Below are 57,671 nucleotides of genomic sequence, written 5' to 3' on the forward strand. Positions count from 1 at the left end.
TCCCCGCCCTCGCCGACTACGCCACGGTGGACCTCGCGGAGGCGGTGCCCCTGGGCCAGGAGCCGCTGGAGCGGATGGCCGCGGGGGAGGCCGGCATCCCCGTCTTCCGCCGCGCCGGCATGACGTCCGTCCACGAAGGCGTGCCCGAGGCCGCTTTCCAGGTCGGCGACGTGGTGTACGTGCCGCCCGGCTCGCCCTTCCTGACCGTCCTGGGCGGGACCCGGTCCTATCTGGAGCCCGTGATGGAGACCGGCCCGGGTACGTGGCTGGACCGCGACGCCACCCGCCGGCGGCTCATCCAGGAGACGGGCATGCACTCGCTGATGATGGTCCCGCTGAGGGCGCGCGGCACCATCCTCGGCATCGCCGTGTTCGCCCGTACCGAGAACGCGGTGCCCTTCTCGCGGGACGACCTGCTGCTGGCCGAGGAACTCGCCGTGCAGGCGTCGCTCAGTCTGGACAACGCCCGCCGCTACACCCGCGAGCGCACCGCCGCGCTCGCCCTGCAGCGCAGCCTGCTGCCCGGCGAGCTGTCGGGCGGCGGCGCGGTGGACCTGGCCACCCGCTACCTGCCCACGGACCGGCACGAGGGCGTCGGCGGGGACTGGGTGGACGCCATCCCCCTGCCCGGCGCCCGGGTCGCGCTGGTCATCGGCGATGTCGTCGGACACGGCATCCATGCCGCCGCCACCATGGGACGCCTGCGTACGGCGGTCCACACGCTCGCCGCCCTGGACCAGCCCCCCGCGGAACTGCTCGCCCACCTCGACGAGGTCACCGCCTCCCTCGCGCAGTCCGGCACGTGGTCCACGGGCTCGCCGCCGATCGTCGGCGCAAGCTGCCTCTACGCCGTGTACGACCCGGTCGGCGGCGTGTGCACCCTGGCGCGCGCGGGCCATCCGCCGCCGCTGCTGGTGGCTCCCGACGGCCGGGTCGCCATGCCCGCCACTCCGGTGGGCCCGCCCATCGGCACGGGCATCGGCGGCTACGAGTGCGTCGACCTGGAACTGCCCGAGGGAACGCTGATCGTCCTGTACACCGACGGTCTGATCGAGGCCCGGCACATCGACATCGACGTCGGACTCGACCGCCTCGCCGGCGCGCTGCGCAACCCGCCGGCCGCCTTGGACGAGCTGTGCACGCGCGTCGTCACCCGCATGAGGGCGCAGGCTCCGCAGGAGGACGACGTCGCCCTCCTCGTGGCCCGGACGCGCGCGGGGCGGCAGGGCGGGAAGCCGTTCGGGTGAGTTCCCGCACCTCCTTGCGGGACGAGGCGGGGCGCCGTACGGCGAGGCTCCGCTACGGCGAGGCCCCGTAGCGCCGGGCCCGGCGGCACCCGGCGCGGGCCCGCGCGGCCCCTCGACCGGCCCGCGGGCCGCTCAACCGGCCGGCGGGCCGCCCGCCCGGGCCCTCACATCGGCCTCCACCTCGTGCCGCGCGCGCCGCTGCTCCTTCGCGAACTCCGCGACCGCGGCCTGCACCTCGCGCTCCAGGTCCCGCCACGCCCGCAACGCGGTCTCGTACGTCTCGGTCTGCTGGTCCGTCCAGCCCTCGCCCGCGGGGGGCCCGTACCTGTCCCGCAGCGCCTGGAACTTCGCCTGCGCCTCGTTCGCCACCTGCTGTTTCTCCACCAGCTCACCGAAGGTATGCGCCACGGTTGTGGATCTTAGGGCGGGTGGGCAGGAGCCCGGGGGCGACTCGCGGAACGGTCCGCGGGCGGTCGTGCCCCTCCTCGCCCGCGGGCCGCAGGGACCTGGGGCAGGGGGCCCAGGGCCCGCTCGCCGTCCAGCCGGTGTCGGCGGCGGCGGGCGCAGCGGAGTCGGCGGGTCCAGCGGTGCCCGCGGGCTCGACGGACAGGTCGTTGTGGCGCGGCGACTGGTCGCAGGGGGCCGGACCCGGCGGATGCCTGGTTCCCGGGGTCCAGCGAGAGGGTCGCAAGTTCGATATGCCGTACGCGGGTCGTGCATTCGAACATGACGGTAGGACCGGTGCCGGGTGCCGTCAACGCCCACCGCGGAAGTCGGCGTCCACCCCCGCGGAAGTCGGCGGTATCCCGATCGGGCAGGACGGCGGCCTACCGCTGCCGGGTCCTCGTGCCTTCGGCCGCCCGGTCCGCCGGGTCCTGGCCGCCGTCCGTGCGCCGGGTGAACCGCATGGTGCCGTCGTCGATACGGCCGTGCCGCAGGGTCAGCACGTCGTGCGCGTAGTTCATGCCGAGCCGCCACGGGGCCCGGGAGCCGGCGCGGGGGAACGCGCCGACGGAGCGGAGCACGTACCCGGCCCGGAAGTCGAGCAGCGGCCGCTCGGTGACGGAGGGGTCGTCGTTGACGGGTACGCACTGGTCGTAACCGTGGGCGTCGAGGTGCCGCAGCAGCCGGACGACGTACTCGCCGACGAGGTCGGCCTTGAGGGTCCAGGAGGCGTTGGTGTACCCGATGGTGAAGGCGAAGTTGGGCACGCCGCCGAGCATCAGGCCCTTGTAGGCCATGGTGCCCGGCAGGTCGACGTCCCGGCCGTCGACGCTCAGCCGCAGCCCGCCGAACGCCAGCAGGCGCAGCCCGGTGGCCGTGACGACCAGGTCCGCGGCAAGCTCGGTGCCCGATGCCAGGCGCAGCCCGGTCGCGGTGAACTCCGAGATCCGGTCGGTGACCACGGACGCGCGCCCCCGCCGGATGGCGGTGAAGAGGTCTCCGTCGGGCGCGAGGCACAGCCGCTGGTCCCAGGGCTCGTAGCGCGGGTTGAAGTGGGTGTCGATGTCGTAGCCGGGCGGTAGCCGGCGGGCCGTGGCCTTGCGGATCATCGACCGCACCAGGTGCGGGCGGCGCCGGCTGAGCCGGTACACCAGCGTGCCCACCGCGATGTTCTTCCACCGGGTGACCGCGTACGCGCGGCGCGGGCCGAGCAGCCGCCGCAGCCGGCGCGCCAGCGGGTCCCGGGCCGGGGAGGCCAGCACATAGGTGGGCGAGCGCTGGAGCATCGTCACGTGCGCGGCCCGGTCGGCCAGCGCGGGAACGAGGGTGACGGCCGTCGCGCCGCTGCCGATGACCACGACCTTCCTGCCCGTGTGGTCCACGTCCTTGGGCCACCGCTGGGGGTGGACGAGCGTTCCGGTGAAGCGCTCGACGCCCGGGAAGGGCGGTTCGTGGCCGGCGTCGTAGTGGTAGTAGCCCGTGCAGACGTACAGGAAGCGCGCGGTCAGCAGGACCGTTCGGCCGCCCCGCACCGCCGCCTTAACCGTCCAGCGCGCGTCCTTCGTGGACCAGGCGGCGCGCTCGGCCCGGTGGCCGAAGCGGATGTGCCGGTCGATGCCCGCCTCCGCGGCGGTGTCGCGGATGTACTGAAGGATCGAGGAGCCGTCCGCGATGGCGTCGGGACGCGTCCACGGCCGGAACCGGTAGCCGAGGGTGTGCATGTCCGAGTCGGACCGCACGCCGGGGTAGCGGAACAGGTCCCAGGTGCCGCCGACGGCCTCCCGCGCCTCCAGGATCGTGTAGGTGCGGTGCGGGAAGGCGGTCTGGATGTGGTGCGCGGCACCGATGCCGGACAGCCCGGCCCCGATGATCAGCACGTCGACGTCCGTGGTGGGCCCGGCGGGTACGGTCGCGTCGGCGCCGCTCATGCGGACTCCTTCGGTCGGGCGCGCAGGGAGGCGATGCGCGCGAGCACGCTGTGGTAATGGGTGGGGGCGAGGCGCGCGAGGAGGTCGAACAGGTACGCGTCCGGCCCGACGAGGATACGGGCCTTCCCGCGTTCGACGCCGTGGAGGATGATCTCGGCAGCCCGGTCGGGCGAGGTCATCGCGGCGGCTTCGAACTCCGCCGCCAACTGCTCCTTCGTCCGCCCCCGGCCCTGCGGGTCGGTGTGCATGCGCCCGTTGCGGGCGATGCCGGTGGCGACGCCGCCCGGGTGCACGGTGACGGCCCGCACGCCGGAGCCGCGCAGCTCCTGGCGCAGTGCGTCGGTGAAGCCGCGGACGGCGAACTTCGAGGCGCAGTACGCGCTCTGGTAGGGCATGCCGAGCAGCCCGAACACGCTGGAGGTGTTCACCACGACGCCCTCGTCCTGCGCCACGAGGATCGGCAGGAACGCCCTGGTGCCGTTGACCACCCCGCCGAAGTTGATGGCGTGCAGCCAGTCGTCGTCCTCGGGCACCGCATCCAGCACGGTCGAGGTCACCGCGACACCGGCGTTGTTGAACACCGCGGCCAGCGGGCCCGGCAGCCAGGCGCGCACATCGGCGGCGAAGCGCAGCACGTCCTGCGCGTCGCGGACGTCGAGGACGCGCGCGAGCACCGGGGCCGGCAGCGACGCCGCGGTCCTGCGCAGCCCGTCCTCGTCCAGGTCCGCCAGCGCGACCGGCGAGCCGAGCCGCGCGAGCCGCACGGCGAGGGCGCGGCCGATGCCGGACGCCGCACCGGTGATCACCACCGGCCGTCCGCCGAGCACGGCGCGCCGCGTCCTGGTGCGGGGCACCCGCCCCCGCCCGGTCATGCGCGTGCCCCGGGGACCCGGGCGGGAGCCCCGGGGGCGGTGGTGCGCCCGGGGGACGGTGCGGCGCTCGCCGTCCGGCGGCGGACGACCGCCCGGCCGCCCCTGGCCGGAGCGCCGGCCACGCCGCGCGAGTGCCACCGCTCGGCGCGCTCGCCGGTGGGTTCCAGGACGAAGTCGCGCAGCAGGGTGCGCAGGACGACGTTCATCTCCATGGTGGCGAAGGCCGCTCCGAGGCAGCGCCGGCCACCGCCGCCGAACGGGATCCACTGGTACAGGTCCGGTTTGGTGCCGAGGAAGCGGTACGGGTCGAACGTCCGCGCCTCGGGGAAGACCGAGTCGTCGTCGTGGACCAGGGCGATGCTGACCAGCACCGCGTACCCCCTGGGCAGCGTCCACCGGCCGAGTCGGACGGAGTCCGCCCTCACCTGGCGGCCCACCATGTCGATGACCGGGCGGGTGCGCTGCACCTCCAGCAGGGCCGCCTCGCGCAGCGCACTGCCGCCGGCGTCCGCCTCCGCCACCAGCTCGCGCAGGACGGCCGGGTGGCGGCGCAGCCGCTCGACGGTCCAGGCCAGCGTGGTCGCCGTGGTCTCGTGCCCGGCGGCGAGCAGGGTGATCAACTGGTCGGCGATGTCGCTGCGGCTCATCGCCGTGCCGTCCTCGTGGCGGCTCTGCAGCAGCAGCGCGAGTATGTCGTCGCGCCGGTCGAGTCCGCCCTCCCGCTCCGCCCTGGCCATGAGCCGTTCGACGACCGCGTCGTAGGAGCGGCGCATGGCCCTGAACCGGTGCCACGGGTTCCACCGGCCCCAGCCGTCCTGCGGCACGGGGACCACGGCGAGCCTGGAGCCCAGCTCGACCATGGCCGGGAGCAGCTCCCGCAGTTCGGCGAACTCCGCGCCCTCGGCGCCGAACACCGCCCGCAGGATGGCGTTCAGGGTGATGCGCATCATCGACGGCAGCGTGGCGAAGGCCCTGCCCTGCGGCCAGCCGGCGAACTCGCGCTCCGCCTCCTCCTCGATGATCCGCTCGTAGGCGGCGAGCCGGCGGCCGTGGAAGGGCGGGACGAGGAGCTTGCGCCGCCTGCGGTGGTCCTCGCCCGAGAGTGCGAACAGCGAGCCGGGGCCGAGCACGCGGCCGAGGTTGCGTTCGAGGTTGTCGAAGTCCTCGGTGCCGGACTGGAACAGTTGCCTGACCTCGGCCGGATCGCTGATGACCACGGCGCGGCCGAAGATCGGCACGTCGACGGTGAACGCGTCGCCGTAGCGGTCGCGCAGCCGCCGCATACCGCGGTGCGGCAGGGCCAGCGCATAGCCGCCCTGCACCCAGCGCGGGGCGGACGGACCCGGAGGGAGCGTCACGGTCGTGGCCATGGGGGGAACACCTTCCCGACAGTGGTACGTGAGCGTACCAGTCGTACGGTACGCCGACGTACCATCACGTCAAGGCCCCGGCGGAGGCGGTGTAGCGTGAGTGGCGTGATGACAGCGGGAGACCGGGACCGTGCGCAGGGGACGGCGACAGCGCTCGCGCCGGACGTCCAGCCGAGTCCCCGTCAGCGTCTGCTCGACGGGCTCGCCGCCTCGATCGAGCAGGACGGCTACCGGAACACCACCGTTGCGGACATCGTCCGCCGCGCACACACCTCGCGGCGCACCTTCTACGAGCACTTCGCCGACAAGGAGGCATGCCTCGTCGCCCTGCTCACCGACGCCAACGCGGAGATGGTGCGGCAGATCTCCGAGGCGGTCGACCCCGCGGCGCCCTGGCGCGCCCAGGTGCGGCAGGCGGTCGAGGCGTGGATCGCGTGCGCCGAGTCGAGGCCCACCACCATGCTGAGCTGGATCCGCGACCTGCCGGCACTCGGCGCCGGGGCGCGCGATCTCCAGCGGCGGCTGATGGAGTCCCTCGTCGTGATGATCCAGACGCTGTGCGGCACCGAGCAGATGCGTGCCGCCGGCATCGGCCCGGTGCCCCGGCAGTTGGCGGTCGTCCTGCTCGGCGGCATGCGCGAACTGATCGCGACCACCGTCGAGGACGGCGGCCGCGCCGGGGACATCACCGAGGTCGCCGTCCAGGCATCCGTCGCCCTGCTCGGGCCGCGCGGCTGAGGACGCCGGGCACGGCGACCGGCACCCCGCGATCCCCATCGGCCGGCCGCCGTGCACACCGCGGCACCGCCGTTCACGCCGTCACGCCGTCCACGGCAGCACGGGCGGCGCCGCGCCCGGTGGGTGGACCTGCGGTGTGGCGACCGAACCGGGGGCGCGGTCTTCCGTCACCGGCGGCGCGGCGGGCGCGCGCCCGCCCGGCGGGCCGGCTGCCGGCCCGCACTCAGCTCCTGCGCCGCCCCCGGCTCCGCACGGGCTCGGCGCCCGGCGCGCGGGTGCGGGCCAGCAGCAGCGAGACGTCGTCCTCGGGCGTGGCGCTGCGCAGCATCGTCCTGATCACATGCGCGCAGCAGGCGTCGAGCGTGTCCGTGTCGTGCCGCAGTGCGGTGGCGAGCCGGGCGAGACCGGTGTCGATGTCGTCCTTGCGGCTCTCGATCAGGCCGTCGGTGAACAGCGCGACGGTGCTGCCCTCCGCCAGCTTCACGTCGACGGACTCGTAGGTGGCGAGGCCCCAGCCCACCGGCCCGCCCGTGGGCACCTCCGGGAAGCTGGTCCGGCCCTGCGGAGTGACGATCGCGGGCGGCGGATGGCCGGCCCGGGCCAGTGTGCAGACCCGGGTCGCCGGGTCGTAGACCGCGTAGACGCAAGTGGCGGCGAGGCTCGGGATGCCGAACCGGTCCCCGTCGACCGCCTCGTCCGACAGGGTCAGGGCCACCTGGTCGAGGTGGGCGAGCAGCAGGTCCGGCGGCAGGTCCAGTGCGGCCAGGGTGTGCACGGCCGTGCGCAGCCGGCCCATCGCGGCGGCCGCGTTGATCCCGTGGCCCACCACGTCCCCCACCACGAGGGCCACGCGGTCCCGGGACAGCGAGATGACGTCGTACCAGTCGCCGCCGACTCCTTCGTGCTTGTCCGTCGGCAGGTAGCGCGAGGCGACCTCCAGGCCGGCCCCGCCGCTGAGCCGGCGCGGCAGCAGGTCGCGCTGGAGTGCGAGGGCGGCGCTGCGCTCGCGCGAGTACCGGCGTGCGTTGTCCAGGCTCAGTGCCGCGCGCGTGGCGAGCTCCTCGGCGAGCAGCAGGTCGTCGCGGGTGAAGGGCACCGGATTCTCCGTACGGGCGAAGACGGCCACCCCGAGGATGGCGCCGCGCGCCTTCAGCGGCACGTACATCACCGAGTGCATCCCGGTCCTGCGGATCATCTCGGCGCGGACCGGGTCCTCGGTGAGCCAGTGGTGGGCCGTGTCGAGCCGCGGCTCGAAGTACGACTCGCCCGTGAGGAGCGGCTTGACCATGGGCGACGAGGCCGGTTGGTAGACCACCTCGCCGGGGGAGAAGACGGCCTCCGGCACGCCCTTGTGGATCGACGCCATCCCGCCCCGCCTGAAGGCCGGCCGGTCGCCGTGGGCGGCGCCTCCCGGGCGTTCCCTGGGCACCTCGCCGATCGGGAACCAGTCCGCCAGGTCCACGGTGGCGAAGTCCGCCAGTGCGGGGATGGCGATGTCGGCGAGTTCCTGTGCGGTCGCCATCGTGTCGAGGGTGGTGCCGACCCGGGTGCCGGCCTTGTTCAGCAGGGCCAGCCGCTGGCGGGCGAGGCTGTCGCTGACGTCGATGCCGACCGTGCACAGGCCCTGCGGGGTGCCGTCGGCGCCGTCCAGCCGGAAGACGGACGCCGACAGGGCGCTCTCCTCGCCGTCGCTGCGGCTGCGGCGCACCTCCAGGTCGATCACCGGCTTGCCGTCCCTGAGCACGCGCTTCATCACGGGAGCGATCGCGGAGAGGTCGAAGCCCAGCGCCGCCGCCTCGTTCAGCGGCCGCCCGACCCGGCGGCTGGGCATCCCGCCGACCTCCGCGGCGGTGGCGTTCACCCAGATGCAGTTGAGGTCCGTGTCCCACACCGCGAGCGCGACGGGGGAGCGCTCCATGAGCGTGCGCAGCAGCGAGCTGCCGTCGGTGGCGGCCGCCTCGGACACCGAGAGACCGACGGCCGACAGCAGCCACTGCGTCCCGCCGCCGGGTCCCGCCATGGGGGTGGCCTCGATGGCCACCGGTACCGAGCGGCCCTCGCCGTGCCGTGCCCGCAGCACGCACGACCAGTGGCCTTCGGCGCCGGCCTTGCGGACGCAGCCGGACTCCACGAGGGCCCGCAGCCAGGCCGCGTCGGCCTCGCCGGGGGAGCCGGCGCCGCCGACGGTCCCTCGGGCCCGGTCCTGGGCATCGGCCAGCACGGCGTCCACGGACCTGCCGACCACGTCCGCCGCCCGGTGCCCCAGGAGCTGCTCCATACCCTGCGACCACCCGGTGATCCGCCCGGTGCCGTCGACCAGTGCGGTGGCCGTGACTCCGAAGACGGGGGCAGGGGCGGACTCGCGCCGCTCGGGCGCGTCACCGCTGGAGGGGTGGGCCATGCAGGGTCACCATGCGTCGAAGGCGAATGTGGCATCTCGTTGATTCTTATGCAATTTGTCCCTTATTGCCAAATATGGAAGCCGACCGCGGTCGAGGGGCGAGGGTCGAGGGGCGAGGGCGAAACGGCAGCGCCGGGCGGCGCGCGGCCGGGACGGTTCCGCATCGGGCCGCTCGCCACGGACGGTGCCGGTGCTCGCACACGGCGTAGCCGGGCTCGTGTGCGCGGGCCGGCGCCGCCCGGCCGTCGACGAGGCGCACCCCGGGAGACGGCCCCGCGAGACGGGGCCCGGGGCCCGGAGGTATGGGGGGCACGGGGACACGGGCCCCGGAGGGGCGCCGTGTCCCCGTGCCCCTAGAGCCGTCCCGCCTCGGTGATGCGGCGCAGGAAGCGGCGGGTGCGGTCCTCGCGCGGGTCGCCGAAGAGCTGCTCGGGGCTGCCCTGTTCGCGGACCACGCCGTCGTCCAGGAAGCACACCTGGTCGGCGACGGTGCGGGCGAACGCCATCTCGTGGGTGGCCAGCACCATGGTCATGCCCTCGTCCTTGAGGCCGCGCACCACCGTCAGCACCTCGCCGACCAGCTCGGGGTCGAGGGCCGCGGTGATCTCGTCGAGCAGCAGCAGCCGGGGGCGCACGGCGAGCGCACGGACGATGGCGACCCGCTGCTGCTGCCCGCCGCTGAGCCGGTCCGGGTACTCGTGCGCCTTGTCGGCGAGGCCCAGCCGGTCGAGCAGCGCACGGGCCCGCTCCTCGGCCTGCGCACGTCCCACGCCCAGCACCCGGCGCGGGGCGAGGGTGATGTTCTGCAGCACGGTCATGTGCGGGAAGAGGTTGTACGACTGGAAGACGACGCCGATCCTGCGCCGCACCGCGTCGGCGTCGGCGCGCGGGTCGGTGATCTCCTCGCCGTCCAGGTGGATGGCGCCGTCGTCGATCTCCTCCAGCAGGTTGGCGCAGCGCAGGAGCGTGGACTTGCCGGAGCCGGAGGCGCCTATGAGGGCCGTGACGGTGTGCTGCGGGACCTCCAGCGTGACGTCGCGCAGGACGACCCGGTGGCGCCCGTACGTCTTGCGCACGTGCTCCACACGCAGCACGGGGCCCGCGTCCGTGCCCGCCCCCGCTGCGGCTTCCTGCACGGCCGAGCCGCTCATACGGTGCCTCCCTGGGTGCGCCTGCGGTCGAGCCGGGCGGTGACCCAGTCGGTGAAGCGGGTCATCGGGATGGTCAGGGCCACGAAGACCAGGCCGGCGACCACGTACGGCGTGTAGTTGAAGTCCCTGCCCGCGATGATCTGCGCCGCGTACACCGCGTCCACGGCCCCGGCGATCGAGACCAGGCCGGTGTCCTTCTGCAGGGACACCAGGTCGTTCAGGAGCGGCGGCACCACCCGCCGCACGGCCTGCGGCAGGACCACGTACCGCAGTGTCTGGGCACCGGACAGGCCCAGCGAGCGGGCCGCCGCGCGCTGCGAGGGGTGCACGGACTCGATGCCCGCGCGGAACACCTCGGCGACGTACGAGGAGTAGGTGAGGACGAGTGCGCTGCCGCCGAGCACCACCGGGTCCGTGGTGACCCCCTGCAGCCGCAGCGCCGGCACCCCGAAGACGATCAGCAGCAGGCAGATGATCAGGGGCAGCCCGCGGAAGAAGTCGGTGTAGGCGGTGGCCAGCGCACGCAGCGGGAAGAAGACCGGGCCGCGCAGGGTGCGGGCGACGGCGAGCAGCAGGCCGAGGACCAGGACGCAACTGCCGCAGACCGCGAGGAGCTCCAGGTTGAGCAGCAGCCCTTGAAGCACGTCGGGCAGCGCGATGCGCGCGTACCTGGCGTTGAAGAACGTCTCGCGGGTGCGCTGCCAGCCGGGTGAGCCGGTGATGAGCAGGTACAGCACCACTGCCGTCACCGCGGTGGACAACCCGGCGGCGGCGGCGGACCTGCGGGTCCTGGCGCGCTTGTACCGCTCCCGCGCCAGGCGCCGGGGAGAGGGCGTGTAGCCGTCCCCGGCCGTCCCCGCGGGCCCCTCCGCCAGGCCGGCTGCCGGGTGCGCGGTCACTTCAGCACCGGCACGGAGGCCGCGTCGGAGAGCCACTTCTTCTCCAGCGCGGCCAGCGTGCCGTCCTTGCGCAGCCCGTCCACGGCCCTGGTGACGCAGGAGGTGAGCGGACTGCTCCTGTCGAGCACGAGCCCGAACTGCTCGGCCTTGCCGGACGTGTCGCCGAACTGACCGGTGATCGTCGCTTCAGGCACCTCGGCGGAGGTGATGTAGAAGGCGGTCGGCAGGTCGAGGACGACGGCGTCCACCTGGCCGTTGCGCAGTGCCTCCTTGACGTAGTCGCTCTTCTGGAAGACGGCGGGTCTGTGCACCGGCTTGATGAGGTCGTCGACGGTGTCGAGGCTGGTGGTGCCGACCTGGGCGCCGATCCTCGCGTCCTTCAGTCCGGCGACGGTGGTGACGTGCGCGAAGCGGGACTTCTTGAGCGTCACCACGGCCTGGCGCACCGTGTAGTAGCCGGAGGAGAAGTCCACGGCCCGTCTGCGGGCGTCGCTGATGGAGACCTGGTTGATGTCGAAGTCGAACGTCTTCCTGCCGGGTGCGTAGGCGTTGTTGAACGGCACGGTCTGCCAGACGACCTGGCTCCTTGCGAACCCGAGGGAGCGGGCGACCGCGTAGGCGACGGCGGACTCGAAGCCCTTGCCGTTGGCCGGCCTGTCGTCCTGGAACCAGGGCTCGTAGGCGGGCTTGTCGGTGCCGACCGTCAGCCTGCCCCCGGTCTTGGTGGCGAGGGAGCTCCTTGCGCAGGACGCGGCGGACGCGGCGGACGTCTCCTTGCCCGCCGCGCCGTCGGACGCGTCGGGCTCCGGGGCGCAGGCGGCGAGGGCGACGAGTAACCCGGCCAGCAGGGCCGGAAGGGAGGTGCGGGCGGCGAAGTGCATGGCGGGAGGTTGCCAGCACCCGGGCCCGCCTGTCGAGACGGTTCCGTTGCGGACGTGTGAACTCCGCCTGCTCGCGGCGGCGTGACGTGCTGTCGGCGGTGGCGGGGCGAGGCGGCCGCCGGTGGTGGCGGGAGGTCCGTGCCGACGGTGCGTCGAGCGTGACGGGGCGTCGGCGGCGACGGGGCGTCGGCGGCGACGGGAGCCTCGGTGGGTTCGTGGGTTCGTGGGTTCGCGGGTTCGCGGTCCGTGCGGCGCGACGGCAGCGGGCCCGCCGCCCCGGCCCGGGCCGGGGCGGCGCGGGTGCACGCCACCCGGCCCGCACCCGCCTCACGTCCGCCGTGGCGTCAGGCCGTGGCCGCGCCCGCCGGGGCCGACCCGTCGGCCAGTGCCGCCAGCCGGCGGCGGTCGTGCGGCGAGGGGCGGCGGTCCAGGCGGTCCGCGAGGCGGGACCGTGCGGCCTCGTGGCGGCCGCAGCGGATCTGCGCGTACAGCAGCGTCTCCTCCACCACCTCGCGCTGCGCGGCACTGCCGCCGACCGCGTGCAGCCGGGGCAGCAGCCGTTCCAGGCGCCGCGCGGCCGGTGCCCAGCGCTCCTCGGCGAGGTCCTCGAACGCCGCGCAGAGCGGTGCGATGAGCTCCCGCTGCACCGCGTCGGCACCCAGTGCGTGGTCGTGCAGTCTGCGCAGGCCCGGCACGTCTTTGGCCGCGGCCAGGGCGACGCCGGCGTGCAGTGCGACGAAGGCGTTGGCGGGCCGCTCCAGCGTCTCCGTGGGCACCGTCTCCAGCACCTCCTGGATCGGCAGGGCGCCCTGCCAACTGTCGCTCGTCCGGGCCCGCCAGAGCAGCGAGCCCGAGTCGACCAGTGCCCGGATGCCGCACACCTTCGCGGGCGAGAGCTGCTCGGACCAGCGGCGGCGCACCGCCGCGGGGTCCGCGAGGGCCAGTTCGTGCAGCGCGGCGTGCCAGGAGAAGTGCGCGCGGTGCGAGCCGCCGCGGCCCTGGTGCCCGAGCCACCGGTCGAGCTCGCCGCGGCCCCGCTCGTGCTCGCCGCGCTCGTAGCGCACATGGGCCAGTGCGTGCATGGCGTGACCGGAACCCGGCTCCGCGGCCAGTGCCCGTTCGGCCAGCTCGCCTGCCTCGTCGAACCGGCCCTCCTCCTGGCGCACGAAGGCCATCAGGGAGGTGTGGAACCAGTGCCCGTCGTGGGCCGGCGCGGTGCGCTCCACCAGACGGGTGGCGGCACCGCCGTCCAGGCAGTGCAGACCGGAGAAGGCGATGGTGGGCACGGCCACCGAGAGCGCGAGCGCATCACCGGGATACGTGTCCAGGTGCCGCACCAGGGCCGCGTCGCCCTCCGCCCGGGTGCCCTGGACGCGCCGGGCGACGGCCTCGGTGAGGGAGCGCTCGTACGCGCCGGCGCCCTCCCGCACACAGCGCCGGGCATCGGCCAGCGCACGCGGCACGTCCACGGCCGCCCCGCACTCGTGCCCGATCAGCGCGAGCGCGGTGTGTGCCAGCGCGAAACCCGGATCGAGCGCCACCGCACGCCGGAAAGCCTCCCGCGCCCCCGAACGGACCTTCAGCAGCCGGTGCACACCGGTGCGGTAGGCCGCGGCGGCGCCGGAGTGCGTACTCAGGGGGAAGCCGGAGACGTCGAGCGGGCGGCGCGGGCCCCTGCTCCGTCCCGGCCGCTCGGCCAGGTCCGGGCCTGTCGCGGCGGCACCGGATCCGGCGGCGGGGGCCCAGGACGCCAGCACGGCCCGCGCGACGCCCTCGGCCTGGACGCGGATCTCGGGCACGGCGGTCGTCTCCCACAGCTCGCCGCGCCGCGGGGCGCCGAGCGTCCACAGGGCGCGTTCGGCCCGCCCCGCGGCGTCCCGCAGCCGTCCGGCCTCGGTACCGACGCCCATGGCGAGCGGGCCGGGCACCGCGGCCCCGTCGTCCAGCAGGCTCCGCCACAGCGGGTCGGCGTGGTCCGGCACCCGCAGCCCCGGACCCGTGCAGTCCACGACCCAGCCCACCGACAGGGTGCGGGGCTCGCCCCGGTCGTCGACGGACACCGTCAGCGAACCGTCGGACTGCGGCACGACCGAGGTGATCCCGCCCGCGTACGGCCGCAGGCGGCGGGTGCGGCGCATCCGGCTCACCTGCTCCGCGGTGGCCGGAGGCATCCGGTGGCGGTGCACGTTCCACAGCGAGCTGTCCCGCCGGACGAACTCCGCGCGCTCCTCAGCCGAGAGCGCCGCCCACACCTCGGCGGTCACCGGGCGAAGCCCGTCGAGCGCGGGCCGCCAGTCGCCGTGCGAGCGCTGCACCCGGGCGATGTGCTCGCGCACCGCCGCGCGCAGCCCGGCCAGGGGCAGCCCCTGGAGCGGGGTGGGACAGGACGCGGCGGGCAGCGGTGTGACGGAGTGCGCCTGCGGCAGGCGGCCGTTGCGGGACACGGCGTGCACCGTGCGGAGCGGGCGGTCGAGCAGCAGGGCCATGTCGACGGCGGTCAGGCCGGTGCCCACTAACAGGATGTCGTCCCGCCGCTCCCTGCGCAGCGCCTCGGTGAGCGCGCCGGGCGCCCACGGGTCGGCGACGAAGCGGTCGCTGGCGCGCAGGGCCGGGGGCGCCCAGGCCGCGTCCGCCTGGAAGGGGCCGGTCGCGAGGACGACGCAGTCCGCCGTCACCGCCGGGCCGTCGGAGAGGTCGATACGGGCCCTGTCCCGGCCGTCGGGAGCGGTGCTCCACCGGCAGCCGACGGCCCGCGCCCGCACGCGGCGGACCTTGACGACGCCCTGGGCCGCGACGATGGCACGGCCCAGGGTGTCGGCGAGGTACGCCCCGTAGCGGTAGCGCTGGACGAAGTCGGCGGGCGTCACGGTGGGTTCGCCGTGGCCGCACAGCCAGCGGACGAAGTGGCCCGGGTCGTCCGGGTAACAACTCATGTTCCCGGCGGGCACGTTGAGGCGGTGCCGGCGGTCGGGGGTGGAATAGGCGGTGCCGCGGCCGGCCTCGGGGGCCGGGTCGATCAGAGTGAGGTCGAAGGACACGCGGCGGCGGGCCGCGGTCTCGCAGAGCTGGATGGCGACCATGGCGCCTGCGGCGCCCGCGCCCACGACGGCTACGTTCCGGCTTCGCCCCGATGCTGTCAACGCCCCGACCTCCCACCCGGCCCGGCGATGTGGCGGGGCCGACGTTCGCTGTTGGCGCCGGACTGCGCCCGGCGTGATACTACACCGTTTCGGTGAACTTGGTGCTGTTAAGGACGGAGGTTGTTGCATCCGCTCCTCCCGGGACTGCCGGGGGACCTTGTGTTCCCGGGAGCCGAGGGGCTCTCGCGGGTGTCCGGTAACGGGTGTCCGGGGGTCGCCACCGACCGGTTGGAAACGGGGCGGCGTGGTACCTTTCGCCGGTGCGGATCACAGCCAAGACGGATTACGCGGTCCGTGCGATGGCCGAACTGGCGGCGGCACAGGACGCGCCGCTGACCGCCGACGAACTCTCGGCCCGGCAGAACATCCCGGTGCGTTTCCTCTTCGGCATCCTCCGCGAACTCCGCCTGGCGCACCTGGTGCGCAGCGTCCGCGGCCCCACCGGCGGGTACGTGCTGGCGCAGCCCCCCGCCGAGATCACCCTCGCCGCGGTGATCCGTGCGATGGACGGGCCGCTGGCCAATGTGCGGGACCTGAGCCTGAGCGATCTGGAGTACCCCGGGGCCGCTGCGGTGCTGCCCGATGTGTGGCGGGCCGTGCGGACCAGCCTGCGGCAGGTCCTGGAGACCACCACCTTCGCCGACCTCGCCTCCGGGGCACTGCCGGACGTGGTGCGGGACCGGGCCCGGGAGTACATCGACGACGTGCGGAACTACAGCGAATGAGGCACCCCCGCCGGGGCGCTCGCCGCAGGGCGGGTGGCCGGTCGGCGGGCTGCCGGGTTCCACGACGCGGGGCGCCGGGTGCGGGCCTCCGGGTGCCGCAGGACGCCGGGTGTCCCCGGAGGGCGGCCGCCGGCCGCTGACGGGGCGTGCGCGATGCCCGGACTTCCGCCCCGCCGGTGGCCGTGCAGGCCAGGGCGGGCCCCGGCACGGGGGATGTGTTCGCCCGCGTGACACCCGGACGCCGCCCGGCGTTCCCCGGGAGGGCGCCGGCCGCGCCTGTGATGGCGCGTGTCCGGCATTCCGGACGGTGCGCACGCGGTGGCCCCGCCGAAGGGGTGGGCGGCTGTCGACCGGCTGCCCGGGCACGCGAGGATGGTCCGCGGCGCGGGCGGCGCGCGCTCGTGGTGCGGGCCCGGCACCCGTGGGGCGCGGCCCGCGCCCGACGCAGGGATCCGGGCGTGGTCGTACCAGCCCGACGTGATGAGGGAGGTCGGTATGGCCGAGACGCCCGACGAGCAGCCGCCGGGGCGCCGCTGGTGGCAGGGGCGCGGCAGATGGCTGCCGCCGGCCCTCGCCGTGGTGGTCGCGGGCGTGGCGATCGGCACCGTCACGCTCGTCTCGGGCCCGGACGGCGACAAGGAGTCCGCCGCGGAGGCCGGCACCGGGATCGACGTCTCCCTCGGCACCTGCGGCCGGGGCTGGAGCCGGCCGCACCCCGGCACCCAGGTCTTCGAACTGCACAACACCATGGACCGCCCCGCCGAGGTCCATCTGGTGAACGCCCGCTCCGGCGCGGTGTACGGCGAGGTCGAAGGGCTCGCCCCGGGCACCACGCGCCCGCTGCGCGCCCGGCTCGGCGCAGGCACCTACCGCTTCCGCTGCCTGCCGGACGACGCCGCGGCCGTCACCGGGCCCGAGGTGCGCATCGGCGGCCCCGCGCACGGCAGCGGCCCGGCCGCGGTCCCCGTCGACCAGCACGACCTCATCCCGCCCACCCTCGCCTACCAGAAGTGGGTCGGCGGGCGGATGGACGACCTGGCCGGCGCCACCGACACCCTGCGGGCGAAGGTGCGTTCCGGCGACCTGGCGGCGGCACGCTCTGCATGGCTGACGGCGCACCTCCTGTACGAGCGGATGGGCGCCGCCTACGGCACCTTCGGCGACGCCGACCAGGCCATCAACGGCACCGACGCGGGGCTGCCCGGCGGTGTCGACGACCCGGGCTTCACCGGGTTCCACCGCCTCGAACAGGGTCTGTGGCACGGCGGGACGGCAGCCGCGCTGCGGCCGGTCGCCGACCGACTCGCCAAGGACGTGCACACCCTGCGCACGAACTGGGCCACGGAGCGCATGGACCCCCTCGACCTCGGTCTGCGCGCTCACGAGATCCTGGAGAACACCCTGCAGTTCGAGTTGACCGGGCGCACCGACTACGGCAGCGGCAGCAACCTCGCCACCGCCCGCGCCAACCTGGACGGCACCCGGGCCGTCCTGACCCGCCTCCGCCCCCTGCTGCGCACCCGCTACCCGCACCTGACCGCGCTCGACGCCTCCCTGGGCCGTCTGGAGAAGCTGCTCGACGCCCAGCACGAGGACGGCCGCTGGACCCCGCTCAAGGACCTGAGCCGCCCGGACCGCCAGCACATCGACGCCGCCACCGGCGACGCCCTGGAACGCCTGGCGGACATCGCGGCCATCTGCGACGTACGGAGGACGGCATGACCACGGCCGACGGCACCGAGCGCCCCGGCAACGGAGGGGCGGCGGAGACGGCCGCAACCGGCGGCGCCCCCGGCCCGGCGCCCCGCACCGGCGCGGCCGCGGCGGGGCGCACCCGGCGCGGCTTCCTGCGGGGCGCCGCCGTAGCGGGCACCGCCGGCGCGGCGGGCGCCGTGGGCCTGGTGGCGGGTCAGGCGGCGCACGCCGGAGCGGACACTCCCGCGCCGCGCGCCGAGCGCCCCGTCCCCTTCCACGGTGTGCACCAGAACGGCATCCTCGCGGCGCCCTGCCGCAGCACCGCCTTCGTGTCCTTCGACGTCACCGCGGACGCCCGCGCCGACCTCGCCGACCTGTTCCGGACGCTCACGGAGCGGGCCCGCTTCCTGACCGGTGGCGGAGCCCCGCCACCGGCCGGCATCACCGCACCGCCCACCGACTCCGGCACCCTCGGCCCCGAGGTCCCCGCCGGCGGGCTGCTGGTGACCGTCGGGGTGGGCGCCTCGCTCTTCGACGACCGCTACGGGCTCGGACCCCGGGCACCGCGGCGGCTGACCGCGATGGCGCCGTTCCCCGACGACGACCTCGACCCGGCCTGGTGCGACGGCGACATCAGCGTCCAGTTCTGCGCCGACAGCCAGGACACCGTGCTGCACGCGCTGCGCGACATCGCCCGGCACACCCGCGGCGGGCTCCAGGTCCGCTGGCGCCTCGACGGGTTCTCCTCCCCGCCGCGGCCGAGTGGGACGCCCCGCAACCACATGGGCTTCAAGGACGGCACCGCCAACCCGGACCGCGCCGACCGGCGCACCATGAACCGGCTGGTCTGGGCGGGGCCCCCGTCCGGCGAGCCGGCGTGGGCGGACGGCGGCAGCTACCAGGCGGTCCGGCTGATCCGGATGCTGGTGGAGTTCTGGGACCGGGTCTCGCTCACCGAGCAGGAGCGGATGTTCGGGCGCAGCCGGGACACCGGTGCGCCGCTGGACGGCAACCACGAGCACGACACCCCGCGCTTCGCACAGGACCCGAAGGGCGACGTCATCCCGCTGGACAGCCACATCCGCCTGGCCAACCCCCGGACCGCGGACACCGACCGGAACCGGATACTGCGGCGGTCCTACAACTACGACCGCGGCACGGACAGCAACGGCAACCTGGACATGGGCCTGCTCTTCTGCTCGTACCAGCAGGACCTCCAGCGGCAGTTCAAAACCGTCCAGCAGCGCCTCGCCGGCGAACCGCTGACCGACTACATCTCCCCTTTCGGGGGTGGTTACTTCTACGCTCTGCCGGGAGTCCGGAACGCACACGACTGGTGGGGGCGGGGTCTGCTGACCTGAGCGACCCCCCGGAAGGAGGGTCAAGAACAGGCCAAAAATCTCTGGGCAACTCATGACCCGCCCTTCACCCGGGTTTCACGACAGGGCCGCCGCGCTGTCGTGGACCACGCTGAGACTCCGGGTCGTACGCCACTCCCCGTATACATGTTCAAAAGCAGTGAAGGATGTCGAACGCATGGCCAAGAACGCAAGACGACCCCGACGAGCACACCGCTGGGCGGTGCGGGCGGGAGCACTGACAGGGGCGGCCGCGCTGACCGTCCTCGGTGCCGCAGGACCCTCCCTCGCGTCGGGGCACGACTACGGGGGCACGGCGACTCCTATCAAGCACGTCGTGGTCATCTTCGGTGAGAACATCTCCTTCGACCACTACTTCGCCACCTACCCGAAGGCCGCCAACACGGACGGCACGCCGTTCAAGGCGTCCAAGCACACGCCCAAGGACATCGACACCCTGGCGCACGCGGGTCTGCTGACGAAGAACCCCAACCAGTACCAGCCCAAGCGGCTCAGCCAGGAGCAGGCCGTCACCTGCGACCAGAACCACAGCTACACGCCCGAGCAGTACGCCTACAACGGCGGCAAGGCGGACAAGTTCGTCGAGAACACCGACTCGGGCAAGTGCTCCGGCAACCTCTTCGGCGAGCCGGGCCTGGTGATGGACTACTACGACGGCAACACGGTCACCGCCTGGTGGAACTACGCCCAGCACTACTCGCTGAACGACCGTTCCTTCAGCGACGTGTACGGCCCCTCCAGCCCCGGCGCCATCAGCGTGGTCTCGGGCCAGACCCACGGCATCATCTCCACGGACCCGGCGTCCGGCAGCGAGAACCCCAAGCAGACGGACAAGCCGGACCCGTACACCGTGGTCTCGCCCGACGCCAAGGGCGTCGGCACCATGATCAACGACCCCGACCCGGCGTACGACGACTGCTCGGGCTCCGACCACACCTCGAAGAACGCGCTCGGCGCCATGCAGGGCAAGAACATCGGTGACCTGCTGAGCCAGAAGCACGTCAGTTGGGGCTGGTTCCAGGGCGGCTTCAAGCCCGGCACCGCGTGGGACGGCCAGCAGGGCCACTACGCCAAGTGCGCCTCGGTGACGCACACCAACGTGGGCGGCGCCGCGGTCGAGGACTACAGCCCCCACCACGAGCCCTTCCAGTACTACAAGTCGACGGCGAACCCGCACCACCTGCCGCCCAAGAGCGTCAAGGAGATCGGGCACGACGGACAGGCGAACCACCAGTACGACCTGACCGACTTCGACGCGGCCCTCAAGACCGGCAACCTCCCGTCGGTCAGCTACCTGAAGGCGGCCTCCTACCAGGACGGCCACGCCGGCTACTCGGACCCGGTCGACGAGCAGCACTTCCTGGTCGACACGATCAACAAGGTGCAGAAGTCCTCGCAGTGGAAGGACACCGCCATCGTCCTGGCCTACGACGACTCGGACGGCTGGTACGACCACGTCATGGCGAAGGTGAAGAACGGCTCGAAGGACACCGCGCCCGACTCGCACGGCAACCCCACCGACAGCCCGGCCTGCCAGGCGGGCCCGGCCGCCGCGGGTGGCTACGCCGACCGGTGCGGCCCCGGCCCGCGCCAGCCGCTGATCGTCGTCTCGCCGTACAGCAAGGTCAACGCGGTCGACCACACGCCGACCCAGCAGGCCTCGGTCGTGAAGTTCATCGAGGACAACTGGCACATCGGCCGGATCGGTGACAGCTCGTTCGACAAGGACGCCGGCTCCCTGAACGGCATGTTCGACTTCCGGCACCCGAACAACCAGCAGGTGCTGCTGAACAGCGACGGCTCGGTGAAGTCGGTCGGCCGCATCCCGCACCACGTGGCCACCGCGAGCGAGAAGGCCGTGGACGCCGCGCAGTACACCGGCGGCGAGATCGCGCTGTCCGCGAACGGCAGCGACGGTACGCCGTCCTACGCCGTCGCGGGTGCCGCGGCCGTGGTCGCGCTGGTCGGCGCGGGCGCAGGGGTCGCGGTGCTGCGGCGCCGCAGGGCCCACGCAGGCTCGGCGCACTGACCCACCGCGCCGGTGCACCGGCACGTACCACCGTGCCGGTGCACCGGTAAGCACCACCCCGGTGAGGCGGCGGTAGGCGCCACCGCGGTGGAGCCGCCGCGGTCGAAACCGCGGCGGTGACGGCGCCGCAGATCGCGCACATCCGGGGCCGGCCCGAATCGGGCCGGCCCCGGACCTTTTCCCGCGGGCGCACCTCCCGGCCGGGGGGCGCCCCTGCCGGGAGGTGCGCCCGGCCTACGCCGGTTCCGCCAGCGGCAGGAGGGTGCGCGGGGCCGCGGTGGGCAGGGGGACCTGCACCACCTCGTCGGTCGCGTCGTCGACCACGGTGACCCGTACGGCCGGCCGCGGGGTGTTGTCGACGGTCGCCGCGAGGTCGAGCGCGAACAGCACGTTCACCGGCCGCGCCCCCTGCCCTCCCTCATGCACGCCCGCGTACCGCAGGATGCGCCAGCCGTCCTCGTCCCAGTGGTCGAGCAGTCCCGAGCGGACCACGGCCGAGGCCGCCTGCCAGGCGAGCGAGCGCTCCAGCAGTTCCACGGACGCCGCCACCGGCGCTCCGGCGGCCGGTCCCCCGAGCGGATGGCCGAAGACCCTCAGCCGCGCCCTGCGCAGCGGCAGCAGCCACAGCCGGTCCACACCGCCGAAGAGCACCACCAGGACGGCCGCGGCGAGGAGCACGAGGACCGCGGACGCGACCGGACGCCCGGCCGGGGCGGACCACCAGGTGCCGTCCGCCGCCGGCGCGGCCAGGCCGGCCGCCACCACGAGGGCGGCACGGGTGAAGGACCGCCACCCGATCGGCCCCTCCTCGCCCGCCGTGCAGCCGCACGACGACCGGGGAGCGGTCGCCTTGGCGTACCCCAGGTAGCCGAGGAAGCCGGCGCCGAGCACCGCCGCGGCCCCGCAGGACGCCACCGCCCGCGGGGCCGCGAGCAGGCCGGCCGCCACGGCCAGCTCGGCCGCGCCGACGCAGCGCAGCGCACGCGCGGCACGCCGGCCGTCGCCCAGGAGCCGCACCAGCACGGTGCCGGCGGCCTGCCGCGCCACCTGTCGCCCGAACAGCTTGCCCGCACCGGTTGCGGCCAGCAGGCCGCCGCACAGCAGGGGCGCGAGGGTGGAGAGGAGTGAGATCATCGGCCCTCCCTCAGTGGCCCGCGGTCACTCGGGCGACGTCTATGCCGTCGTCCTCGGGCCGCCAGGCGCCGAGGATCTGCGCCGACTGGCCGATCCGCAGCCGGGACAGGTCCGCGGTCTGCGCACCGCCGAGGTAGGAGGCCGTGGTGTGCGCGGCGTGCAGGTGTCCGACGACCGCGTGCCTGCCGTGCGACAGGTGCAGGCGGTCCTTCGCGATTCCGCGGATCGTGCACAGTATGTTGACGATGTTGACCCACACCGCGTCCGCCGCGATGGTGCCGTCCGGCATGTCCACACCCCGGGCGTACAGGCCGTCGCCGGGCTTGATCGCGTCGGCGGTGGTGGGCCGCAGCTTCCAGACGCTGGTGGCGTTGGTCAGTTGGACGAGGTGCTGCTCGCCGTAGGAGCCCTTGACCTCCAGGACGCTGCCGTTGACACGGCTGATGCGTCCCTCGGCGAAGGTCGACCTGGCGATCGCGGGGTCGAGCGACGGCATCGGCTCGGCGAACGCGGCCTCCGCGTCGAGGCCGCCGAGTGCCGAGGCGCCCACGACGGTGGCGCCCCCGAGGGCCGCGCGGGTGAGGAAGCGCCGCCGGTCGAACCCCCGGCGGTCGCCGGACCGCCCGTGCTGGTGTCCGGTGTTCATCGCGTTCTCCTCCTCTCGTCGTGCGTCACTCGTAGATGTAGACGGGCAGCATGCCGGAATCGAGGTTCCCGATGGCCGAGAAGGCCGCCGGGGTCAGGTCGATCACCCGGTTGGTGCGGCAGGCGCCGTTGCAGCAGGTCGCCTCGCCGCAGAAGCTCTTGGTGCGCGGTCCGCAGTCCGAGATCGTGACGCAGACGGTGGCACCGGAGCACTGGTGTCTGACGTTCATCACCGAGCCGCAGCCGCGCCGCGGGATGTTCTCGCCGCACAGGTCGGGTCTGGTGATGTCGAAGCACGCCTGCGAGGCGTTGGGCCATGCGGCCTGTGCCCTGCTGGACTGGCAGGTTCCGCACGCGCCCGTCCCGGCGCTGCCGCAGGGGCCCCAGGCGCTGCCGCAGCAGAACCAGGTGCTCTCTCCGGCCCAGAGGCTGGTCGATCCGCAAGCCATGTCGCATCCCTTCACCGGCGCGGTCCCCACCTGGACATGTCGCCCGTCGGGGGCGCGCCGTACCGGGGGGCGGACCGCATTGGACTGTTCGTGGACCGGCACGCGGCATTCGGCGTCCACACGGCCCGCACCCTCGGGGCGGTGGTCGCACGAGGCCGTCGGAGGACGCCGATATTTGCATGCCCATGACAATTCTGGGGCCGTCATGAGGGCGGCGCCGGAATCGTGCGGGGGTTGTCTCTCGGCGTGCCTCCTGCGTGTGCCGATGGGGCAGATGTGTCGGCAGTGCAGGTGGAGCACGCCCATGATGCTCGCTTCTACGCGCGTCCGCCAGGGGGCGTGGGCATCTCGTGAAGACAGGGCAGGAAGTCCCTGGCAGGGCGCCCGGGCGGAGTCGCGAAGGCCGCCGCCCCTCCTCTTCCGGGTGCCTGGGGACGGTGCGCCGGGGCGGGGCCGCGGGGCGGCGGTGAACGGTGCGGGGGCTGGGCGCCGGGGACCGGGCGCCGCCCCCGGGGCCCTCGCGGGGCCCCGACTGCGGTTGCGGGTGCCCGGGGGCCGCGTTACCACGGGATCAGATCCCTGCCTTCCGGGAGGCGGTATGGCGACAGAAATCTCGCCCCTCATCAAAGGGTCCGGACTCAAGGCGAGAGGCGGACTCCTGGGAGAATGCCTCGCCGAGTTCCTGGGCACCATGGTGCTTGTCTCGTTCGGTGACGGCGTGGTGGCGATGGCCGTCGCGGCACTGCCCGGTTCCGGGCGGACGTCAGGGCCCACCACCTTCTTCCTGGGAGCGGGCGACTGGCTGCTCGTCACCTGGGGCTGGGCCTTCGCCGTGGCCTTCGCCATCTACGTCGCCGGCGGTGTGAGCGGTGCGCACATCAACCCGGCGGTGACGCTCGCCTTCGCGGTGCGCCGCAAGTTCGCCTGGGCCAAGGTCGTGCCCTACTGGGCGGCCCAGGTCGCGGGCGCGTTCGTGGGTGCGGCCCTCGTCTACGCCGTCTACCACAGCGCCATCAACGCCTTCGACTCCACGATCAAGGCGCCGAAGACGGGCGGGCACACCCTTCAGACGTTCTCGATCTTCGCCACCTTCCCCGCGCCGTACTTCCACGGCGGCATCTGGGGCCCGCTGGTCGACCAGATCGTCGGCACCGCGTTCCTGGTGCTGTTCGTGGTGGCCCTCATCGACCTCCGGAACCAGTCGGTGAAGGCCAATCTCGGGCCGCTGCTGGTGGGTTTCGTGGTGGCCGCCATCGGCATGTCCTACGGTGCGAACGCCGGATACGCCATCAATCCGGCGCGCGACTTCGGGCCCCGTCTGCTCGCTTACACCGAGGGCTGGAGCAGTCTGGCGTTCCCGGGTTCGATGGCGGGCTCCTTCAGCGCCTACTGGTGGATCCCGATCGTCGGCCCGCTGGTCGGCGGCACGGTCGGCGTCCTCGTCTACGACCTCTTCATCAGCGACACCCTCCACGCCCGCGCCCAACTGGGCGAGCCGCAGGAGGTGGGCAGGACGAAGCCGACGACCACGGAGGGGGAGTAGCGCCGGGGCCCGCGGCCCCGCACGCACGCCGCCGGGGCGCCGCGCCCCGGCGGGAAACGCCTCCCGTCCGCCTGTACCGAGCGCCAGCGAAGGCGCCGGCCCCAACTCCCGGCGGCCCCGCCCTGCGGCGGCCCCGGGTCCCCGCCGTCCCGAGCTCCCGGCGGCCCCGTGCCCGGTGGACCCACGCCGGGCGCGGGGCCGCCGTCCGCCGCCGCCCCGACCGCGTTGCCGCGGCGTCCCCGCGGTGCCGCCCGACCCGCCCGAACCGTGTCGCTATTGGGCCGATCGAGTGAGAGCGCGTAACAATGGGGGCATGTGCGGAAGACAGCGAGCGCGGATCGGGACGGGGTGGGGCAGTGAGCGGTCACGACGCCACCGATGAACAGTGGGAAGGGCTCGCCGAGGTCGTACCGCTGCGCAGCGGTGACGCCTGGCCGACGTGGCCCGGCCTCCCCGCGGCCCCTGCGCCGGAGGCCGAGACGGCGGCCCGCCGCCGGTTCGTCGTCATGCGGGTGAACGTCTTCGCGGACGCCCGCGAGGTCGCCGAGACCCTGATGGCGCAGATCCCCGTCCTGCTCGACCTGAGCAGTGCCGAGACCGACGTGGCGAAGCGGGTCCTCGACTTCAGCAGCGGGGTGGTCTTCGGCCTCGGCAGCGCCATGCACCGCGTCGACCGGAATGTCTTCCTGCTGGCCCCGCCGGGAACCGAGGTGCGCGGGAAGGTGAGCGGCGCGGCGGGTTGAGGCGGCTTTGCCCGGGCGGGCACGCGGCCGGCGACACCCGGCGGCGCGTGCGCGATGGTGGCGGGCGGCCGTCAACCGCGGTGCGGCAGCCGGGGCCGTCACGGGCTCCCGGCGTCCCCCGATCGTGGTAAGGCCGGTGAGAGGTAACGGTTCATCCGATCATCGGATCCCTACCGTCCCTGTATGACCGCACCTGTTCGCGACGCGGAGCCCGAGCGCGCCGCCCGTGTCCCCGCCGCCGACCACCCCTCCCGCGCCCTGCGCCCGGCCCTCACCGAACTGCGCCTCTCGTCCTTCGCGGCACATCGGAAGGCGGTCGTCCGGATGGGTCCCGTCACCTACCTGGCGGGGCCGAGCGGCAGCGGTAAGTCCACCGTGCTGCGGGCCGCCGAGGCACTGGCGCGGCTCGGCGGCGGTGCGCGGCTCGTGGAGGCGTTCCCGGACCCGCCGGCCTGCGTACCCGACCGGGAGGGGCCCCGCGCGGGGCGGCGCGGTTTCCGGATCGGCTGCGGCGCCGAAGGACCGGCGGGCCCCGTGCGGCTCGTACTCGCCGTCCAGACGGAGCCGGACCTGCGCATCGTCGGCGAACGCCTCACGGCGGGCGGTCTGACCCTCCTGCAGACCGGGCTGCGCGACCCGGCGCGGCGCGTCGTCGAGGCGGCCTGGCACACGGGCGGGTCGGCACCGCTCACCCGCGGCCCGCTGCCGGACGACCGGCTCGGCACCCCCCTGCTTCCGCTGCGGGTGGCCGGGCGCACCGACGGGCAGCGGCTCGTGCTCGCGGCCGCCGAGCAGATGGTGGTCGCCCTGCGCTCGGTGTTCGCCTGCGATCCCTGCCCGTCCGCGATGCGGCGCCCGGCGCCCCGGGGAGGCGGCCGGCTGCTGAGCGGCTGCGGCAACCTCGCGGAGGTGCTCCGGCGGACCGGGGCGGAGTGCGGCAGGCGCCACGCCCGGCTGGTGGCGGCGGCCCGCGCGGGTTGCGCGGGACCGGTGCGCGACCTGACCACCCGGCAGCTCGACGACGGCACCGTGTGCGCGCTGCTGGACCGCGGCGACGGCATCCTCACCCCGGTGGACCGCCTCGGCGACGGCGAACTGCGCTACCTCGCCCTCGCCCTGGTGCTGCTCACCGGACCCGGTGTCCTCGAGGTCGACACGGCCGCCGAGGTGCCGGCCGCGTACCAGACGCTCACCGTCCTCGCCGACGGCTTCGACCGGTGCCTCGACGACCGGCAACTGCGCGAACTCACCGGCCTCGCCGCGGAGATGTGCGCCGGCGGCCACCTCAGGCTGCTGGCCGCCGTGCGCACCACCACCGCCGCCCAGGGCGCCGCCCCGGCCTCGGTGGTACACCTGAAGCCGTGACAGACACCCCTTCCGCACCCACTCCCCGTCCGCCGGACGTGCCTGCCCTGCAGCGCAGGCTGGCCAAGTTCGCGGCGGCCCGCCGCTGGGAGCCCTTCCACACCCCCAAGAACCTGGTCGCGGCGCTGAGCGTGGAGGCGTCCGAACTGGTCGAGATCTTCCAGTGGCTGACGCCGGAGGAGTCCGCGCGGGTGATGGACGACCCCGGGTCGGCGCACCGCGTCAGGGACGAGGTGGCGGACGTCCTCGCGTATCTGCTGCAACTGTGCGAGGTGTTGGGGATCGACGCCCTGCGCGCACTTGAGGAAAAGATCGACCGCAATGAACGGAGATTTCCGGTGCCGAGTGATTCCGCCCCGTCTCGCGGTGGTTCGTGAACCCACGGGCCGTCAACACGCCTGTGTGTCACCCATGATCCGTCACTCTCCGGAGTTACTAACTTATCAACATGGGATTTTCTGTCCACAGATTTCGGGTTTCCTCTGGCTTTTCGTCCCAAGGGGATTCACTCTTAGTAGTGGACACGAGAGTTGAAGGATCGCGTGACGTGCGCGACAGAGGAAGACCTCCAGAAAGACGGGGACGGCGGATGGACGCAGTGCAGCTCATCGGATTGGGCAGGTGCGCACTGGCACAGAGCCAAGAGGTCCCGGGCATCATGGCCGAGGCATGGCAGGTACAGGCCCTGGCACAGGCGGTCGGCAGCAGGTTGGCGGTCGGCGGCCCGCCGGAGCTGCGGGGCGAGGCGCTGAGCCTGAGCGAAGTGGGCGGCAGGGGATGCGGTGCCCTCGGCACCCCAGCCCTCAAGGTCGAGGACATCCGGGCGAGCCGTCTCTCCGAGATCGGCGACGCCCGCCAGACCCTCCTGGAGCTGGGCGTGATGCTCGGCGAGCTGGGCATCACGCTCGTCGGCACGGCCTGTTCCGCCGAGGAGGACGGGATCTACTGGCAGTGCATGGAGGCTATCGACGCGGCGGACGAGGCCCGCGACCGGGTCGTCGAGATGCTCCGCAAGCTCGCCGCCCGCGAGGAGAGCCTTCCCGAGCCCGACTCCGCGGGAACCCCGTGAGCCGGCCGGCGCCGGCACGATGAGGGAACCGGCCGGCACCGGCACCATGAGGAAAGGCGCCCGCGCGGGAGCCGGCGTACGACAGGCCCCCGAAAGTGCCCCACGGTCACGCGGAACGGACCGCGTCCCGGCCGGGAAGCGCACGGGACACGCCACGGGCCGCCGCAGACGCTCCCGACCTTCGTCCCCCGGCAGTCCGGCAGGACCACTTCCGCGGCCCCCCGGAGGGGTCCCGCTGACCATGACGTGCGCCGGAGCCCGGGCAGGAGCTTGCGCCGGCGCGCGGGGGGAGCCCGAACCGGCCGCGTGCGGGCGCGTGCGTCGGCCGTGGCCGGGGCGTGCAGGATGGGGACATGGATCTTCGCATCTTCACGGAGCCCCAGCAGGGCGCTTCCTACGACACCCTCCTGAGTGTGGCCAAGGCGACCGAGGACCTCGGGTTCGACGCCTTCTTCCGCTCGGACCACTTCCTGCGGATGGGATCGGCCGACGGGCTGCCCGGGCCGACCGACGCCTGGATCACCCTGGCCGGCCTGGCCCGTGAGACCAGCCGCATCAAGCTCGGCACCCTGATGACGGCGGGCACCTTCCGGCTGCCCGGCGTCCTCGCCATCCAGGTGGCCCAGGTCGACCAGATGTCCGGCGGCCGGGTCGAGCTGGGCCTGGGCACCGGTTGGTACCAGGAGGAGCACGCGGCGTACGGGATCCCGTTCCCCAGGGAGAAGTTCGCGCGGCTGGAGGAGCAGCTTGCGATCATCACCGGCCTGTGGAGCACGGAGGTCGGCAAGACGTTCAGCTACGACGGGACGTACTACCAGCTCACCGACTCGCCCGCGCTGCCCAAGCCGGCGCAGGCCAAGGTACCCGTGCTCATCGGAGGCCACGGCACGGCCCGCACCCCGGAGCTGGCCGGCCGGTACGCCGACGAGTTCAACATCCCGTTCGCCTCCGTCGAGGACACCGAGCGGCAGTTCGGCCGGGTCCGGGCCGCCGTGGAGCAGGCCGGACGCGGGCCCGGCGACCTGGTCTACTCGAACGCGCTGGTCGCGTGCGTGGGCAAGGACGACGCCGAAGTCGCCCGCAGGGCCGCGGCCATCGGCCGCGAGGTGGACGAACTCAAGGCCAGCGGCCTGGCCGGTACTCCGGCCGAGGTGGTCGACAGGATCGGGCAGTACGAGGCGGTCGGCTCGCAGCGCGTCTACCTCCAGATCCTGGACCTCTCCGACCTGGACCACCTGGAGCTGATCTCCGCCGAGGTGCAGTCCCGGCTGTCCTGAGCCCGCGTGCCGCCCGCGCTCGGTCCGGGGCCCTCGGGCGGGCGGCCGGGGCGGCCCACCGGACCCCGGCCCGTCCCAGCGGGCGTCCCGCCCCGCGCGCGGCCCCCGGCGCGCGCAGTGGCGTCCTCCGCTGCGTGCACCGGCCCGCGCGCCCGTCCGCGGGAGGGCCGAAGGTCCATAGCCACCGCCGTCCGCAGGAGGGCCGAAAGTCCGTAGCCACCGCCGTCCGGCGCGGCGATACTCGGACAGGTGTTCCTGACGATCAGTACCACCGGCACGCCCGAACGGCCCGCCACCGACCTCGGCTTCCTGCTGCACAAGCACCCCGACCACGCGCAGGCATTCGCCACCTCCTACGGCACCGCGCACGTGGTCTACCCCGAGGCGTCGGCCCGGCGGTGCACCGCGGCGCTGCTGCTGGAGGTCGATCCGGTGGCGCTGGTGCGGCGCGGCAGGGGCAGGGGCCGGGGCGGCGCACCGGACGCGGCCCTCGCGCAGTACGTGAACGACCGGCCGTACGCGGCCTCGTCGCTGTTCGCCGTCGCCCTCGGCGGTGTCTTCTCCAGTGCGATGAAGGGCCGCTGCAAGGCCAGGCCGGACCTGGTCGACCAGCCGCTGCCGCTGCGCATCGAGGTGCCCGTGCTGCCCGCCGCCGGGGGCCCCGCGCTGGTCCGGGCGCTCTTCGAGCCGCTCGGCTGGACGGTGACCGCCGAGCCCGTACCGCTCGACGCGGCCTTCCCGTCCTGGGGCGACTCGCGCTACGTACGCCTCGTCCTGGAAGGGGACCAGCGGCTCGCCCGGGCGCTCTGCCACCTCTACGTGCTTCTTCCGGTGCTCGACGACGCCAAGCACTACTGGGTGGCGTCCGACGAGGTGGACAAGCTGCTGAGGGCCGGTGAGGGCTGGCTGCCCGGCCATCCGGAGCAGGTGCTGATCACCCGCCGCTACCTGGCCCGCCGCTGGTCGCTGACGCGCGAGGCCCGCGAGCGGCTTGAGCTGGTACGGCTCGCCGAGTCGGACGACACCGGGGTCGAGGAGATCGACAACGCCGTGCCGGACGACACCCCGGACGAGATCGCGGCCGCGGCCGCGGACGGCACGGCAGGGGAGTCCGCCGCCGGGCGGACCGCCGCCGAGGGCACGGTGGTCCCGGACACCGCTGACACTCCGCACGCCCCGCTCGCTCCGGGCGGCGCCGGCGTCCCGGGCACGGCGGACACCGCCGTCGCGCTCGCCGTGCAGCGCCGCGCGGCCCTCCTCGACGCACTGCGCACCGCGGGCGCGAGCCGGGTGCTCGACCTGGGCTGCGGACAGGGAAAGCTGGTGCAGGAACTGCTGAAGGACCCGCGGTTCACCGAGGTCGTCGGGGTGGACGTCTCCATGCGCGCGCTGGCCGCCGCCGCCCGGCGGCTGCGGGTCGAGCCCTCCTCCTGGCCGACCGGCCCGGCGGCTGCCGCCGGGGAGCGGCGGACCGGGCGCGTGCGGCTCCTCCAGGGCTCGCTTGCCTACACGGACGGCAGGCTGAAGGGCTATGACGCGGCCGTGCTCTGCGAGGTGATCGAACACCTGGACCCGCCCCGGCTGCCGGCGCTGGAGCACGCCGTCTTCGGTGCGGCGCGCCCCCGGACCGTCCTCGTCACCACGCCCAACGCCGAGTACAACGTCCGCTGGGAGAGCCTTCCGGCCGGGCGGGTGCGCCATGCCGACCACCGCTTCGAGTGGAGCCGCGAGCAGTTCGGGACATGGGCGCGCGCGGTCGCCGCCCGGCACGGGTACGAGGTGCGCACCGCGCCGATCGGACCCGACGACCCCGAGGTGGGACCGCCCACCCAGATGGCCGTCTTCCGCAGGACCGAGCAGACGAAGGGAGCACAGGCAGCATGACCGGTACCGCGGCCGAACCGGCCGCCTCTTCCGCCCGGCGCGTCCTCGGCGTGACCGACCTGTGCCTCGTGGTGCTCGTCGGCGCCTCGGGCTCCGGCAAGTCCACCTTCGCCCGGCGGCACTTCAGGCCGACGGAGGTGATCTCCTCCGACTTCTGCCGCGGCCTCGTCGGCGACGACGAGAACGATCAGGACGCCACCCGGGACGCCTTCGACGTACTGCACTACATCGCGGGCAAACGCCTCGCGGCCGGCCGCCTCACGGTCGTCGACGCGACCAGCGTGCAGAGCGACAGCCGCAGGCAGTTGGTCCGGCTGGCTCGCGCGTACGACGTGCTGCCCGTCGCGATCGTCCTGGACGTGCCCGAGGAGGTGTGCGCCGCACGCAACGCGGCCCGTGCCGACCGGGCCGGCATGCCGCGCCGCGTCATCCAGCGGCACACCCGCGAACTGCACCGATCGCTGCGCCACCTGGAGCGGGAGGGCTTCCGCCGGGTGCACGTCCTGCGCGGCCCGGACGAGGTGGCGGCCGCCGAGATCGTCAGGGAGCGGCGCTTCAACGATCTGAGGCACCTCACGGGCCCCTTCGACATCATCGGCGACGTCCACGGGTGCAGCTCCGAACTGGAGGCGCTGCTCGCCAGGCTCGGCTACGTGGACGGGAGGCACCCGCACGGACGCACGGCCGTCTTCCTCGGCGACCTCGTCGACCGCGGCCCCGACAGCCCCGGTGTGCTGCGCCGTGTGATGTCGATGGTCGCCGCCGGCACCGCCCTGTGCGTGCCGGGCAACCACGAGAACAAGCTCGGCCGCTGGCTGCACGGGCGCAAGGTGCAGCAGACGCACGGCCTGACGGAGACCATCGAGCAGTTGGACCGGGAGGACGAGGGGTTCCGCGCGCAGGTGCGCGGGTTCGTCGACGGCCTCGTCAGCCACTACGTGCTCGACGGCGGGCGGCTGGTCGTCTGCCATGCGGGACTGCCCGAGAAGTACCACGGGCGCACCTCGGGCCGCGTCCGCTCGCACGCCCTGTACGGCGACACCACCGGCGAGACCGACGAGTTCGGCCTGCCCGTGCGCTACCCCTGGGCCGAGGACTACCGCGGGCGCGCGGCCGTCGTCTACGGCCACACCCCGGTGCCGAACGCGTCCTGGCAGAACAACACCATCTGCCTGGACACCGGTGCGGTCTTCGGCGGCCGGCTCACCGCGCTGCGCTGGCCCGAACGCGAACTCGTCGACGTCCCCGCAGAGCGGGTCTGGTACGAGCCGGCCAGGCCGCTGCGCCCCGAGGCGCCCGGCAGTGGCGACGGGCGGCCGCTGGACCTCGCCGACGTGGCCGCCCGCCGCGCGGTGGAGACCCGGCACGCCGGCCGGATCACCGTTCGCGAGGAGAACGCGGCCGCCGCGCTGGAGGTGATGAGCCGCTTCGCGATCGACCCGCGGCTGCTGCCCTACCTGCCCCCGACGATGGCGCCCACCGCCACCTCGCGCCGCGACGGCTTCCTGGAGCACCCCGCGGATGCCTTCGCGCAGTACGCGGCGGACGGCGTGGCGCGGGTGGTGTGCGAGGAGAAGCACATGGGCTCGCGTGCGGTGGTCCTCATCTGCCGGGACGCGGACGTGGCCCGGGAGCGCTTCGGTGCGGGTGCGGGTGCGGGTGCGGGCGCCGAGCTCACCGGTGCCCTCTACACCCGGACCGGGCGGGCCTTCTTCGACGATCCGGCCGTCACCGAGGAGATCCTGCGCCGGGTGCGCACCGCGATCGGCCAGGCCGGGCTCTGGGAGGAGCTGGACACGGACTGGCTGCTGCTGGACACCGAGCTGATGCCCTGGTCCCTGAAGGCCTCCGGGCTGCTGCGCACCCAGTACGCGGCGGTGGGCGCCGCGTCCGGCGCCGTCCTCCCGGCTGCCCTGGCCGCGCTCGAAGCGGCGGCCGACCGCGGCGTCGACACCCTGGAGCTGCTGGCCCGCCAGCGGGACAGGGCCCGGGACGCCGCCGCCTTCACCGATGCGTACCGGCGGTACTGCTGGCCCACCGAGGGCCTGGACGGAGTGCGGCTCGCGCCGTTCCAGATCCTGGCCTCGCAGGGCCGCAACCGCGCCGTGCTGCCGCACGACGCACAGCTCGCGCTGCTCGACCGGATGGTCGAGCACGACACCAGCAGCCTCCTGCAGACCACGCGCCGGCTCTACGTGGACACCGGGGACGAGGCGTCGGCACGGGCGGGGGTCGACTGGTGGCTGGAGATGACGGGGCGGGGCGGCGAGGGGATGGTCGTCAAGCCGGTGGAGGCGATGGCCAGGACCGGGCAGGGGCGCCTGGTGCAGGCCGGGATCAAGTGCCGCGGGCGCGAGTACCTGCGGATCGTCTACGGCCCCGAGTACACGCGGCCCGCCCATCTGGAGCGGCTGCGGTCGCGGTCCCTCGGGCACAAGCGGTCGTTGGCGATCCGCGAGTACGCGCTGGGGCTTGAGGCGCTGGACCGGCTGGCGGAGGGGGAGCCGCTGTGGCGGATCCACGAGGCGGTGTTCGCCGTCCTGGCCCTGGAGTCGGAGCCGGTGGACCCCCGGCTGTGACCGCCTCCGCCGGCCCGGCCCGCGGGGCGCGCGCCCCCGGTCCGGCACTCTTCAGCGAAGCGCCCGCACCGCCCGGGCAGGGCCGGGTCCGACGACGCACGGTGAACGGACGGCGCCGCCCCGCCACCGCCGCCGGAACCGGGGCGGGGAAGCGGCCGCACCCGCCCGGTGCGGGCCGCCGCCGCCCGGGTCCCCGCCTCAGCGGACCGGTGGTAAGCGGGGCGCCGGGGGCAGGATGGGAAGCATGGGATTCCACGTCGACTCCGAGGCCGGGCGGCTGCGCCGCGTCATCCTGCACCGCCCGGACCTGGAGCTGAAACGCCTCACCCCCAGCAACAAGGACACGCTCCTGTTCGACGACGTCCTCTGGGTGCGGCGCGCCCGCCAGGAGCACGACGGCTTCGCCGACGTCCTCAGGGACCGCGGGGTGACGGTCCACCTCTTCGGCGACCTGCTCACCGAGACGCTGGACATCCCGGCGGCCCGGTTGCTCGTCCTGGACCGGGTCTTCGACGAGAAGGAGTACGGGCCGCTGGCCACCGACCACCTGCGCGCCGCCTTCGAGTCCCTCGCGTCCACCGAGCTGGCCGAGGCGCTGGTGGGCGGGATGACCAAGCGGGAGTTCCTGGAGCGGCACCCCGAGCCGTCGTCGGTGCGCTTCCACGTCATGGACCTGGACGACTTCCTGCTCGACCCGCTGCCGAACCACCTCTTCACCCGGGACACCTCCGCCTGGATCTACGACGGCGTGTCGATCAACGCGATGCGCTGGCCCGCCCGGCAGCGCGAGACGGTGCACTTCGAGGCGATCTACCAGCACCACCCGCTCTTCCACGGCGACCGCGCGGGCCCGTTCCACACCTGGTCGCAGGGCCAGGCGGACTATCCGTCCACCATCGAGGGCGGGGACGTCCTGGTGATCGGCCGGGGGGCGGTGCTCATCGGCATGAGCGAGCGCACCACCCCGCAGGCCGTGGAGATGCTGGCGCACAAGCTCTTCGCGGCCGGTTCCGCCCGCACCATCGTCGCCCTGGACATGCCGAAGCGGCGGGCCTTCATGCACCTGGACACCCTGATGACGATGGTCGACGGGGACACCTTCACGCAGTACGCGGGCCTCGGCATGCTCCGCTCGTACACCATCGAGCCGGGTACCGACGGCAGCGAGCTGAAGGTCACCGACCATCCGCCGGAGCACATGCACCGGGCCATCGCCGCCGCGCTCGGGCTCAGCGGGATCCGGGTCCTCACGGCCACCCAGGACGTCCACTCGGCCGAGCGCGAGCAGTGGGACGACGGCTGCAACGTGCTCGCGGTCGAGCCGGGAGTGGTCGTCGCGTACGAGCGGAACGCCACGACCAACACCCATCTGCGCAAACAGGGCATCGAGGTGATCGAGATCCCCGGGAGCGAGCTGGGCCGGGGGCGGGGCGGGCCGCGCTGCATGAGCTGTCCTGTGGAGCGGGACGCCGTGCCGCGGTGAGGTCCGGGAGCCGGACAGTCTGTATATAAATGTAAGGTGCTGTATATACTTCCAGCCTTCGTGTCCGCGTCTCACCCCAGGAGCACCTCATGGCGACCGTCCCGGTCAAGCTCACCGGACGCCACTTCCTCAAGGAGCTGGACTGCACCGCCGAGGAGTTCCGCGGCCTGGTCGAGCTGGCCGCCGAGCTCAAGGCGGCCAAGCGCGCGGGCACCGAGCCCCGGCTCCTCGCCGGCCGGAACATCGCGCTCATCTTCGAGAAGACCTCCACCAGGACGCGGTGCGCCTTCGAGGTCGCCGCCGCCGACCAGGGTGCCGCCACCACCTACCTCGACCCCGCCGGCTCGCAGATAGGGCACAAGGAGTCGGTGAAGGACACCGCCCGGGTGCTCGGCAGGATGTTCGACGCGATCCAGTACCGCGGGGACAGCCAGGCCAACGTGGAAGAGCTGGCCGCCCATGCCGGTGTGCCCGTCTACAACGGCCTCACGGACGACTGGCACCCCACCCAGATGCTGGCCGACGTGCTCACCGTGACCGAGCACTGCAAGAAGCCGCTCGACGCCGGCCTGGGCTTCGCCTACCTCGGTGACGCCCGCTTCAACATGGGCAACTCCTACCTGGTCACCGGCGCGCTGCTCGGCCTGGACGTCCGCATCGTGGCCCCGAAGGCGTACTGGCCGGCCCCCGCGGTGGTGGACCGCGCACGGCGGCTGGCCGCCGTCAGCGGTGCCGTCGTCACGCTCACCGAGGACGTCGCCGAGGGCGTGCGCGGCGCGGACTTCGTCGCCACCGACGTCTGGGTCTCCATGGGGGAGCCCAAGGAGGTCTGGGACGAGCGCATCGCCGCGCTGCGGTCGTACGCGGTGACCATGGACGTGCTGCGGGCCACCGGCAATCCGGACGTGAAGTTCCTGCACTGCCTGCCCGCCTTCCACGACCTCGGCACCCGGGTCGGCCGGGAGATCCACGAACGGCACGGCCTGGCATCCCTCGAAGTGACCGACGAGGTGTTCGAGTCCGCCCACTCGGTCGTCTTCGACGAGGCGGAGAACCGGCTGCACACCATCAAGGCCCTCATGGTCGCCACCCTCACCTGACCTGCCGCCCGCGGGGCCGGCGCGGACCCCGCGCCGCCCCCCGCGGGGCTTCGGCCGCATCCTGTGCCGAGCGCCCGCTCTCTTGTCATGTCCCCGCTGGGGCCCTACAGTCCGGGCTCGGCCCCCTTTTTGGGAGCGCTCCCATGGCGGAGTGCTCCCGTGTGCGCCGCGGGGCCGCTGTGTGCGCCCCACCGCTCCACGTTCCAGAAGACCCCCACATCCCTCTGGAAGGGGATCCCATGACACTCCGCGTTCATCCGGCACGCTCCGTGCGCGCCGGCCTGGCGGCACTCCTGCTGGCCATGGGCTCGCTGACCGCCGTCGCGACCACGACGGGCACCGCCCACGCCGATACGCAGATATGCGATGCGTACGGGACCACGACCATCCAGGGCAGCTACGTCGTCCAGAACAACCGATGGGGCACCAGCGAGGCCCAGTGCATCAACGTGACCGGCACCGGCTTCCGCGTCACGCAGGCGAACGGCTCCGTGGCGACGGACGGCCCGCCCAAGTCGTACCCCTCGGTCTTCAACGGCTGCCACTACACGAAGTGCTCACCGGGTACCGCCCTGCCCAAGCAGATCAGCGCGATCGGCAGTGCGCCGAGCAGCGTCTCGTACAGCTTCGTCGACAACGCCGTCTTCGATGCGGCCTACGACATCTGGCTGGACCCGCAGCCGAAGAAGGACGGGGTCAACCGGACCGAGATAATGATCTGGCTCAACCACGTCGGGCCCGTGCAGCCGGTGGGCTCGCAGTCCGGGACGGCCACGGTCGGCGGTCGGAGCTGGGCCGTCTGGACGGGCAACAACGGCGGCAACGACGTGGTCTCCTACGTCGCCCCCTCGGCGATGTCCGGATACAGCTTCGACGTCAAGGCCTTCGTCAATGACACCATCAGCCGGGGCAAGGCCCAGAGCTCCTGGTACCTGACCAGCGTCCAGGCCGGGTTCGAGCCCTGGCAGAACGGTGCCGGGCTGGCCGTGAACTCGTTCTCCTCCACCGTGAACTGATCGCACCGTGAACTGATCGCACCGCGCACTGGTCGCACCGCGCGCTGGGTGCGCCGCGCACGCACCACCGCGCCGGCGGGCGCGGCTGCCGCCCGGCGGGGGGAGTTCCCGCCGGGCGGACGGCGCGCCGGGGCGGCCGTCAGGTCAGGGGGACGTCGGTCTGGGCGGGGTGCCGGCGCTGCTGGCGGGGGACGCAGGACAGCGTGAACCAGACGGCCTTGCCCCTGTCGGTGGGCCGGTGGCCGCAGGACGAGCTGAGGGTGCGCAGCAGGACCAGGCCCCGGCCGTGCTCCTGCCAGGGGTCGGGCTCCTCGATGGGGCCGGGGACGCCGAGGGAGCCGGGCGGTGCGGGGTCGCAGTCGTGCACCTCGACCTGGCAGCGGCCGGGCAGCATCGCGACGACCAGCTCTATGGGCCCCTCCGCGGTGGTGTGCTCGACGGCGTTGGCGACCAGCTCCGCGGTGAGCAGCTCGGCCGTGTCGCTGTCGGTGGTGTGCTCCATGTCCTTCAGGGCCGAGCGCACCACCGCACGCGCCATGGGCACCGCGGCCGCGGTGCGCGGCAGCGCTATACGCCAGGGGACCTGTGCGGGAGGTATGAACACGGCGACATCCAGTCCGGAGAGCAGCTGGGCCTGCTTTCAACCTTTTGAATGGTACGGGGCCTATGGGTGAACTCTCCCGGCGGGTCCGGTTCGAGCTCTCTGACCTGGACTTCTTCTCTGGTCTGTGACCGTGGTGCACCTCTGTGTGCCCTTCTTGTGTGCCTTGCGCACCGGTCCTGTGCCCATGTCGTGCCCGTCTCTGCGGCCAGGGTACCGCGCTATCGCGTGCTCGTGACGGGAGTCAGGAACCAGTGATAACTTCATGGCGGTACCCGCTGTCACCGGAACCCGCTGCCACCCCGGTGCGTCGCTGCGTGTGCGGTCCGCGCCGGCCCGTCAGCCGCCCCCTGCCCGAGGAGGCCGCGCCATGAGTCCCTTCGCCGGATCCGCGTCCCGCACGCGGGAGTGGCACCACCTCCGCCTCACCGTGGCCGACGGCGTCGCTACGGTCACGCTCGCCCGCCCGGAGAAGCTGAACGCCCTGACCTTCGGTGCCTACGCCGACCTGCGCGACCTGCTCGCCGAGCTGTCGAGGGAGCGCTCCGTGCGCGCGCTGGTGCTGGCCGGCGGGGGCCGGGGCTTCTGCTCCGGCGGCGACGTGGACGACATCATCGGCGCCACGCTCGCCATGGACACCGCCGAACTCGTCGACTTCAACCGGATGACGGGACAGGTCGTCCGTGCCGTGCGCGAGTGCCCGTTCCCGGTGATCGCCGCGGTGCACGGGGTGGCGGCCGGCGCGGGAGCCGTCCTCGCGCTGGCCGCGGACTTCCGGGTCGCCGATCCCTCCGCGCGGTTCGCCTTCCTGTTCACCAGGGTCGGTCTCTCCGGCGGTGACATGGGCGCCGCGTATCTGCTGCCCCGGGTCGTCGGCCTCGGCCACGCCACCCGGCTGCTGATGCTGGGCGAACCGGTGCGGGCCGCGGAGGCCGAGCGGATCGGACTGATCAGCGAGCTGGCCGAGGACGGCGGTGCCGACGACCGGGCGCAGCGGCTCGCCCGCCGCCTCGCCGACGGGCCCGCGCTCGCCCTTGCGCAGACCAAGGCCCTGCTCACGGCCGAACTCGACATGCCGCTCGGCGCCGCCGTCGAACTGGACGCGTCGACGCAGGCGCTGCTGATGACGGGCGCGGACTACGCGGAGTTCCACGCGGCGTTCACACAGAAGCGCGACCCCCAGTGGCGGGGGCGCTGACGGTGCCCGCCGACCCCGCGCCCACGGCCCCTGCCGCCCGCCCCGCGCCCACGGCGCCCGCCGTTCCCGCCGCCACGGAACCTTCCGGACCCGCCGTGTCCGCCGGGTCCGCCGTGCCCGCCGGCCCCGCCGCGTCCGCCGGTCCGGTGCGGCGGGTCGCCGTGGTCGGCGGGGGGCCCGGCGGGCTGTACGCCGCGGCCCTGCTCAAACGGCTCGATCCGGCACGCGAGGTCACCGTCTGGGAGCGCAACGCACCGGACGATACCTTCGGGTTCGGGGTCGTGCTCTCCGACGAGACCCTCGGCGGGATCGAGAGCGCGGACCCCGTGGTGTACGCGGCGCTGGAGGCCGAGTTCGTCCGCTGGGACGACATCGCGATCGTGCACCGCGGCCACCGGCAGATCTCCGGGGGGCACGGCTTCGCCGCCCTGGAGCGCCGCCGCCTGCTGGAGATCCTGCACGAGCGCTGCCGTTCCCTGGGCGTCGGGCTCCGCTTCCGCACGGAGGCGCCGCCGGTCGACGCGCTGGCGGCGGCGCACGACCTGGTGATCGTCGCCGACGGTGTGCACAGCCTCACGCGCGCCGCGCGGGCCGACGTCTTCCGCCCTCGTGTCACCGCGCACCGCTGCCGCTACATCTGGCTCGCCGCCGACTTCGCCTTCGACGCCTTCCGCTTCGAGATCGCCGAGACCGGGCACGGCACCGTGCAGTTGCACGGCTACCCGTACGCGGCGGACGCCAGCACCGTGATCGTCGAGATGCGCGAGGAGGTCTGGGAGGCGGCCGGCTTCGCCGGCCTGGACGAGCGCCGGTCCGCCGAGCGCTGCGCCGGGATCTTCGCCACCGCCCTCGGGGGCCGCCCGCTGCGCGGCAACCGCTCCTCCTGGCTCACCTTCCGCACCGTCGTCAACGAGACGTGGTCGGCCGGCAACGTCGTCCTGCTGGGCGACGCCGCGCACACGGCGCACTTCTCCATCGGCTCCGGAACCAAGCTCGCCGTCGAGGACGCCCTGGCCCTCGCCGCCTGCATCGAGGAGCACGCACCGCGGCGGCGCGCGCACGGCCCGGCCGGCCCCGGCCCCGGTCGGGAGCACGATGCGGCCGCCGCCGTGCCGTCCGCTCTCACCCGGGCCCTGCGTGCGTACGAGGCCGAGCGGAAGCCCGTCGTCGCCTCCACGCAGCGCGCGGCCCGGGCCAGCCTGGAGTGGTTCGAGGACCTGGACCTCTACACGGGCCAGCCGCCCCGGCAGTTCGCCTTCAACCTGCTCACCCGCAGCCGCCGCGTCACCCACGGCAACCTGCGGCTGCGCGACCCGGACTTCACCCGGGCCGTGGAGCGCGACGCGGGCTGCCCGGCCGGCACCCCGCCGATGTTCACGCCCTTCCGGCTGCGCGGTCTGACCCTGCGCAACCGCGTCGTCTGCTCGCCCATGGACCTGTACTCGGCCGAGGACGGCGTGCCCGGCGACCTCCACCTGGTCCACCTGGGCGCCAGGGCGCTGGGCGGAGCAGGTCTGGTGATGACGGAGATGGTCTGCGTCAGCGCACGGGGCCGGATCACGCCGGGCTGCACGGGCCTGTACACGGACGGGCAGGCGGCGGCCTGGCGGCGGATCGTGGACTTCGTGCACACCCGGGCGCCCGGCACCGCGCTCGGCGTCCAGCTCGGGCACGCGGGCCGCAAGGGCTCCACCAAGCTGATGTGGGAGGGCATGGACCAGCCCCTGGACGACGGCAACTGGCCGCTGGTCGCCGCCTCCGCCATCCCGTACACGCCCCGCAGCCAGACCCCGCAGGAGCTCGCTCCGGCGGGCCTCGCGGCGGTGCGCGAGCGGTTCACCGAGGCCGCGCGGCGGGCCGCGGACTGCGGCTTCGACCTCCTGGAGCTGCACTGCGCGCACGGCTACCTGCTGTCCGGGTTCCTCTCGCCGCTGACCAACCGGCGCACCGACGCCTACGGCGGCTCGCTGACCGGCCGCCTCCGCTTCCCGCTGGAGGTCTTCGACGCGGTGCGCGCGGTGTGGCCCGCGGAACGGCCCATGACGGTCCGCATCTCCGCCACCGACTGGGCACCGGGCGGCACCACGGCAGAGGACGCCGTGCGGATCGCCCGGGCCTTCGCCGCGCACGGCGCCGACGCCATCGACGTCTCCACCGGCCAGGTCGTTGCCGAGGAGCGTCCGGAGCACGGGCGCTCGTACCAGACCCCGTACGCCGACCGGATCCGCAACACCGCGGGTGTCCCGGTGATCGCGGTCGGTGCCATCTCCTCGTGGGACGACGTCAACTCCCTGATCCTGGCCGGCCGCACCGACCTGTGCGCACTGGCCCGCCCCCACCTGTACGACCCGCACTGGACCCTGCACGCCGCCGCGGAGCAGGGCTACACGGGCCCCGGCGCGGCCTGGCCGGTGCCGTACCTGGCGGGCAGCCGCCGCCCGCCCACCGGCCGCACCGACGCGCCGAAGCCCCGCCTCACCCTGGACGGCTGAGACCGCCGCACCGCCCCCTCGCCCGCCGGCACCCGGTGCGCCGACCGCACGTGCACGGGGCGGCGGTTCTCGCGGACGGCCCCTTCGGCGGCCTTCAGCCGAGCTGCTCGGCCAGTCCTACGATGATGCCCTCGGGTCCGCGGACGTAGCAGAGCAGGTAGCTGTCCTCGAACCGCGCCACCTCGCCGACGAGTGCGGCGCCGTGGGTGCGCAGACGGGCCACGGTGTCCTCGATGTCGTCGACGGCGAACATGATGCGGCGGATGCCCGGCGTGTTCGTCGGCGCGTCCCTCGGCTCGGCGCTGGTCGCCTTCGGGGTGTGGAACATCGCCAGCTCGATTCGGCCGTGGCCGTCCGGGGTCCGCAGCATGGCGACGTCCTGCCGGACGTCGTCGAGCCCGATGACACGCTCCACCCAGCGTCCCTCGATCGGCGCCCTGCCCTCCAGCTCCATGCCGAGTTCGACGAAGAACGACACGACGGCGTCAAGGTCGTCGACAACGATGAGGACGTTGTCCATCCGCCGGATGGTCATGCTGGGCCTCCCTGGGGTGTCACGGCCCCGGTGGCCGCATCCGCCACCGAGGCGGGGCCGCCGGGCCGGCTGCGGCATGCTCCGCCCCATCCTCTTCGAAAGCCTCCGGACGAAGCAGTTCCGGTCACCGGCGGGCCGTGCTGCTCGAACGACCGCGCCACTCGACGGCACACACGCAGGATCCGGAGGCACGGGAGAACGACCGCCCCCGCCGTGCGGCCCGGATCCCGGCCCATAGAATCGAACGCATGTCCGATCTGCCGCCCGATCTGCCGCGCCTCCGTGTCCTGGAGACCTGGCTGCTCTACATGCTGGACCGGGTCCGCGGGAGGATCGCCTCTCTCGAACGCCGCGAGGCGGAGCGGCGCCGCGGCGCCCGGGCCCGGCCCCCGGTGCCCGACTGGACCATCGAGATGGGCATCGGACGGGGCCGGCCGCCCGTGTACGCGCACGTGGGCGGTTGCCCCACGGCGGGCGGCAGACTGCGTCCGGTCGGCCGTGCGGAGGTGGTCCGGGCGCTCACCGAGGGCGTGCCTGCGTGTCCGCAGTGCCGGCCGGACAGCGCACTGGGCCTGCTGGAATGAGGGACGCGGGAAGGGCGCCGCGGTGCCGGGCGGGCGCGGAAGGCGAGGGAGAGGGGGCGGCGCCGGAGCGGATGCCCGAGCGCGGGACGGATGCCCGAGCGGTGGCCGGGGCGCGGCACCCGGCCCGCTCAGCCGGCGCCGGTCACGAACCGCTCGCCCGCGGCCCGCAGCCGTGTGTGCAGGCCCTGGAAGACCGCGGCCGAGTCGCCGCCGGGCCAGTCGGCGGGCAGCAGCTCGGCGGGCAGCCCGGGGTCGGTGTAGGGGAGGTGCCGCCAGGAGTCGAGGGCGAGGAGGTAGTCGCGGTAGGCATCCTCGGGCGGGGTGTCGGTGCGGCGCCGCCAGGCGGCCAGTACCGGCTCGTGCGCGGCGAGGAAGCGCTCGTGCTGCGCGGCGAGGGCGGGCAGGTCCCACCAGCGCGCCACGGACCGCGCGGTCGGCGCGAAGCCGAGGTGCGCGCCCCGGAACAGCTCCACGTACGGTTCGAGGCCGAGCCGCCGCAGGGTGTGCCGGGTCTCCTCGTGCAGCCGGGCGGGCGCGATCCACACGCCGGGCGCCGCGGTGCCGAAGCCCAGTCCCGCGAGCCGGGAGCGCAGCACGTGCCGCTTGGCGCGCTCGGCCTCCGGCACGCTGAAGACGGCGAGCAGCCAGCCTTCGTCGGCGCGCGGCGGCTCGTGCGGGTAGATGCGGCGGTCGCCGTCGTCGAGGAGTTGCCGTGCGTCCGGCGAGAGCGCGTACCCGGCGGCGCCGGCCGCGGTGCGGGCGGGCTCCAGCAGCCCGCGGCGCTTGAGCCGGGACACGGCCGACCGCACGGACGGCGCGTCCACCCCCGCGGTGCCCAGCAGCCGGACGAGCTCCGCGACGGGGACGGGCCCCCGGAAGCCGCGGCCGTAGGCGCCGTAGAAGGTGACGATCAGCGAGCGCGGGGCGTGCGCGCTGGTGTGCTGGGGGAGCGGCGGCTCGGACACGTGATCACTCTAGAGGTCCCGGCGGACGCCGGTACGGGCCGTCCGCCCCGTGCCGGGGACCCGTCGGACCCGGGCCGCCCGGATGCTCCCCGTCCGCCGTGCGCAGCCGGAACCGCTGGAGCTTGCCGGTCGCCGTGTGGGGCAGTGCCGTGCAGAAGACGATCTCGCGGGGGCACTTGTACGGCGCGAGTTCGGACCTGACGAACTCGCGCAGCGCCTCGGCGTCCGGGGCCGCGCCCTCGCGCAGCACCACGTGGGCCACGGCGATCTGGCCGCGCTCCGGATCGGGCCGGCCCACCACGGCCGTCTCCCGTACGTCCGGGTGGCGCAGCAGGACGTCCTCGATCTCGGGGCCGGCGATGTTGTAGCCCGCCGACACGATCATGTCGTCGGCGCGCGCCACATAGCGGAAGTAGCCGTCGGCGTCGCGGACGTAGGTGTCCCCGGTGATGTTCCAGCCGTCGCGCACATAGCTGCTCTGGCGCGCGTCGGCCAGGTAGCGGCAGCCGACCGGGCCGCGCACCGCGAGCAGCCCGGGCCGCCCGTCGGGAACCTCCCGGCCCGCGGCGTCCACCACGCGCGCCTGCCAGCCCGGTACCGGGCGGCCGGTGGTGCCGGGCCTGATCTCGCCGTCCGCCGCGGATATGAAGATGTGCAGCAGCTCCGTGGCGCCGATGCCGTTGATGATCCGCAGGCCGGTGCGCCGGTACCAGGCCCGCCAGGTGGCGGCCGGCAGGTTCTCGCCCGCCGCCACGCAGCGGCGCAGTGACGACACGTCATGGCCGTCGAGCAGGTCCAGCATGGTGCGGTAGGCGGTGGGCGCGGTGAACAGCACCGAGACGCCGTGCGCCGCGATCTCGGGCAGCAGCCGGCGCGGGCCGGCGTGTTCGAGCAGCAGCGCGCTCGCGCCGGCGCGCAGCGGGAAGACCACGAGGCCGCCGAGGCCGAACGTGAACCCCAGCGGAGGGCTGCCCGTGAACACGTCGTCCGGCACCGGTTTGAGGACGTGCCGGGCGAAGGTGTCGGCGATCGCCAGCACATCGCGGTGGAAGTGCAGGCAGCCCTTGGGGCGGCCGGTGGTGCCGGAGGTGAAGGCGATCAGGGCGATGTCGTCGGCGGCGGTGTCCACCGCAGGGTGGGCGACCGGCGCGGGCACACGTGCGCAGCGGTGCGTCAGATCGTCCGGCGCCCCCGTTCCGAAGGTCGTGATGCGCAGCCCGGGCACGCCCGCCGCGGCCAGGTCGTCGACCGAGCGCGCGTCGCACAGCGCGTGCCCGACCCGTGCGATCCGGCAGATGGCGGCCAGTTCGTGGGCGCGGTGCTGGGCCAGCACGGTGACCGCGATGCCGCCCGCCTTCATCACCGCCAGCCAGCACGCGGCGAGCCAGGGGGTGGTCGGGCCGCGCAGCAGCACGCGGTTGCCGGGCAGCACACCGAGCTGGCCGGTCAGCACCTGCGCGATCCGGTCGACGCGGTCCCGCAGCCGGCCGTACGACCAGATCTCGCCGGACGGGGTGCGGAACGCGGCGCGGTCGGTCCCGAACCGCCTGATCGTGCCGTCCAGCAGCTCGGCGCCGCAGTTCAGCCTGGCCGGGTAGCGCAGCTCGGGCAGGTCGAAGGTGAGCAGCGGCCACTGGGACGCGGGCGGCAGGCGGTCGCGCGCGAAGGTGTCGGTGTGCGCGGTGGCGGCACCGGCGCCCGCACCGTCGGCACCGCGCCGAGGCGGCCCCGGTGCGCACGCGGAGCCCCGCGCGCCGCCGGGCGTCCCGGCGGTCGGCGGGCGCCGCGGGACGGCCCCGGTGTCCTCGGCCTGGTCGGCGTTCCCGGCGTCCATGGGCGGTTCGCCCCCTTGGGGTGGTGGGCTCGCACAAGTCGTGGTGGGCTCGCGCATCGAGCGTATCGTGATGGTGACGACAGTCAACGGTTCGCGATAAAGCGGATCGGGAGGGGGCCCGATGGCAGTGACGCCCGTGTTCGCGCTGGACCCTGCACGACGCACCTGGTGCGAGGAGCTGCGGGCGCTCGGGGCCGAGCGGCTGCGGCCGCTCGCCGAGTGCGGTACGCCCGGCCGCCTCAACCGTCCGCTGCTGGCGGCCCTCGGCGACCTCGGCCTGCTGCGCAGGCTCTTCACCTCCGGCGCTCTCGACCTGTGCCTCATGCGGGAGTCGCTGGCGTACGCCTGCACGGAAGGGGAGACGGCCCTCGCCCTCCAGGGCCTCGGCGCCCATCCCGTGCTGGCCAGGGGCACGCCCGAGCAGCGCGAGCGCTGGCTGCCCGAGATCACGACCGGCCGTGCGGCCGCCGCCTTCGCCCTGAGCGAGCCCGACGCCGGCTCCGACGCCGCGGCGCTCACCCTCGCCGCCGACCCCGATCCGGCAGGCTACGGCTGGCGGCTCACCGGCAGCAAGTGCTGGATCTCGCAGGCTCCCGAAGCCGACTTCTACACCGTCTTCGCACGTACCACACCGGGTGCGGGCGCCCGTGGCATCACCGCCTTCCTGGTTCCCGCCGGCCGGCCGGGCCTCACCGGCAGTCCGCTCGACATGCTCTCCCCGCATCCCATCGGGGCCCTGGAGTTCGACGGTACGCCCGTGACCCCCCTCGATGTGATCGGCGAGCCGGACCGCGGCTTCCGGGTCGCCATGGAGACCCTCAACCTCTTCCGGCCCAGCGTGGGCGCCTTCGCGGTCGGCATGGCCCAGGCCGCCCTGGACGCCACGCTCAGGCACACCGCGCGGCGCAGGGCCTTCGGCGGCACGCTCAGCGAGCTGCAGGCCGTCGCCCACCAAGTCGCCGAGATGGCCACCCGCACCGAGGCCGCCCGGCTGCTGGTCTACGCGGCGGCCGCCGCCTACGACCGCGGCGACGACGGCGTCGCCCGGACCTCCGCGATGGCCAAGCTGCTGGCCACCGAGACCGCCCAGTACGTCGTCGACACCGCCGTCCAGTTGCACGGCGCCCGCGCGCTGCGCCGCGGCCACCTGCTGGAGCATCTCTACCGCGAGGTGCGCGCCCCGCGGATCTACGAGGGCGCCAGCGAGGTGCAGCGCACCGTCATCGCGAAGGAGCTGTACCGATGAGCCCGCTGGAGCGCGTCAACCCGGCCGAGCTGGCACCGCCCACCGGCTTCTCGCACGCCGTCACCGCGACCGGCTCCCGGCTGGTCTTCCTGGCCGGCCAGACCGCGCTGGACGGGAGCGGGCTGATCACCGGCGAGACGCTGCCCGAGCAGTTCGACACCGCGCTGCACAACCTCCTGGCCGCGCTCGCCGCCGCCGGCGGGACCCCCGCCGACCTGGCCCGCGTCACCGTCTACGCCACCGACGTCGCCGACTACCGCGCCCACGCCCGGGAACTCGGCCGCATCTGGCGCGCCCGCGCGGGCCGCGACTACCCGGCGATGGCGGTGATCGGCGCCGTGCGGCTGTGGGACGAGCGGGCGCTGGTGGAACTGGACGGCATCGCGGTGCTCGCCTGACGGGGGCCGCGGGCGCAACGACGCTCCGGCGGGCGGACCGGCATGGCATCGTGGTCCCGGTGCCCGCACGGCTCGCCGGACGTCCCGCGCGGGCGCGGGCAGGGCCGTCGGACCACAAAGGAGCGTCCGCCATGCCGGAGATCGCACTCACCGCGGGGACCATCAGGTACGGGGACACCGGCGGCGAGGGCCCCGTGGTCGTCCTGCTGCACGGTCTCGTGCACGATGCCACGGTCTGGCGCAAGGTGGTACCGGGCCTGCGCGAGGACCACCGCGTGATCACCCCGACGCTGCCGTACGGCGCGCACCGCGTCCCCATGGACCTGCCGCCCACCCCCGACCTCGTGAACGATCTCGTCGCGGAGTTCCTCGACCGGCTCGACCTGCACGGGGTCACCCTCGTCGAGAGCGACTGCGGCCGTGCCCAGACCGTGGCCGCGCGGCACCCGCAGCGGCTGGCCCGGCTCGTCCTGATGTCCTGCGAGGCCTTCGACAACTACCCGCCGGGACTGCCCGGCAAGATGATCGGTGCCGCAGCCCGGACGCCCGGCGGCCTCGCCCTGATGGCCAGGGTGCTCGGCCTGAAGCCGCTGCGCCGGCTGCCCCTCGGCCTGGGCGCGCTCACCAGGCGCCCCGTCCCCGACGACATCGTCGACGGCTGGCTGCGTCCGCTGCGCACCGACCCCGCCATCCGCGCGGACCTGCGCCACTACGTCAGGCACGTGCGAAGGACGGAACTGCTCGAAGCGGTGGGGGGCCTGCGGCGGTTCGAGGGGCCCGCGCTGGTGGTGTGGGCCGGGGACGACGTGATGATGCCGCGCGAGCACGGCACCAGGCTGGCCGGGCTGCTGCCGCGGGGGCGGCTCGACGTGGTCGACGACTCCCGCACCCTGATCGCCGAGGACCAGCCGGAGCGGCTGGTGGAGCTGCTGCGGGAGTTCATCGCGGCGACGGGGGCGTGAGGCCGGGCCCGCGGTGGCGCCGCGGCGCGCCGGGCTCGGTCGTCAGCCGCGTCCGCTGCGCTGGTAGGCGTTCCAGAACTCGTCGAACGACACCGTGCCGTCGGCGTCCGTGTCCTGGCGGTCCAGGAGCGCCTGCGCCTCCTCCAGGGTGAGGGTCGCGACCCCCAGTTCCGCCATGACCTGGCGGAACTCGGCCGCCGTGAGGAGTCCGTCCCCGTTGACGTCGAAGGCGTCGAACACCGTGCGCGCCGTGTCGATACCGGTCACTGCCATCACTCCCGCGGTAGGTGGCTCAAGGTGAGTGCTTCAAGGTGAGTGGATCAAGGGGGTCAACGGCCGCACAGCTTACTGATCACCGCCGGACGAGGTGGTGCGGGGGCGTGGCGGTTGCGGTCGGCGCGTGCCGGGGCTGCCGGGTGGCCGCGGATGCGCGAGGGCGCGGCGGTCGCCGGCTCGCACGCCAGGCCCCGGGGGGACGGACGGGACGGCGGCGGCCGCCGCACCGGGGAACCGGTGCGGCGGCCGCGTTGCCCGGCGCGGCCTGCGGCCGTGCGGGGTGCTCAGGAGTTGTCGGCGACCACGTGGAGGAGGTTGCCGGCCTGCGCGACGATGGCGAGGCGCCAGGCGTCGAAGGTGCTGTCGCTCACGTCGAACGGCCTCTCGAAGCGCTGCATGTCCGGCGTGTGGATGTGGCCGGCCGGGATCTTCAGGCCCATGCGGTCCCGGAGCAGGGTGTTGCGGTAGCCGCTCTCGTTGGACAGGTAGTTGCCGCCGCCACCGCTGTAGGAGCACGAGCCGGGGTCCGGCGGCGTCGGGGCGGTCGTCGGCGGGTAGTCCGTGGGCGGCGGGTTGTTGCGGGTCACCTGCCGGGTCGAGGAGCAGTCGGGGAACTCGGTGTAGTTGGTGTGCCAGACCACGCCGAACGCCACGGACTGGTCGGGCCACTCGTCGCCGGGCGGGCGGGGTATCGAGGCGCCGGTGTCCGCCCTGATCATCTGTGCGATCGGCAGCGTCGTGGTGGTCCACTGCGGCGGATCGGTCAGGCTGAACTCCTTCGGCCCGCCCCAGCGTTCGACGACCGCGGAGTCGCAGTCGTGGTTGTCGACCGCGAGCTGCGGGGCCCCGTTCAGGGTCGGGCAGGGCTGGCTGTGGTCGTTGCCCGGCGAGACTCCGTGGTAGCGGCCGTTCCACTGTTCGAGGTCGAACACCGAGCCACCGGCCTGGCTCACCGTGACCGACGCGTCGACGCGCCGGGGACCCGGACGCATGAACGGCCCGACGGTGTCCTCCAGGTAACCCGCCTGGAACTCCGTGTAGTTGACCGGCAGGGTGTAGGCCTGGACGTAGGCGGTCCGCCCGTCCCCGGTCTTGTACGTGGTGCCGTCGAGCGCGAGCGCGGTGGCACCGGACGGGTTGCCGTGGCGGATGTTGTTGCCGACCGTCCCCGCCGCGCCACCGGTGGTGCCGCCGTCCAGGGTGTAGGGGTCGAAGCCGCTCATGAGGACGCGCTTGACGCCCTTGCCGGCGGGGAAGTCGATGTCGAACATCCCCCGCGAGGCCCGGTCGAACGCCGTGATGAGCGCGGACCGCTGCGTGTCGGACAGGGAGAAGTCCGGTGTCCAGCGGCGCAGCGTGGCGGTCGACTGCAGGCGGGTCCAGTAGAGCGGGCGGTCGTCGCTGTAGGGGAGGTCGCCGCTGACCCCGCCGCGCCGTTGCGCCCGCTTCACCGCCGCCTGCCAGAGGTCCTGGCCCTCGTGCTTCACCAGTGCCGTCGCGGCCTCAAGGCTCGGCGCACCGCACAGGGCCCGTGTGAACGCCGGGCCGTAGTCCTGGAACCCGCCACCCTTGATCATCTGCTGCGCGAACGACGTCGGCTCGGGTCTCGCGGGGTCGGCGTCGTCGGGCAGGACCCAGCTCAGCCGGCTCTCCTCGACCGACAGGGGTGCGGCGGAGCCGACGCACCGCGGCCCGCCGGCCCCGGCCGAAGCAGGCCCGGCGGCCCACAGGGGAGTTGTCGCCGACAGCACGGCGAGGGCCGCCGCGGCAGCCTTGATCGTGGAACGGAACAGAGAACTCACCGCCTCACTCGAATGTCACGTGGCACGTGTCACGTGATCGCGCCAATCCTTTGTCCGCCCGGCATGCGCGTCAAGGCAACCGCTTCTGCGGGGACTTGGTCCCGTCAGCCCTGGTGGGAGTTTCGCCCGGTTCGTACCGGGACGCTGGGGCCGGGCGGGGTGGGGCGGTGCCTGCGGGGGAGGAGGGAGGAGGAGGCGGCTCGGCGGCGGTCGGGGGCCCTCACCGGCCGGTTGCCCCCGCGCGCAGCCCGTCCATGACCAGGTCGAGGAGCCGGGCGGCGCGCGGTTGCCAGTCCCCGCGGGGGTCCATCTGCCAGAGGCCGGCTATGGCGAGGAGGAAGTCGTCCGCGGTCACGCCCGGGCGGATGGTGCCGGCCTCCTCGCCGGCCCGCAGCAGGAGTTCGGCCGCCGAGCTCACCGCGCCGTGGCCCGGCTTCGCCGGCGTCCCCGGTGCGCTGGTGGCCTGTCGGATCGCGTCCGCCAGACCGGCCTTGGCCATGGCGAACTGGGCGAGGCGGTCCATCCACTCCCTGAGCGCCCGGTCGGGGGCGCGGGTGCTGAGCAGCCGGGCCGCGGTCTCGGCGACCTGCTGCATCTCGTAGCGGTAGATCTCCAGCACGAGCGCCTCGCGGCTGGGGAAGTTGCGGTAGAACGTGCCCTGGCCGACGCCCGCCTTCTTGGCGATGGTGCTGAGCGGGACCTCGGCGCACAGGGTCAGTTCCGCGAGCGCCACTTCGAGGATGCGCTCGCGGTTGCGTTGCGCGTCCGAGCGCAGAGGTGCCTTCTTCTCCTGCACTCGTCACTCCTCACCGGCCGGCGCCAATTGGCCTTGCTAAGCGGACGGTTGTCCAGTACGTTTCCGATAGCGGACGACCGTCCGGTTCGTTCCAGCATAGCGGTGGTTTCCGGTCAGTGCGGGCGACCAGTGGGCCACCGCCATCGGCGCCTTCGCGCATCACGTGTGCGCCGGGCCCGTCGTCACCGCCGCGACATCCGCTTGTCTCCAGATTCGACTGCCTGCCGGATCGTTCCCCGAACGCATTCCGGGTGTGTGAAAGAAGGCTGAGCATGGCCCCATCGACGTCCAGCGGCGTCACCTTGAACATCAACGGCGAGAAGTACACGCTGTCCGTCGACCACCGCACCACGCTGCTCGACGCCCTGCGCGAGCGTCTCGATCTGACCGGCACCAAGAAGGGCTGCGACCAGGGCCAGTGCGGCGCCTGCACCGTCCTGCTCGACGGCCGCCGCGTCGTGTCCTGCCTGCAGTTCGCGGTGGCCGCCGAAGGGCGCGAGATCACCACCATCGAGGGCGTGGCCGACGGCGACCGGCTGCACCCGGTGCAGCAGGCGTTCCTCGACCTCGACGGATACCAGTGCGGCTACTGCACGCCGGGGCAGATCTGTTCGGCCGTCGCGATGCTGCAGGAGCACGCGGCGGGCTGGCCGAGCGCCGTCACCGAGGACGTCCGGCCGGAGGCGGGACCACCTCCCCTGACCACCGACGAGATCCGGGAGCGGATGAGCGGCAACCTGTGCCGCTGCGCCGCCTATGTGTCGATCGTCGATGCGGTCGCCAAGGCGGCCACCCCGCTCGAAGGCGAGGCCGTGGCATGAGGGAGTTCGACTACCAGCGCGTCACGGACGTGTCCGGCGCCCTCGCCCTGCTCGGCGACGACCCCGACGCACGCTTCCTCGGTGGCGGAACCAACCTGGTCGACCTGATGAAGACCGGCGTCGAACGGCCCGCCCGGCTCGTCGACATCCGCCGGCTCCCCCTCGACCGGATCGAGGCGGGCGAGGACGGCGGCCTGCGCATCGGGGCCACCGTCACCAACAGCGACCTCGCCGCCCATCCCGAGGTCCGCCGCCGGTACCCGGCGCTGGCGCAGGCGGTCCTGGCCGGCGCCTCGGGGCAACTGCGCAACATGGCCACGGTCGGCGGGAACCTGCTCCAGCGCACCCGCTGCGGCTACTTCGGCGACGTCTCGCGCCCGTGCAACAAGCGCGTTCCGGGCAGCGGGTGCCCCGCGATCGAGGGCGAGCACCACAACCACGCGATCCTGGGCGCCTCCGGCCACTGCGTGGCCGTCCACCCGTCGGACATGGGTGTGGCGCTGGCGGCCTTCGACGCCGTCGTCTCCTACGAGACCGCAGACGGGCCGGGCGAGCTGCCGCTCAGCGAGTTCTACCTGCCGGTGGGCGACACCCCGCACCTGGAGACCGCCCTGCCGTCCGGGGCGCTGATCACGGGCGTCACGCTGCCCCCCGCTCCGGTCGCCGCCCACTCGCGCTACCGCAAGGTGCGCGAGCGCGCCTCGTACGCCTTCGCGATCGGCTCGGTCGCCGCGGCGGTCGACGTCCGCGACGGGGCCGTACACGACGTGCGCCTGGCCTTCGGGGCGGTCGCGTCCCGCCCGTGGCGGGCCCGCACCGCCGAGCGGACGCTGATCGGCGCGCAGGCCGGCGCCGAGGCGTTCGCCGCCGCTGCCGACGCCGAACTGACCGCCGCCGAGCCGCTGCCCCACAACGCCTACAAGGTGACCCTGATGCGCAACCTCATGGTGGCCGTGCTGACCGAACTGACCGAGGAGGCCGCCCGATGACCACGACCACGGCTGAGACCACGGTGACGCGCGGCTCCGTCGGCACCCCGCACACCCGTGTGGAGGGCCCGGAGAAGGTCACGGGAACGGCACGCTACGCGGGGGACATCCCCTACGCCGACCTCGCGTACGGCTGGCTGGTGCTGTCCACCGTGGCCCGGGGCCGCATCCGCTCGGTGGAGGCGGAGCCCGTCCTGCGGATGCCCGGCGTGCTCGGCGTCCTGCACCACGGCAACGCCCCGCACCTGGAGAGCGACTACGTCGGCCTGCTCGGCGTCCGTCCCGACCCGGCCTCCGTCGTCTTCCAGCACGACCGGGTGCCGCACGCGGGCTGGCCGGTGGCGCTCGTCGTCGCCGAGACGTCCGAGCAGGCCAGGGAGGCCGCCGAGACGCTGGTCGTGCACTACGAGGAGGAGCCGCACGACGTCGCCTTCCACGCCGGGCACCCGGCCGCGTACGCCTACGACGCCCCGCACGCCCCGGCGGAGGCCACGAAGGGGGACGTGGAGGCGGAACTCGGCGCGTCCGCCCTCGTCGTGGACGAGGAGTACAGCACGCCGGAGGAGCACCACAACCCGATGGAGCCGCATGCGGCGACGGCCCGGTGGGACGGCGGCCGCCTGGAGGTCGTCGACTCCAACCAGGGCAGCATGTGGGTGGCCAACGAGCTGGCGAGGCTGTTCTCGCTCGATCCGTCCTCCGTGCGGGTACGCTCCGAACACGTCGGCGGCGGCTTCGGGTGCAAGGGCGTCCGCGCGCACCAGGTGTCCGCGGTGATGGCCGCGACCGTCCTCCAGCGCCCGGTCCGGGTCGTCCTGACCCGCCGTCAGATGTTCTCGCTGGTCGGCTACCGGAGTCCCACGACGCAGCGGGTCAGGCTCGGCGCCGACGCCGACGGGCGGCTGCGCGCACTGGAGCACCTCTCCCTGAACCCCACGTCGACCGTGTTCGAGTTCGTCGAGCCGGGCGCCTCCGTGGCGCGGGTCATGTACGACGCCGACGCCCATCACACGGTCAACCGGCTGGTCCCGCTCGATGTGCCGACGCCCACCTGGATGCGCGCACCCGGTGAGGCGCCGGGGTCCTTCGCGCTGGAGTCGGCGCTCGACGAGCTCGCCGAGAAGTCCGGCATCGACCCGATCGCGTTGCGCGTACGCAACGAGCCCCGCATCGGCCCCCTGTCCGGCCTGCCGTTCAGCAGCCGCAACCTCCTCGCCTGCTTCCAGGAGGGCGCCCGCAGGTTCGGCTGGGCGGACCGGGACCCGCGGCCCGGCCTGCGCCGCGACGGACGCTGGCTCCTGGGCACCGGTACGGCGGGTGCCTTCTTCCCCTCCGGAGCCGCCCCGTCCACGGCCGCGGTGACGGCGCAGGCGGACGGCACCTTCACCGTGCGGATCACCGCGGCGGACATCGGCACCGGCGCACGCACCGCCCTGTGCCTCGTCGCCGCCGACGCCCTCCAGGTGGCGCCGGACCGCGTCCGCGTGCGGATCGGGGACAGCGACTTCGGCCAGGCCTTCATCGCCGGCGGCTCCATGGGCACCCGCTCGTGGTCCTGGGCGGTCACGGCGGCCGCCCGCGACCTGCGCGAGCGACTGGCCCTGGACGGCGACATCCCCCCGGAGGGCATCACGGCCCGCTCGGACACCGCCGAGGCCATCGGCGCCCTCGCGGCCAAGGAACGGCACTCGTTCGGGGCGCAGTTCGCCGAGGTGGCCGTGGACGTCACCACCGGCGAGGTGCGCGTGCGGCGGATGCTCGGGATCTTCGCGGCGGGCCGGATCGTCAACCCCCTGACCGCACGCAGCCAGCTCGTCGGCGGCATGACCTGGGGCATCTCCATGGCACTGCACGAGGAGGCGATCAGGGACGCGGCCTCCGGCGGCCTCGTCGGAGCCGACTTCGCGGGCTACCACATCGCCACCCACGCCGACGTCCCCACCATCGAGGCGGACTGGGTGGACGACACGGACCCGGACGACCCCGTCGGGATCAAGGGTGTCGGCGAGATCGGCATCGTGGGCGCCGCCGCCGCGATCGCCAACGCGGTCTGGCACGCCACCGGCGTCCGGCACCGGAGCCTGCCGATCAGGCCCGACCGCGTCCTGCTCGCGGGCACGGGAGCGAGTGGTGCTTGATCTCGCCGAGGAGCTGAACCGGTGGATGGAGGAGGGCCGGGCCTTCGCCGTCGCCAGCGTCGTGGCCGTCCGGGGCAGCGCACCGCGCAGCCCCGGCGCGGCCCTCGCCGTCGACAGCGCCGGCACGGCCATCGGCTCCGTCTCCGGAGGCTGCGTGGAAGGAGCGGTGTACGACCTGTGCGTGCAGGCGCTCCAGGACGGCACGACGGTTCTCCAGCAGTTCGGGTACAGCGACGAGGACGCCTTCGCGGTCGGACTGACGTGCGGCGGCGTCCTGGACGTCCTCGTCACCCCGGTCGGCACGGACGCGGCGGGCAGGGCGCACCTCGCGGCCGCCCTGTCCGCCGCCGCCCGCGGAGAGGGGGCGGCACTGGCCCGTGTCGCCCGCGGTCCCGACGAACTCCTCGGCAGGGCGCTGCTCGTACACCCCGACGGGTCGTACGGGGGCGGCCTCGGCGGGCATGAGGAACTGGACCGGGCGGCGGCCGCCGCGGCCGGGGCCATGCTGGACACCGGCCGCACCGGCACGGTCGACCTGTCGGAAGACGGCCTGCACTGTCCCGGTGGCCTCACGCTGTTCGTCGAGTCGAGCCTGCCGCCGCCGCGCATGATCGTCTTCGGGGCGATCGACTTCGCCTCGGCGCTGGTGAGGGCGGGCAAGTTCCTCGGGTACCACGTCACCGTGTGCGACGCCCGCCCCGTGTTCGCCACGCGGGCCCGCTTCCCCGAGGCGGACGAGATCGTCATCGACTGGCCGCACCGCTATCTGCGCGGCACGGCGACCGACGGGCGCACCGCCCTGTGCGTGCTCACCCACGACCCCAAGTTCGACATACCCCTGCTGGAGGAGGCCCTTCGGCTGCCGGTCGCGTTCGTCGGCGCGATGGGCTCGCGCCGCACCCACGCGGACCGTGAGCGCCGGCTGCGGGCGGTAGGCGTCAGCGAGCAGCAACTGGCCCGGCTGAGGTCACCGATCGGGCTGGACCTCGGTGCCCGCACCCCCGAGGAGACCGCCCTGTCCATCGCGGCGGAGATCGTCGCCGCCCGCCGGGGAGGCACGGGCTCGCCCCTGACCGGCTCGGGCACGCCCATCCACCGTGACACGCCAGGACGGGGCGCCGCCGCGGCCGCCTGACGCGTGCCACGCGTCGTGAACGCCCGGTGCGTCCGTTCGGGACCAACCGCTCGAACGGACGCACCGGGTGCTGCCGTGCCGGTCCGGGGCCCGCGCCCCGCGGGAACGCCCCTGCCCGTCGGGAACGCGCAGGGGCAGTGCCACGCGCAGGGGCGGTGCCCGACGGAGCACACGCGGGATGGCTCACACGGGCGCGGCACGCCGTATCGAGTCCAGTGCCCCGGCCACGGCCAGCGACTGGTCCAGCGGGACGAGGAAGGCCGACGGGTCGCCGGCGGCGGCGCGGGTGACCTCGGCCGCCATCAACGCGTACGGGTCGACCGGCGGATAGTGCCGCACCTGCGAGCCACGGACGGTTTCCAGCCGGATCTCGGCGGGGCCGCGCCCCGCGGTGAACGGGTGGTCCATACAGAGGGTTCCACCGGTTCCGGTGATCACCAGGGATTCCTGCCCGGTGCCGCTGAGGGAGGCCAGGACGGTCGCGGTGCCGTGCGCGAACCCCAGGTCGACGGAGGTGCGCACGTCGGCCGAGCCACCGGGCCAGGTGTCGCGGCGCACCGCGGTGACGGTGGGCGCCGCCCAGCCGTAGGCGGCCAGGACCGCCGCCACCGCGTAGCAGCCCACGTCCCACAGGGCGCCGCCGCCGAGCGCGGCGACCCGGCGGTAGTTGTCCGGGTCGGGGTCGGCCCCGTCGAAGACGGCCGCCACGTGCCTGACCTCCCCGACGACGCCCTCGGCCAGGAGCCGCGCGAGGTCCCTGGTCTGCGGATGCCACCGGTTCCACGTGGCCTCGACCAGCAGCCGGCCCGAGGCCGCGGCTGCCCGTGCCATGGTCTCCACCTCGGCCGCGGACAGCCCGAGCGGCTTCTCGCACAGCACATGCCTGCCGGCTTCCAGGGCACGTACCGCCCATTGCGCGTGGGCGCTGTTGTGCAGGGCGATGTAGACCACGTCCACGGAGTCGTCCGCGAGCAGGTCCGCGTAGTCGGGGTAGCACGCCGCCGCGCCCAGCGCGCCCGTGCGCCGCCGGTCGCGTCCCGCGGCGGCACGCAGTTCGGCCCCGGCCAGGCCGCGCACGGCCGGGCCCACGTTGGCTGTGGCGATGTGGCCGGCGCCGAGGAACCCCCATCCGACGGTGCCGGCGCGGCGGGCCGCCGGGGCGCCGGCGCTTTTGTCCGCCGGGCTCACGCGTCCGCCTCCGCCGCCGTGTCCTGCCACGCCATGTCCTCCGCGCCCATCAGGTCGAGCACGAGGGAGCTCCAGCCGAAGGAGGAGGCTCCGTGGCCCGCCGCGGTCAGGGGGTCGTAGCACTCCCGCATGCCGGACTGCGCCGTCATCCGCACCGTGCGGTGCGCCAGTTCGCGCGCAGCCTCGTGCCGTCCGCGGGACCGCAGTCCCCCGTACAGGTACCAGTTGAGGTTGACCCAGCTAGATCCGCGGAAGATGGCCCCGGTCTCGAAGTGCGGATCGAACGTCGGCTCGTCCGCCGCGACGCTGGGCACCGGATGGGGGAGCCAGAACTGCGCGGGGTTGAGCAGGTGTTCGTCGATGACGCGCTGGGCGAGCCGGTCGGGGACCTGCTCCAGCAGGATCGGGAAGAGCGAGGAGGCGGTGAGGATCCTCTGCTGCTCGCCGGTGCGCAGGTCGATGTCGAAGAACGCGCCCGTGTCCTCGTCCCAGCAGCGTGCCACCAGCGCGTCCGCCACCTGGCGC

Annotated in this window: 47 protein-coding genes and 1 pseudogene (2 of these 48 running past the window's edge); 27 read left to right on the plus strand and 21 right to left on the minus strand. The window is 74.0% G+C overall.

The genetic code is table 11. The features are described from left to right. Positions 1-1,247 carry the 3' portion of a SpoIIE family protein phosphatase gene (locus tag IE313_RS36030; protein ID WP_189935763.1) on the plus strand. Its footprint begins 907 nt before the window's first position, so 1,247 of the gene's 2,154 nt are visible here — the last part of the coding sequence; the start codon falls outside the window, past its left edge; the stop codon is at positions 1,245-1,247. 132 nt (positions 1,248-1,379) lie between these two features. Here the strand turns inward: IE313_RS36030 and IE313_RS24285 are convergent, their stop codons facing one another. The 4 genes from IE313_RS24285 to IE313_RS24300 form a co-directional block, all read right to left on the minus strand. Continuing rightward, positions 1,380-1,655, minus strand: a complete 276-nt coding sequence (locus IE313_RS24285; RefSeq protein WP_189935764.1) for a hypothetical protein — start codon at positions 1,653-1,655, stop codon at positions 1,380-1,382. A 419-nt stretch (positions 1,656-2,074) separates the two neighbouring features. Then, positions 2,075-3,619, minus strand: coding sequence for a flavin-containing monooxygenase (locus IE313_RS24290; RefSeq protein WP_189935766.1), 1,545 nt, complete (start codon positions 3,617-3,619; stop codon positions 2,075-2,077). Further along, positions 3,616-4,491, minus strand: coding sequence for an SDR family NAD(P)-dependent oxidoreductase (locus IE313_RS24295; protein WP_189935768.1), 876 nt, complete (start codon positions 4,489-4,491; stop codon positions 3,616-3,618). The genes IE313_RS24290 and IE313_RS24295 overlap by 4 nt, the downstream gene beginning before the upstream one ends. Further along, on the minus strand, positions 4,488-5,861 hold the full coding sequence (locus IE313_RS24300) for a cytochrome P450 (protein ID WP_189935769.1): 1,374 nt from the start codon (positions 5,859-5,861) through the stop codon (positions 4,488-4,490). Before IE313_RS24300 ends, IE313_RS24295 begins: the two co-directional genes overlap by 4 nt. Positions 5,862-5,969: 108 nt before the next feature. Between IE313_RS24300 and IE313_RS24305 the strand changes: the two genes are divergently transcribed. After that, on the plus strand, positions 5,970-6,599 hold the full coding sequence (locus tag IE313_RS24305) for a TetR/AcrR family transcriptional regulator (protein ID WP_189935899.1): 630 nt from the start codon (positions 5,970-5,972) through the stop codon (positions 6,597-6,599). A 223-nt stretch (positions 6,600-6,822) separates the two neighbouring features. Here IE313_RS24305 and IE313_RS24310 read toward each other — a convergent pair whose 3' ends face one another. From IE313_RS24310 to IE313_RS24330, 5 genes are all read right to left on the minus strand, one after another. Continuing rightward, positions 6,823-9,000 carry a SpoIIE family protein phosphatase gene (locus tag IE313_RS24310; protein ID WP_189935770.1) on the minus strand — a complete coding sequence of 726 codons (2,178 nt, stop codon included), beginning with the start codon at positions 8,998-9,000 and terminating at the stop codon, positions 6,823-6,825. A 353-nt stretch (positions 9,001-9,353) separates the two neighbouring features. After that, complete coding sequence (locus IE313_RS24315) at positions 9,354-10,151, minus strand: amino acid ABC transporter ATP-binding protein (protein ID WP_189935771.1); 798 nt, start codon at positions 10,149-10,151, stop codon at positions 9,354-9,356. Next, the gene (locus tag IE313_RS24320; protein ID WP_229924907.1) at positions 10,148-11,050 is read right to left on the minus strand and encodes an amino acid ABC transporter permease; all 903 of its coding nucleotides are present in this window, start codon (positions 11,048-11,050) and stop codon (positions 10,148-10,150) included. Before IE313_RS24320 ends, IE313_RS24315 begins: the two co-directional genes overlap by 4 nt. After that, positions 11,047-11,931: an ABC transporter substrate-binding protein gene (locus IE313_RS24325; protein ID WP_189935773.1), complete on the minus strand. Its 885-nt coding sequence runs from the start codon at positions 11,929-11,931 to the stop codon at positions 11,047-11,049. Before IE313_RS24325 ends, IE313_RS24320 begins: the two co-directional genes overlap by 4 nt. Positions 11,932-12,275: 344 nt before the next feature. Further along, the gene (locus IE313_RS24330) at positions 12,276-15,035 is read right to left on the minus strand and encodes an FAD/NAD(P)-binding protein (RefSeq protein WP_373317050.1); all 2,760 of its coding nucleotides are present in this window, start codon (positions 15,033-15,035) and stop codon (positions 12,276-12,278) included. A 296-nt stretch (positions 15,036-15,331) separates the two neighbouring features. Between IE313_RS24330 and IE313_RS24335 the strand changes: the two genes are divergently transcribed. From IE313_RS24335 to IE313_RS24350, 4 genes are all read left to right on the plus strand, one after another. Continuing rightward, positions 15,332-15,796: an RrF2 family transcriptional regulator gene (locus tag IE313_RS24335; protein ID WP_189935775.1), complete on the plus strand. Its 465-nt coding sequence runs from the start codon at positions 15,332-15,334 to the stop codon at positions 15,794-15,796. A 495-nt stretch (positions 15,797-16,291) separates the two neighbouring features. Next, positions 16,292-17,518: an EfeM/EfeO family lipoprotein gene (locus IE313_RS24340; RefSeq protein WP_189935776.1), complete on the plus strand. Its 1,227-nt coding sequence runs from the start codon at positions 16,292-16,294 to the stop codon at positions 17,516-17,518. Then, the gene (gene efeB / locus IE313_RS24345; RefSeq protein ID WP_189935778.1) at positions 17,515-18,852 is read left to right on the plus strand and encodes an iron uptake transporter deferrochelatase/peroxidase subunit; all 1,338 of its coding nucleotides are present in this window, start codon (positions 17,515-17,517) and stop codon (positions 18,850-18,852) included. Before IE313_RS24340 ends, efeB begins: the two co-directional genes overlap by 4 nt. 175 nt (positions 18,853-19,027) lie before the next feature. After that, positions 19,028-20,899: a phospholipase C gene (locus tag IE313_RS24350; protein WP_189935779.1), complete on the plus strand. Its 1,872-nt coding sequence runs from the start codon at positions 19,028-19,030 to the stop codon at positions 20,897-20,899. A 234-nt stretch (positions 20,900-21,133) separates the two neighbouring features. On the opposite strand, the gene IE313_RS24355 is transcribed toward IE313_RS24350, so the two are convergent. Genes IE313_RS24355 through IE313_RS24365 form a run of 3 tightly spaced genes read right to left on the minus strand, consistent with a single transcriptional unit; the run spans position 21,134 to position 23,127 of the window. After that, complete coding sequence (locus tag IE313_RS24355; protein WP_189935780.1) at positions 21,134-22,033, minus strand: MauE/DoxX family redox-associated membrane protein; 900 nt, start codon at positions 22,031-22,033, stop codon at positions 21,134-21,136. A 10-nt stretch (positions 22,034-22,043) separates the two neighbouring features. Further along, complete coding sequence (locus IE313_RS24360; RefSeq protein WP_189935782.1) at positions 22,044-22,679, minus strand: cell wall protein; 636 nt, start codon at positions 22,677-22,679, stop codon at positions 22,044-22,046. Positions 22,680-22,704: 25 nt separating this feature from the next. Beyond that, entirely contained in the window at positions 22,705-23,127 is a 423-nt protein-coding gene (locus tag IE313_RS24365) for an RlpA-like double-psi beta-barrel domain-containing protein (RefSeq protein ID WP_189935783.1), read from the minus strand. A 598-nt stretch (positions 23,128-23,725) separates the two neighbouring features. On the opposite strand from IE313_RS24365, the gene IE313_RS24370 reads away from it, so the two are divergent. The 11 genes and pseudogenes from IE313_RS24370 to IE313_RS24420 all read left to right on the plus strand — a co-directional run. After that, positions 23,726-24,670 (plus strand): MIP/aquaporin family protein, encoded by a 945-nt coding sequence (locus IE313_RS24370; RefSeq protein ID WP_189935785.1) that lies wholly within the window; start codon positions 23,726-23,728, stop codon positions 24,668-24,670. A 356-nt stretch (positions 24,671-25,026) separates the two neighbouring features. After that, the gene (locus IE313_RS24375; protein WP_189935787.1) at positions 25,027-25,413 is read left to right on the plus strand and encodes a cell division protein SepF; all 387 of its coding nucleotides are present in this window, start codon (positions 25,027-25,029) and stop codon (positions 25,411-25,413) included. A 183-nt stretch (positions 25,414-25,596) separates the two neighbouring features. Continuing rightward, on the plus strand, positions 25,597-26,778 hold the full coding sequence (locus tag IE313_RS24380) for an AAA family ATPase (protein WP_229924908.1): 1,182 nt from the start codon (positions 25,597-25,599) through the stop codon (positions 26,776-26,778). Then, positions 26,775-27,155: a nucleotide pyrophosphohydrolase gene (locus tag IE313_RS24385; protein WP_229924909.1), complete on the plus strand. Its 381-nt coding sequence runs from the start codon at positions 26,775-26,777 to the stop codon at positions 27,153-27,155. Before IE313_RS24380 ends, IE313_RS24385 begins: the two co-directional genes overlap by 4 nt. Positions 27,156-27,367: 212 nt before the next feature. Further along, positions 27,368-27,847 carry a DUF6099 family protein gene (locus IE313_RS24390; protein WP_189935789.1) on the plus strand — a complete coding sequence of 160 codons (480 nt, stop codon included), beginning with the start codon at positions 27,368-27,370 and terminating at the stop codon, positions 27,845-27,847. A 353-nt stretch (positions 27,848-28,200) separates the two neighbouring features. After that, positions 28,201-29,124, plus strand: a complete 924-nt coding sequence (locus IE313_RS24395; RefSeq protein ID WP_189935790.1) for an LLM class F420-dependent oxidoreductase — start codon at positions 28,201-28,203, stop codon at positions 29,122-29,124. Positions 29,125-29,373: 249 nt separating this feature from the next. Next, complete coding sequence (locus IE313_RS24400) at positions 29,374-31,008, plus strand: 3' terminal RNA ribose 2'-O-methyltransferase Hen1 (protein ID WP_189935792.1); 1,635 nt, start codon at positions 29,374-29,376, stop codon at positions 31,006-31,008. Beyond that, a complete protein-coding gene (locus IE313_RS24405; RefSeq protein ID WP_189935793.1) occupies positions 31,005-33,587 on the plus strand; it encodes a polynucleotide kinase-phosphatase in 2,583 nt (860 codons plus the stop codon). Before IE313_RS24400 ends, IE313_RS24405 begins: the two co-directional genes overlap by 4 nt. A 244-nt stretch (positions 33,588-33,831) precedes the next feature. After that, positions 33,832-35,070, plus strand: coding sequence for an arginine deiminase (locus IE313_RS24410; RefSeq protein ID WP_189935795.1), 1,239 nt, complete (start codon positions 33,832-33,834; stop codon positions 35,068-35,070). Between the two features lie 89 nt (positions 35,071-35,159). Beyond that, on the plus strand, positions 35,160-36,170 hold the full coding sequence (gene argF, locus IE313_RS24415) for an ornithine carbamoyltransferase (protein WP_189935797.1): 1,011 nt from the start codon (positions 35,160-35,162) through the stop codon (positions 36,168-36,170). Positions 36,171-36,409: 239 nt separating this feature from the next. After that, positions 36,410-37,183: pseudogene (locus tag IE313_RS24420) on the plus strand (GH12 family glycosyl hydrolase domain-containing protein); the annotation flags it as partial. A 142-nt stretch (positions 37,184-37,325) separates the two neighbouring features. Here the strand turns inward: IE313_RS24420 and IE313_RS24425 are convergent. Continuing rightward, entirely contained in the window at positions 37,326-37,790 is a 465-nt protein-coding gene (locus tag IE313_RS24425; protein WP_229924910.1) for an ATP-binding protein, read from the minus strand. 367 nt (positions 37,791-38,157) lie between these two features. On the opposite strand from IE313_RS24425, the gene IE313_RS24430 reads away from it, so the two are divergent. After that, a complete protein-coding gene (locus IE313_RS24430) occupies positions 38,158-38,985 on the plus strand; it encodes an enoyl-CoA hydratase family protein (RefSeq protein WP_189935799.1) in 828 nt (275 codons plus the stop codon). A 113-nt stretch (positions 38,986-39,098) separates the two neighbouring features. Further along, positions 39,099-41,477: a bifunctional salicylyl-CoA 5-hydroxylase/oxidoreductase gene (locus IE313_RS24435; RefSeq protein ID WP_373317055.1), complete on the plus strand. Its 2,379-nt coding sequence runs from the start codon at positions 39,099-39,101 to the stop codon at positions 41,475-41,477. A 94-nt stretch (positions 41,478-41,571) separates the two neighbouring features. Here the strand turns inward: IE313_RS24435 and IE313_RS24440 are convergent, their stop codons facing one another. Beyond that, positions 41,572-42,012 carry a VOC family protein gene (locus tag IE313_RS24440; protein WP_189935802.1) on the minus strand — a complete coding sequence of 147 codons (441 nt, stop codon included), beginning with the start codon at positions 42,010-42,012 and terminating at the stop codon, positions 41,572-41,574. A 248-nt stretch (positions 42,013-42,260) separates the two neighbouring features. Between IE313_RS24440 and IE313_RS24445 the strand changes: the two genes are divergently transcribed. Further along, complete coding sequence (locus IE313_RS24445) at positions 42,261-42,596, plus strand: DUF6233 domain-containing protein (RefSeq protein WP_189935804.1); 336 nt, start codon at positions 42,261-42,263, stop codon at positions 42,594-42,596. A gap of 128 nt (positions 42,597-42,724) precedes the next feature. Here IE313_RS24445 and IE313_RS24450 read toward each other — a convergent pair whose 3' ends face one another. Both IE313_RS24450 and IE313_RS24455 read right to left on the minus strand, forming a co-directional pair. Further along, the gene (locus IE313_RS24450; protein ID WP_189935805.1) at positions 42,725-43,561 is read right to left on the minus strand and encodes a PaaX family transcriptional regulator; all 837 of its coding nucleotides are present in this window, start codon (positions 43,559-43,561) and stop codon (positions 42,725-42,727) included. Positions 43,562-43,565: 4 nt separating this feature from the next. Then, on the minus strand, positions 43,566-45,395 hold the full coding sequence (locus IE313_RS24455; protein WP_308439209.1) for an AMP-binding protein: 1,830 nt from the start codon (positions 45,393-45,395) through the stop codon (positions 43,566-43,568). Positions 45,396-45,516: 121 nt separating this feature from the next. Between IE313_RS24455 and IE313_RS24460 the strand changes: the two genes are divergently transcribed. The 3 genes from IE313_RS24460 (at position 45,517) to IE313_RS24470 (ending at position 48,001) form a co-directional block, all read left to right on the plus strand. After that, positions 45,517-46,641, plus strand: coding sequence for an acyl-CoA dehydrogenase family protein (locus IE313_RS24460; protein WP_189935808.1), 1,125 nt, complete (start codon positions 45,517-45,519; stop codon positions 46,639-46,641). After that, a complete protein-coding gene (locus tag IE313_RS24465; RefSeq protein ID WP_189935809.1) occupies positions 46,638-47,039 on the plus strand; it encodes a RidA family protein in 402 nt (133 codons plus the stop codon). The genes IE313_RS24460 and IE313_RS24465 overlap by 4 nt, the downstream gene beginning before the upstream one ends. A gap of 131 nt (positions 47,040-47,170) precedes the next feature. Next, a complete protein-coding gene (locus tag IE313_RS24470; protein WP_189935811.1) occupies positions 47,171-48,001 on the plus strand; it encodes an alpha/beta fold hydrolase in 831 nt (276 codons plus the stop codon). A gap of 42 nt (positions 48,002-48,043) precedes the next feature. Here the strand turns inward: IE313_RS24470 and IE313_RS24475 are convergent, their stop codons facing one another. The 3 genes from IE313_RS24475 to IE313_RS24485 all read right to left on the minus strand — a co-directional run bounded on the left by IE313_RS24475 (position 48,044) and on the right by IE313_RS24485 (position 50,875). Next, positions 48,044-48,274, minus strand: a complete 231-nt coding sequence (locus tag IE313_RS24475; protein WP_189935813.1) for an EF-hand domain-containing protein — start codon at positions 48,272-48,274, stop codon at positions 48,044-48,046. A gap of 287 nt (positions 48,275-48,561) precedes the next feature. Further along, positions 48,562-50,079 carry a PA0049 C-terminal domain-containing protein gene (locus IE313_RS24480; protein WP_229924911.1) on the minus strand — a complete coding sequence of 506 codons (1,518 nt, stop codon included), beginning with the start codon at positions 50,077-50,079 and terminating at the stop codon, positions 48,562-48,564. Between the two features lie 220 nt (positions 50,080-50,299). Further along, positions 50,300-50,875 (minus strand): TetR/AcrR family transcriptional regulator, encoded by a 576-nt coding sequence (locus IE313_RS24485; RefSeq protein WP_189935814.1) that lies wholly within the window; start codon positions 50,873-50,875, stop codon positions 50,300-50,302. 272 nt (positions 50,876-51,147) lie between these two features. Between IE313_RS24485 and IE313_RS24490 the strand changes: the two genes are divergently transcribed. Genes IE313_RS24490 through IE313_RS24505 form a run of 4 tightly spaced genes read left to right on the plus strand, consistent with a single transcriptional unit; the run spans position 51,148 to position 55,958 of the window. Beyond that, entirely contained in the window at positions 51,148-51,696 is a 549-nt protein-coding gene (locus IE313_RS24490) for a (2Fe-2S)-binding protein (protein ID WP_189935815.1), read from the plus strand. Continuing rightward, entirely contained in the window at positions 51,693-52,685 is a 993-nt protein-coding gene (locus IE313_RS24495) for an FAD binding domain-containing protein (RefSeq protein WP_189935816.1), read from the plus strand. Before IE313_RS24490 ends, IE313_RS24495 begins: the two co-directional genes overlap by 4 nt. Then, entirely contained in the window at positions 52,682-54,823 is a 2,142-nt protein-coding gene (locus IE313_RS24500; protein WP_189935818.1) for a xanthine dehydrogenase family protein molybdopterin-binding subunit, read from the plus strand. Before IE313_RS24495 ends, IE313_RS24500 begins: the two co-directional genes overlap by 4 nt. Then, positions 54,816-55,958, plus strand: a complete 1,143-nt coding sequence (locus tag IE313_RS24505; RefSeq protein ID WP_189935819.1) for an XdhC family protein — start codon at positions 54,816-54,818, stop codon at positions 55,956-55,958. Before IE313_RS24500 ends, IE313_RS24505 begins: the two co-directional genes overlap by 8 nt. A 183-nt stretch (positions 55,959-56,141) precedes the next feature. Here IE313_RS24505 and IE313_RS24510 read toward each other — a convergent pair whose 3' ends face one another. After that, positions 56,142-57,146, minus strand: a complete 1,005-nt coding sequence (locus IE313_RS24510; RefSeq protein WP_189935820.1) for a Gfo/Idh/MocA family protein — start codon at positions 57,144-57,146, stop codon at positions 56,142-56,144. After that, positions 57,143-57,671: the end of an amylo-alpha-1,6-glucosidase gene (locus IE313_RS24515; RefSeq protein WP_189935822.1), read on the minus strand. It continues 845 nt past the right edge of the window; the window shows 529 of its 1,374 coding nt (coding positions 846-1,374); its start codon lies off the right edge, out of view; its stop codon occupies positions 57,143-57,145. Before IE313_RS24515 ends, IE313_RS24510 begins: the two co-directional genes overlap by 4 nt.

The organism is Streptomyces sulfonofaciens (genome assembly GCF_014656295.1).
Classification (GTDB): domain Bacteria; phylum Actinomycetota; class Actinomycetes; order Streptomycetales; family Streptomycetaceae; genus Streptomyces; species Streptomyces sulfonofaciens.

What these genes read in the sequence shown, in the direction of transcription:
- IE313_RS24290 (WP_189935766.1), bottom strand. Translation starts at nt 3,619, where the DNA reads ATGAGCGGCGCCGACGCGACCGTACCCGCCGGGCCCACCACGGACGTC.
- IE313_RS24295 (WP_189935768.1), bottom strand. Translation starts at nt 4,491, where the DNA reads ATGACCGGGCGGGGGCGGGTGCCCCGCACCAGGACGCGGCGCGCCGTG.
- IE313_RS24300 (WP_189935769.1), bottom strand. Translation starts at nt 5,861, where the DNA reads ATGGCCACGACCGTGACGCTCCCTCCGGGTCCGTCCGCCCCGCGCTGG.
- IE313_RS24305 (WP_189935899.1), top strand. Translation starts at nt 5,970, where the DNA reads ATGACAGCGGGAGACCGGGACCGTGCGCAGGGGACGGCGACAGCGCTC.
- IE313_RS24310 (WP_189935770.1), bottom strand. Translation starts at nt 9,000, where the DNA reads ATGGCCCACCCCTCCAGCGGTGACGCGCCCGAGCGGCGCGAGTCCGCC.
- IE313_RS24315 (WP_189935771.1), bottom strand. Translation starts at nt 10,151, where the DNA reads ATGAGCGGCTCGGCCGTGCAGGAAGCCGCAGCGGGGGCGGGCACGGAC.
- IE313_RS24325 (WP_189935773.1), bottom strand. Translation starts at nt 11,931, where the DNA reads ATGCACTTCGCCGCCCGCACCTCCCTTCCGGCCCTGCTGGCCGGGTTA.
- IE313_RS24340 (WP_189935776.1), top strand. Translation starts at nt 16,292, where the DNA reads ATGGCCGAGACGCCCGACGAGCAGCCGCCGGGGCGCCGCTGGTGGCAG.
- efeB (WP_189935778.1), top strand. Translation starts at nt 17,515, where the DNA reads ATGACCACGGCCGACGGCACCGAGCGCCCCGGCAACGGAGGGGCGGCG.
- IE313_RS24350 (WP_189935779.1), top strand. Translation starts at nt 19,028, where the DNA reads ATGGCCAAGAACGCAAGACGACCCCGACGAGCACACCGCTGGGCGGTG.
- IE313_RS24355 (WP_189935780.1), bottom strand. Translation starts at nt 22,033, where the DNA reads ATGATCTCACTCCTCTCCACCCTCGCGCCCCTGCTGTGCGGCGGCCTG.
- IE313_RS24360 (WP_189935782.1), bottom strand. Translation starts at nt 22,679, where the DNA reads ATGAACACCGGACACCAGCACGGGCGGTCCGGCGACCGCCGGGGGTTC.
- IE313_RS24365 (WP_189935783.1), bottom strand. Translation starts at nt 23,127, where the DNA reads ATGGCTTGCGGATCGACCAGCCTCTGGGCCGGAGAGAGCACCTGGTTC.
- IE313_RS24370 (WP_189935785.1), top strand. Translation starts at nt 23,726, where the DNA reads ATGGCGACAGAAATCTCGCCCCTCATCAAAGGGTCCGGACTCAAGGCG.
- IE313_RS24380 (WP_229924908.1), top strand. Translation starts at nt 25,597, where the DNA reads ATGACCGCACCTGTTCGCGACGCGGAGCCCGAGCGCGCCGCCCGTGTC.
- IE313_RS24390 (WP_189935789.1), top strand. Translation starts at nt 27,368, where the DNA reads ATGGACGCAGTGCAGCTCATCGGATTGGGCAGGTGCGCACTGGCACAG.
- IE313_RS24395 (WP_189935790.1), top strand. Translation starts at nt 28,201, where the DNA reads ATGGATCTTCGCATCTTCACGGAGCCCCAGCAGGGCGCTTCCTACGAC.
- IE313_RS24405 (WP_189935793.1), top strand. Translation starts at nt 31,005, where the DNA reads ATGACCGGTACCGCGGCCGAACCGGCCGCCTCTTCCGCCCGGCGCGTC.
- IE313_RS24410 (WP_189935795.1), top strand. Translation starts at nt 33,832, where the DNA reads ATGGGATTCCACGTCGACTCCGAGGCCGGGCGGCTGCGCCGCGTCATC.
- argF (WP_189935797.1), top strand. Translation starts at nt 35,160, where the DNA reads ATGGCGACCGTCCCGGTCAAGCTCACCGGACGCCACTTCCTCAAGGAG.
- IE313_RS24430 (WP_189935799.1), top strand. Translation starts at nt 38,158, where the DNA reads ATGAGTCCCTTCGCCGGATCCGCGTCCCGCACGCGGGAGTGGCACCAC.
- IE313_RS24440 (WP_189935802.1), bottom strand. Translation starts at nt 42,012, where the DNA reads ATGACCATCCGGCGGATGGACAACGTCCTCATCGTTGTCGACGACCTT.
- IE313_RS24445 (WP_189935804.1), top strand. Translation starts at nt 42,261, where the DNA reads ATGTCCGATCTGCCGCCCGATCTGCCGCGCCTCCGTGTCCTGGAGACC.
- IE313_RS24455 (WP_308439209.1), bottom strand. Translation starts at nt 45,395, where the DNA reads ATGGACGCCGGGAACGCCGACCAGGCCGAGGACACCGGGGCCGTCCCG.
- IE313_RS24460 (WP_189935808.1), top strand. Translation starts at nt 45,517, where the DNA reads ATGGCAGTGACGCCCGTGTTCGCGCTGGACCCTGCACGACGCACCTGG.
- IE313_RS24465 (WP_189935809.1), top strand. Translation starts at nt 46,638, where the DNA reads ATGAGCCCGCTGGAGCGCGTCAACCCGGCCGAGCTGGCACCGCCCACC.
- IE313_RS24470 (WP_189935811.1), top strand. Translation starts at nt 47,171, where the DNA reads ATGCCGGAGATCGCACTCACCGCGGGGACCATCAGGTACGGGGACACC.
- IE313_RS24475 (WP_189935813.1), bottom strand. Translation starts at nt 48,274, where the DNA reads ATGGCAGTGACCGGTATCGACACGGCGCGCACGGTGTTCGACGCCTTC.
- IE313_RS24490 (WP_189935815.1), top strand. Translation starts at nt 51,148, where the DNA reads ATGGCCCCATCGACGTCCAGCGGCGTCACCTTGAACATCAACGGCGAG.
- IE313_RS24495 (WP_189935816.1), top strand. Translation starts at nt 51,693, where the DNA reads ATGAGGGAGTTCGACTACCAGCGCGTCACGGACGTGTCCGGCGCCCTC.
- IE313_RS24500 (WP_189935818.1), top strand. Translation starts at nt 52,682, where the DNA reads ATGACCACGACCACGGCTGAGACCACGGTGACGCGCGGCTCCGTCGGC.